53 protein-coding genes, 6 tRNA genes and 1 other RNA gene (2 of these 60 cut by a window edge) are annotated in these 57,671 nt (G+C 39.2%); 21 read left to right on the top strand and 39 right to left on the bottom strand.

Translation table 11 applies throughout. The features are described 5' to 3' along the window. From AC5SLP_RS02360 to ileS, 12 genes are all read right to left on the bottom strand, one after another. On the bottom strand, positions 1-2,002 hold the 5' portion of the coding sequence (locus AC5SLP_RS02360) for an endonuclease MutS2 (protein ID WP_495253520.1). The gene continues 206 nt to the left of window position 1, outside the view; only the first 2,002 of its 2,208 coding nucleotides appear in the window; its start codon is at positions 2,000-2,002; its stop codon lies beyond the left edge, outside the window. Beyond that, positions 2,002-2,352, bottom strand: a complete 351-nt coding sequence (locus AC5SLP_RS02355) for a hypothetical protein (protein WP_495253519.1) — start codon at positions 2,350-2,352, stop codon at positions 2,002-2,004. The genes AC5SLP_RS02360 and AC5SLP_RS02355 overlap by 1 nt, the downstream gene beginning before the upstream one ends. Then, positions 2,352-3,662 (bottom strand): UDP-N-acetylmuramate--L-alanine ligase, encoded by a 1,311-nt coding sequence (gene murC, locus AC5SLP_RS02350; RefSeq protein WP_495253518.1) that lies wholly within the window; start codon positions 3,660-3,662, stop codon positions 2,352-2,354. The genes AC5SLP_RS02355 and murC overlap by 1 nt, the downstream gene beginning before the upstream one ends. Then, positions 3,659-4,789 carry a succinyldiaminopimelate transaminase gene (locus tag AC5SLP_RS02345; RefSeq protein WP_495253517.1) on the bottom strand — a complete coding sequence of 377 codons (1,131 nt, stop codon included), beginning with the start codon at positions 4,787-4,789 and terminating at the stop codon, positions 3,659-3,661. The genes murC and AC5SLP_RS02345 overlap by 4 nt, the downstream gene beginning before the upstream one ends. A gap of 33 nt (positions 4,790-4,822) precedes the next feature. Next, a complete protein-coding gene (locus AC5SLP_RS02340) occupies positions 4,823-5,488 on the bottom strand; it encodes a HesA/MoeB/ThiF family protein (protein ID WP_495253516.1) in 666 nt (221 codons plus the stop codon). Next, on the bottom strand, positions 5,485-6,276 hold the full coding sequence (locus AC5SLP_RS02335; RefSeq protein ID WP_495253515.1) for a carbon-nitrogen hydrolase family protein: 792 nt from the start codon (positions 6,274-6,276) through the stop codon (positions 5,485-5,487). Before AC5SLP_RS02335 ends, AC5SLP_RS02340 begins: the two co-directional genes overlap by 4 nt. Continuing rightward, on the bottom strand, positions 6,273-6,476 hold the full coding sequence (gene xseB, locus AC5SLP_RS02330; protein WP_495253514.1) for an exodeoxyribonuclease VII small subunit: 204 nt from the start codon (positions 6,474-6,476) through the stop codon (positions 6,273-6,275). Before xseB ends, AC5SLP_RS02335 begins: the two co-directional genes overlap by 4 nt. 29 nt (positions 6,477-6,505) lie before the next feature. Next, positions 6,506-7,618, bottom strand: a complete 1,113-nt coding sequence (gene metX, locus AC5SLP_RS02325; protein WP_495253869.1) for a homoserine O-acetyltransferase MetX — start codon at positions 7,616-7,618, stop codon at positions 6,506-6,508. A gap of 5 nt (positions 7,619-7,623) precedes the next feature. After that, positions 7,624-9,072 carry an IMP dehydrogenase gene (gene guaB / locus AC5SLP_RS02320; RefSeq protein WP_495253513.1) on the bottom strand — a complete coding sequence of 483 codons (1,449 nt, stop codon included), beginning with the start codon at positions 9,070-9,072 and terminating at the stop codon, positions 7,624-7,626. 85 nt (positions 9,073-9,157) lie between these two features. Beyond that, positions 9,158-10,522, bottom strand: a complete 1,365-nt coding sequence (gene gatA / locus AC5SLP_RS02315) for an Asp-tRNA(Asn)/Glu-tRNA(Gln) amidotransferase subunit GatA (RefSeq protein ID WP_495253512.1) — start codon at positions 10,520-10,522, stop codon at positions 9,158-9,160. Between the two features lie 99 nt (positions 10,523-10,621). Then, positions 10,622-10,768: a hypothetical protein gene (locus AC5SLP_RS02310; protein WP_495253511.1), complete on the bottom strand. Its 147-nt coding sequence runs from the start codon at positions 10,766-10,768 to the stop codon at positions 10,622-10,624. Then, the gene (ileS, locus tag AC5SLP_RS02305) at positions 10,761-13,523 is read right to left on the bottom strand and encodes an isoleucine--tRNA ligase (protein WP_495253510.1); all 2,763 of its coding nucleotides are present in this window, start codon (positions 13,521-13,523) and stop codon (positions 10,761-10,763) included. Before ileS ends, AC5SLP_RS02310 begins: the two co-directional genes overlap by 8 nt. Positions 13,524-13,760: 237 nt before the next feature. On the opposite strand from ileS, the gene AC5SLP_RS02300 reads away from it, so the two are divergent. The 7 genes from AC5SLP_RS02300 to AC5SLP_RS02270 all read left to right on the top strand — a co-directional run bounded on the left by AC5SLP_RS02300 (position 13,761) and on the right by AC5SLP_RS02270 (position 15,506). After that, positions 13,761-14,870, top strand: coding sequence for a CinA family protein (locus AC5SLP_RS02300; RefSeq protein WP_495253509.1), 1,110 nt, complete (start codon positions 13,761-13,763; stop codon positions 14,868-14,870). A 55-nt stretch (positions 14,871-14,925) separates the two neighbouring features. Continuing rightward, positions 14,926-15,001: transfer RNA gene (locus tag AC5SLP_RS02295), tRNA-Lys, on the top strand. Between the two features lie 14 nt (positions 15,002-15,015). Next, positions 15,016-15,091, top strand: a tRNA-Glu gene (locus AC5SLP_RS02290). A gap of 24 nt (positions 15,092-15,115) precedes the next feature. Then, positions 15,116-15,191, top strand: a tRNA-Val gene (locus AC5SLP_RS02285). Positions 15,192-15,198: 7 nt separating this feature from the next. Further along, a tRNA-Asp gene (locus AC5SLP_RS02280) sits at positions 15,199-15,275 on the top strand. Positions 15,276-15,328: 53 nt separating this feature from the next. Beyond that, positions 15,329-15,404, top strand: a tRNA-Lys gene (locus AC5SLP_RS02275). Between the two features lie 27 nt (positions 15,405-15,431). Next, positions 15,432-15,506, top strand: a tRNA-Glu gene (locus tag AC5SLP_RS02270). 7 nt (positions 15,507-15,513) lie between these two features. Here AC5SLP_RS02270 and AC5SLP_RS02265 read toward each other — a convergent pair. From AC5SLP_RS02265 to AC5SLP_RS02205, 13 genes are all read right to left on the bottom strand, one after another. Then, a complete protein-coding gene (locus AC5SLP_RS02265) occupies positions 15,514-15,957 on the bottom strand; it encodes a hypothetical protein (protein ID WP_495253508.1) in 444 nt (147 codons plus the stop codon). A gap of 76 nt (positions 15,958-16,033) precedes the next feature. Beyond that, entirely contained in the window at positions 16,034-19,171 is a 3,138-nt protein-coding gene (locus tag AC5SLP_RS02260; protein ID WP_495253507.1) for a cytochrome c biogenesis protein, read from the bottom strand. Positions 19,172-19,291: 120 nt separating this feature from the next. Next, the gene (locus AC5SLP_RS02255; protein WP_495253506.1) at positions 19,292-19,987 is read right to left on the bottom strand and encodes an ABC transporter ATP-binding protein; all 696 of its coding nucleotides are present in this window, start codon (positions 19,985-19,987) and stop codon (positions 19,292-19,294) included. After that, on the bottom strand, positions 19,980-20,747 hold the full coding sequence (locus AC5SLP_RS02250) for an ABC transporter ATP-binding protein (protein WP_495253505.1): 768 nt from the start codon (positions 20,745-20,747) through the stop codon (positions 19,980-19,982). Before AC5SLP_RS02250 ends, AC5SLP_RS02255 begins: the two co-directional genes overlap by 8 nt. Further along, on the bottom strand, positions 20,744-21,772 hold the full coding sequence (locus tag AC5SLP_RS02245; RefSeq protein WP_495253868.1) for a branched-chain amino acid ABC transporter permease: 1,029 nt from the start codon (positions 21,770-21,772) through the stop codon (positions 20,744-20,746). Before AC5SLP_RS02245 ends, AC5SLP_RS02250 begins: the two co-directional genes overlap by 4 nt. A 10-nt stretch (positions 21,773-21,782) precedes the next feature. Continuing rightward, positions 21,783-22,679, bottom strand: a complete 897-nt coding sequence (locus AC5SLP_RS02240; RefSeq protein ID WP_495253504.1) for a branched-chain amino acid ABC transporter permease — start codon at positions 22,677-22,679, stop codon at positions 21,783-21,785. A 110-nt stretch (positions 22,680-22,789) separates the two neighbouring features. Then, a complete protein-coding gene (locus AC5SLP_RS02235) occupies positions 22,790-23,908 on the bottom strand; it encodes an ABC transporter substrate-binding protein (protein ID WP_495253503.1) in 1,119 nt (372 codons plus the stop codon). A gap of 151 nt (positions 23,909-24,059) precedes the next feature. After that, on the bottom strand, positions 24,060-25,373 hold the full coding sequence (locus tag AC5SLP_RS02230) for an OprD family outer membrane porin (RefSeq protein ID WP_495253502.1): 1,314 nt from the start codon (positions 25,371-25,373) through the stop codon (positions 24,060-24,062). A 188-nt stretch (positions 25,374-25,561) separates the two neighbouring features. Next, entirely contained in the window at positions 25,562-26,947 is a 1,386-nt protein-coding gene (locus AC5SLP_RS02225; RefSeq protein WP_495253501.1) for an OprD family outer membrane porin, read from the bottom strand. Positions 26,948-27,189: 242 nt separating this feature from the next. Then, positions 27,190-28,473 carry a TRAP transporter large permease gene (locus AC5SLP_RS02220; RefSeq protein ID WP_495253500.1) on the bottom strand — a complete coding sequence of 428 codons (1,284 nt, stop codon included), beginning with the start codon at positions 28,471-28,473 and terminating at the stop codon, positions 27,190-27,192. Further along, positions 28,460-29,026: a TRAP transporter small permease gene (locus AC5SLP_RS02215; protein ID WP_495253499.1), complete on the bottom strand. Its 567-nt coding sequence runs from the start codon at positions 29,024-29,026 to the stop codon at positions 28,460-28,462. The genes AC5SLP_RS02220 and AC5SLP_RS02215 overlap by 14 nt, the downstream gene beginning before the upstream one ends. A gap of 139 nt (positions 29,027-29,165) precedes the next feature. Further along, positions 29,166-30,152 carry a TRAP transporter substrate-binding protein gene (locus AC5SLP_RS02210; protein WP_495253498.1) on the bottom strand — a complete coding sequence of 329 codons (987 nt, stop codon included), beginning with the start codon at positions 30,150-30,152 and terminating at the stop codon, positions 29,166-29,168. 163 nt (positions 30,153-30,315) lie between these two features. Continuing rightward, positions 30,316-30,990, bottom strand: coding sequence for a response regulator transcription factor (locus AC5SLP_RS02205; RefSeq protein ID WP_495253497.1), 675 nt, complete (start codon positions 30,988-30,990; stop codon positions 30,316-30,318). A gap of 91 nt (positions 30,991-31,081) precedes the next feature. On the opposite strand from AC5SLP_RS02205, the gene AC5SLP_RS02200 reads away from it, so the two are divergent. Further along, on the top strand, positions 31,082-32,680 hold the full coding sequence (locus tag AC5SLP_RS02200) for a sensor histidine kinase (RefSeq protein ID WP_495253496.1): 1,599 nt from the start codon (positions 31,082-31,084) through the stop codon (positions 32,678-32,680). A 92-nt stretch (positions 32,681-32,772) separates the two neighbouring features. On the opposite strand, the gene AC5SLP_RS02195 is transcribed toward AC5SLP_RS02200, so the two are convergent. Next, the gene (locus AC5SLP_RS02195) at positions 32,773-33,318 is read right to left on the bottom strand and encodes a hypothetical protein (protein ID WP_495253495.1); all 546 of its coding nucleotides are present in this window, start codon (positions 33,316-33,318) and stop codon (positions 32,773-32,775) included. Between the two features lie 62 nt (positions 33,319-33,380). Between AC5SLP_RS02195 and ssrA the strand changes: the two genes are divergently transcribed. From ssrA to AC5SLP_RS02180, 3 genes are all read left to right on the top strand, one after another. Then, positions 33,381-33,758, top strand: a transfer-messenger RNA (tmRNA) gene (ssrA, locus tag AC5SLP_RS02190). A gap of 94 nt (positions 33,759-33,852) precedes the next feature. Continuing rightward, positions 33,853-34,296 (top strand): NfeD family protein, encoded by a 444-nt coding sequence (locus AC5SLP_RS02185; RefSeq protein WP_495253494.1) that lies wholly within the window; start codon positions 33,853-33,855, stop codon positions 34,294-34,296. Positions 34,297-34,306: 10 nt separating this feature from the next. Further along, complete coding sequence (locus tag AC5SLP_RS02180) at positions 34,307-35,227, top strand: SPFH domain-containing protein (protein ID WP_495253493.1); 921 nt, start codon at positions 34,307-34,309, stop codon at positions 35,225-35,227. 27 nt (positions 35,228-35,254) lie between these two features. Here the strand turns inward: AC5SLP_RS02180 and AC5SLP_RS02175 are convergent, their stop codons facing one another. Next, the gene (locus AC5SLP_RS02175) at positions 35,255-36,541 is read right to left on the bottom strand and encodes a hypothetical protein (RefSeq protein WP_495253492.1); all 1,287 of its coding nucleotides are present in this window, start codon (positions 36,539-36,541) and stop codon (positions 35,255-35,257) included. Between the two features lie 222 nt (positions 36,542-36,763). Here AC5SLP_RS02175 and AC5SLP_RS02170 point away from each other — a divergent pair, with 222 nt between their 5' ends. Further along, positions 36,764-38,386 (top strand): YcaO-like family protein, encoded by a 1,623-nt coding sequence (locus AC5SLP_RS02170; protein ID WP_495253491.1) that lies wholly within the window; start codon positions 36,764-36,766, stop codon positions 38,384-38,386. A 136-nt stretch (positions 38,387-38,522) separates the two neighbouring features. After that, positions 38,523-39,863, top strand: coding sequence for a GntP family permease (locus AC5SLP_RS02165; protein ID WP_495253490.1), 1,341 nt, complete (start codon positions 38,523-38,525; stop codon positions 39,861-39,863). Between the two features lie 20 nt (positions 39,864-39,883). Here AC5SLP_RS02165 and AC5SLP_RS02160 read toward each other — a convergent pair whose 3' ends face one another. From AC5SLP_RS02160 to AC5SLP_RS02150, 3 genes are all read right to left on the bottom strand, one after another. Next, positions 39,884-41,119 carry a DEAD/DEAH box helicase gene (locus AC5SLP_RS02160; protein ID WP_495253489.1) on the bottom strand — a complete coding sequence of 412 codons (1,236 nt, stop codon included), beginning with the start codon at positions 41,117-41,119 and terminating at the stop codon, positions 39,884-39,886. A 65-nt stretch (positions 41,120-41,184) separates the two neighbouring features. Further along, on the bottom strand, positions 41,185-41,835 hold the full coding sequence (locus AC5SLP_RS02155; RefSeq protein ID WP_495253488.1) for a hypothetical protein: 651 nt from the start codon (positions 41,833-41,835) through the stop codon (positions 41,185-41,187). Then, a complete protein-coding gene (locus AC5SLP_RS02150) occupies positions 41,828-42,466 on the bottom strand; it encodes a TetR/AcrR family transcriptional regulator (RefSeq protein ID WP_495253487.1) in 639 nt (212 codons plus the stop codon). The genes AC5SLP_RS02155 and AC5SLP_RS02150 overlap by 8 nt, the downstream gene beginning before the upstream one ends. Before the next feature lie 92 nt (positions 42,467-42,558). Between AC5SLP_RS02150 and AC5SLP_RS02145 the strand changes: the two genes are divergently transcribed. After that, a complete protein-coding gene (locus AC5SLP_RS02145) occupies positions 42,559-42,876 on the top strand; it encodes an antibiotic biosynthesis monooxygenase family protein (protein ID WP_495253486.1) in 318 nt (105 codons plus the stop codon). A gap of 34 nt (positions 42,877-42,910) precedes the next feature. Beyond that, entirely contained in the window at positions 42,911-43,147 is a 237-nt protein-coding gene (locus AC5SLP_RS02140) for an RNA-binding S4 domain-containing protein (protein ID WP_495253867.1), read from the top strand. Between the two features lie 58 nt (positions 43,148-43,205). On the opposite strand, the gene AC5SLP_RS02135 is transcribed toward AC5SLP_RS02140, so the two are convergent. Then, complete coding sequence (locus AC5SLP_RS02135; protein WP_495253485.1) at positions 43,206-43,352, bottom strand: hypothetical protein; 147 nt, start codon at positions 43,350-43,352, stop codon at positions 43,206-43,208. 137 nt (positions 43,353-43,489) lie between these two features. Between AC5SLP_RS02135 and hemJ the strand changes: the two genes are divergently transcribed. Beyond that, entirely contained in the window at positions 43,490-44,002 is a 513-nt protein-coding gene (hemJ, locus tag AC5SLP_RS02130) for a protoporphyrinogen oxidase HemJ (protein WP_495253484.1), read from the top strand. Here the strand turns inward: hemJ and AC5SLP_RS02125 are convergent. The 3 genes from AC5SLP_RS02125 to AC5SLP_RS02115 are packed head-to-tail and all read right to left on the bottom strand — an operon-like array spanning position 43,999 to position 45,942. Beyond that, positions 43,999-44,298: a hypothetical protein gene (locus AC5SLP_RS02125; protein WP_495253483.1), complete on the bottom strand. Its 300-nt coding sequence runs from the start codon at positions 44,296-44,298 to the stop codon at positions 43,999-44,001. The genes hemJ and AC5SLP_RS02125 overlap by 4 nt on opposite strands. After that, entirely contained in the window at positions 44,285-45,445 is a 1,161-nt protein-coding gene (locus AC5SLP_RS02120; RefSeq protein ID WP_495253482.1) for a cytochrome b, read from the bottom strand. Before AC5SLP_RS02120 ends, AC5SLP_RS02125 begins: the two co-directional genes overlap by 14 nt. Further along, positions 45,442-45,942 carry a QcrA and Rieske domain-containing protein gene (locus AC5SLP_RS02115; protein WP_495253481.1) on the bottom strand — a complete coding sequence of 167 codons (501 nt, stop codon included), beginning with the start codon at positions 45,940-45,942 and terminating at the stop codon, positions 45,442-45,444. Before AC5SLP_RS02115 ends, AC5SLP_RS02120 begins: the two co-directional genes overlap by 4 nt. Before the next feature lie 194 nt (positions 45,943-46,136). On the opposite strand from AC5SLP_RS02115, the gene AC5SLP_RS02110 reads away from it, so the two are divergent. The 4 genes from AC5SLP_RS02110 (at position 46,137) to AC5SLP_RS02095 (ending at position 49,236) form a co-directional block, all read left to right on the top strand. Further along, a complete protein-coding gene (locus tag AC5SLP_RS02110) occupies positions 46,137-46,352 on the top strand; it encodes an RNA-binding S4 domain-containing protein (RefSeq protein ID WP_495253480.1) in 216 nt (71 codons plus the stop codon). A 138-nt stretch (positions 46,353-46,490) separates the two neighbouring features. Next, a complete protein-coding gene (locus AC5SLP_RS02105; RefSeq protein ID WP_495253479.1) occupies positions 46,491-47,777 on the top strand; it encodes a DUF6198 family protein in 1,287 nt (428 codons plus the stop codon). 120 nt (positions 47,778-47,897) lie between these two features. Then, positions 47,898-48,773 carry an ADP-polyphosphate phosphotransferase gene (locus AC5SLP_RS02100; protein ID WP_495253478.1) on the top strand — a complete coding sequence of 292 codons (876 nt, stop codon included), beginning with the start codon at positions 47,898-47,900 and terminating at the stop codon, positions 48,771-48,773. An 88-nt stretch (positions 48,774-48,861) separates the two neighbouring features. Continuing rightward, entirely contained in the window at positions 48,862-49,236 is a 375-nt protein-coding gene (locus AC5SLP_RS02095; protein WP_495253477.1) for a nuclear transport factor 2 family protein, read from the top strand. Positions 49,237-49,325: 89 nt separating this feature from the next. Here AC5SLP_RS02095 and AC5SLP_RS02090 read toward each other — a convergent pair whose 3' ends face one another. From AC5SLP_RS02090 to uppS, 5 genes are all read right to left on the bottom strand, one after another. Next, entirely contained in the window at positions 49,326-50,264 is a 939-nt protein-coding gene (locus AC5SLP_RS02090; protein ID WP_495253476.1) for a putative phage abortive infection protein, read from the bottom strand. A 172-nt stretch (positions 50,265-50,436) separates the two neighbouring features. Continuing rightward, positions 50,437-50,946: a lipocalin family protein gene (locus AC5SLP_RS02085; RefSeq protein ID WP_495253475.1), complete on the bottom strand. Its 510-nt coding sequence runs from the start codon at positions 50,944-50,946 to the stop codon at positions 50,437-50,439. Between the two features lie 153 nt (positions 50,947-51,099). Further along, on the bottom strand, positions 51,100-52,431 hold the full coding sequence (hcp, locus tag AC5SLP_RS02080) for a hydroxylamine reductase (RefSeq protein ID WP_495253474.1): 1,332 nt from the start codon (positions 52,429-52,431) through the stop codon (positions 51,100-51,102). A 78-nt stretch (positions 52,432-52,509) separates the two neighbouring features. Beyond that, on the bottom strand, positions 52,510-55,563 hold the full coding sequence (locus tag AC5SLP_RS02075) for an EAL domain-containing protein (RefSeq protein ID WP_495253473.1): 3,054 nt from the start codon (positions 55,561-55,563) through the stop codon (positions 52,510-52,512). Positions 55,564-55,692: 129 nt separating this feature from the next. Further along, complete coding sequence (uppS, locus tag AC5SLP_RS02070) at positions 55,693-56,370, bottom strand: polyprenyl diphosphate synthase (protein WP_495253472.1); 678 nt, start codon at positions 56,368-56,370, stop codon at positions 55,693-55,695. Between the two features lie 229 nt (positions 56,371-56,599). On the opposite strand from uppS, the gene rho reads away from it, so the two are divergent. After that, positions 56,600-57,671, top strand: the 5' portion of a protein-coding gene (gene rho, locus AC5SLP_RS02065) for a transcription termination factor Rho (protein ID WP_495253471.1). The gene runs 293 nt beyond the window's last position; the window shows 1,072 of its 1,365 coding nt (coding positions 1-1,072); it begins with the start codon at positions 56,600-56,602; its stop codon lies off the right edge, out of view.

The raw sequence follows: 57,671 nt of genomic DNA, 5'->3' as shown, positions 1-57,671 counted from the left end.
CTCTTAAACCATGCAAATCTAAAATCATCGAGCCGCCATTGCTCTCTTTGGTAATGATGACACCGGGTTTATGCATTTTAGGTTGATTGCCGCTGCGTTTGAGTTTTGACAGCGGAACACGCATGCTAATGCCATCACATTCAATCAATGCTTCATCTTTTTTAATGCTTTTAATGACGCCTTTTGAACTGCCATATTTTATCTTTTCACCCACGCTTAAAGGCTCACTGGCTTTTTGTTCTGGTAACGCTTTTTTCGTCTCTTGATGCAGTTGATTGGCTTTGTTTAATAAGCGGTGAGACTCTTTGACATCATTGGATTTAATGGCTTTTTTAGCTTCACCGACGGCTTCTTTAAACTCTTTGGACATTTTAGTGTACGCTGTCTCAAATTGCAGAGCAACGTTCTCTTTTTCCGTTTTCAATGACTCTTTGAGCTTTTCAACTTCATGCAGTTTCTCTTCTAAAGTTTGAGATGTTTTGCGCATTTCAAGTTCAAGGTCGATGTTTTTTTGTATCAATTCATTGAGTTTTTCTTTATCTTCACCATACAAAACTCTTGCTTCTGCCACCAAAGTGGCAGGGATACCATAACGAAGTGCGGTTTCAAAGGCATAGCTTTTTCCAATCGTACCTTTTAAAAATCCATACGTTGGACGCTCACTCTTTTCATCGTAAATTGCCGCTAAGAGTTCTACTTCAGGATGGGTTGCGAGTAAAGATGCAAGGCGTTTATGGTGCGTGGTGATGACGACTTTCATCTCTTTATCAATCAATTTTTCAATCATGACTTTAAAAAGATTGGCCGCTTCATCAGCATCGGTTCCAAGTTCTATCTCATCGACACCAATAAGTGCGCTTTTTTTAGCAAAAAGTTTGCTAAATTCATTCATACGTCCTGCAAAGGTTGAAATGTCATTTTTCACATTTTGAGGGTCGTCTAAAATGGCATAAATCTCTTTAAAAGAGCCAATTGAAGAGTGTTTTGCATCAATTTTCATCGGCAAAAGATACTTACTTAAAAGAGCCGCTGAAAGAATTGATTTTAACAGCATCGTCTTTCCGCCCGCATTGACCCCTGTAATCATCAACACTTGTTTTGAAAAATTGATGGAGATGGGTTTGGGATTGGAAAGGGCTGGATGCGCAAAATTTTCTAGCACAATCGCCGAAGATTTGGACGAAGAGAGCACAAACTCCATATCTTTTTCTCTAGCATACGCAACGCGCGCATAATACGCATCAAAACGGTCAAACTCTTTATTGATATACGCTAAAAATTTGAGTTGCTTCGTAAAAACCGATGAGATTTGTTTCGCGTACTTATAGACCAGCTCTTCTTTACGGTCTAACAGTTCACTCTCACGACTGACCAGTTTGGACAAACTATCGGGAACCACATAAAAAAAGCCTGTACTGCTTCGTCCAATCACACTGCCTTTTAAGACATGGTTAAACCCACCGCGCAATAAAAGCGCTTCTTGATTGTTGATATAATGGATTTGCTTATCGGCAAGATACAAGGCAATTTTTTCGGTTGAAATCAGGCGGCGAAGCGTTGAGTTCATCTCTTCTTTCACCATTTTTAGTGCATGGTTAATCTGTTCGAATTGCTCATCAACGCTTGATTTTAGCTCACCTTTTTCATCAAAATAGCTACAAATTTGTGTAACCTCATTGGGAATAAGAATGCGTTGCATCCATTCACCCAAACCATTATCGAGTAAAACAGCTTTTAAATAACTCATATAATTGACGATTCTAACAAAAGCAAAAATCTCAACAAGGCGCAAAACACCCATTTTACTCAGATGTGCCAAAGGAATCTCAAGCGAAGGAACTTCAGGAAGTGCTTTAAGTCTCTCTTTGGAGAGTAGCTCATGAATCAGTTTAAAATGTAAATTGGCATCTCCCTCCATGAACAGAGGTTTTTCACGCGCTAAAAAGTGTTTAAAAGAGGTTTGATAATCGCTCAAATCGAGCTTTGAAAAAAGTTTTTCCATCAATGTTTCGTTTTACATGTAAAAGTATCAATGACCATACCTTGGTCTTTTTTATTCTCATCACTTGGGATGAAGCTCAGTGTTCCACTGACAAAAATAAATGTCGTTGAGTTTACTTCAACTCCACTATCACCACAATAGAGCGTTTTGCCTTGCTTAAAAGCACTGATAATCATTCGGTTGTATTCATTCATTTGGCTCTGGCGCATTTCGTACCCTGCCGCAAGAGCGATTAAAATGATGACAATACTGACCATCCCTAATTTCATCCGCAATGAAAGGCTCTCTTTTTTGCTGTACCATACAGACCCAAACAGTATAAGAACCGCTAAAAAGAGTGCGAATTGCATCAGATGATTCCTCTTAATTGATATGTAATGTCGCCCGCACCAAATCCGATAACCAATCCGTCATTAAATTTTAGGTGCGCACTGCTTTTATCTGTCATTTCGATACTGTTATCGACTCTGAAAATACGTTCAGCAAATTTTGGAGCATAGCGTGAAAACTCTTTTGCAAAATCAATAAAAACCTCTTTTTCGCCCGCTTTCCATACGGGAAGCAAGACGAGTTCATCCACACCTTCAAAACAATTGACAAAGCTTTGTAAATTATCAATCGTACGTGAATATTTATGCGGTTGCCAAATAGCCGTAATTTTTTTAAGCCCCATCAATTCGGCATATTTTTTTGCAGAACACAGGGTTGCTTTGATCTCTGTTGGATGATGACCATAATCATCTATCAGTGCAAATGTCTCATCTTTGGCAATGATATCAAAACGTTTTTTGATGCCTTTATAAGTTTTCAGTTTTTCGCGAACGCTCTCAACATCCATTTCGTTAAGACTTGCCAGTATCGCCAAAGAAGCATCGAGTGCCATATGCGCACCTATGCCCCAGACTTCAAAACGTCCTAAATCTTTGAGGACAAAAGAGGTATAAGGTTCTCCCTCTTTCATAACCGTCGTAATCTCTTTGATATCACGACTTGGGTAAAGGCGTATCGCATCCAAATCACTTAGCGTTGAGAGAAATTCATCTTCTGCGTTAATCACGCGGATTTTTGCGCTCTCTAAAAAGTGTCGATACGCTCCATAAAATCGGTTCAAATCATAATTATAATATTCCATATGCTCAGGTTCAGCATTGGTAACAATCGCAACATACGGGTTTGAATTTAAAAAGCTTTCATCGCTTTCATCGGCTTCAAAAATGACGTTATTGCCCTCTTTGTAGTACATATTGGTTCCAAACTGTTTACTCTCGGCACCGATAATGACCGAACCTTCAATCAGTGAAGCAAGCATGGCACTGGTTGTACTTTTTCCATGCGCACCGCAGACAGAGAAAACACGTCTGTTTTTGAGAATAAATAAAAGCGCTTCACGTCTTGGCATAATGCTCATGCCTTTTTCGCGAGCACGCACTAATTCAATATTGTCTGGTTTAATAACCGCAGAATAAATCACCAAATCTTGGTCTGTGATACATTCTGGATCATGAGGAATCACAACAGGAATACCCTCTTTCTCTAAACTGGCTGTAATTTTTGTTGCTTTTATATCAGAGCCCGTAATCTCATAGCCTTCTTGTTTGAGATAACGTGCTAATGCAGAGAGCCCAATGCCCCCAATGCCTACAAAGTGTACTTTTTTCAATGCTCGCCCTTATAAAAATTGCTGACTTCTTTTAAAATGTGTTCTGTTTTAGCGCTGTTTTCAACCAACGCAATGCGTACATACCCATCACCCATACCCGCTCGTCCTAAAAAACGACCCGGCAAGACTTTAATATTTTTTTGCTCATACAATTTACATGTAAAAGCCAAATCATCTCCCACTTCAAGCCAAATATAAAACGTTGCTGCAATGGCATCAACCCCTAAAATCTCTTTGGCCAAGGAGAGGTTTTTTGCGTATTCTTTGCGCGTTATTTCGACATGCTCCATATCATTCCATGCTAGAGCAGACGCTGCTTGTAAAGGCAGAGGAATACCAGCACCAACATAGGTTCTGTATTTTGCATAACCACTTAGAATTTTCTCATCTCCTGCGATGAATCCTGAACGAAGACCAGGGGCTGAACTTCGTTTGGAAATAGAATTAATCACCAAAACATTTTTAAAGCTCTCATTTCCTACTGCCAAAGAGGCTTCTAACAAAGAAGGCGGCTTTTCATCGACATAAATTTCGCTGTAACATTCATCGTTGAGAAGGACAATGTCGTATTTGAGTGCAAATTTGACCCACGCACCTAACTCTTCGATACTGAGTACCGAGGTTGTCGGGTTGTTTGGAAAATTGAGGATAATCAAATCCGCCTCTTTCAGCTCTGGCACATTAATGTCTGGCTTAAAGGCATTCTCTTTGGTGAGATTCAAATGAACCACACGTGCCCGACTGGCAATAGCAGCACCTTCATAGATTTGATAAAACGGATTGGTATAAGCCATCACGGGATTTTGTTTATCGTGCAAAAGATATTGTGGAAAGTTAAACAACACCTCTCGTGTACCAAACGTTGAAAGCAGTTCGCTCTCTTTCAGGGCAACCCCAAAACGTTTTTGGACAAAACTTCGTTGTGCCTGTGCAACCGAAGCTTCACCTGCTGATTTTGGGTATTTATTGAGCAATGCTACGTTCTCTCTTAGGGCATCTAAGATAAATGCGGGTGTCTCAAACTGTGGTTCGCCAATGGTTAAATTGACCGCCGGAAATTTCGGATCTGGCGTAATATCTTTGAGTAACGTACTTAATTTTTCAAATGGATAAGGTTCAAAATGCAATGGTTTTCCTTTTTACATGTAAAAGCATTTAATTTATTTTGGCATACCAAATTTTTGGGTTATCAGCTCGCCCGCTTCATTGAAGTAGAGGTAATAGAGCCAATCTTTTTTCACACTGAGACCTGCTAAATAGCGCAATGCCAAATTAGCTTGCAAGGAGGCAATGTGCATGACAATAGGCGCAGCAATACCCGCAGGTTTTTTATCGTTAATTACGAATGCTTTGAAACTACTCTCTTCAAAGAAACAGACTTGACCGTTAAACGCCTCAACCGAGCCATAAACCCAAGGTGTTTTCGTCTCTTTTGCATACGCATCAATCAAACCGCGTGTTGGTAAATTATCGGTTGCATCTATGATTAAATCAACCGCAATCTTTTTACATGTAAAGTCTTCCAAACGTCCGATATGTGCAAATACTTTGACATAAGGACAACGACTTTCAATGCTCTCTTTCACAAGATCTGCTTTAAATTTTCCTTCATCACCGAGTTTAAAAGCAATCTGGCGATGAATATTGTGCACGCTTACTTCATCAAAATCGACCAGATGAATTTCACCGATACCTGAGCTTCCAAGCGCATACGCAAGAGAACTTCCAAGCCCTCCACACCCGATGATAACAATCTTTTTTTCTTGAAGCATGTGTTGCGTTTCTTCTCCCCACAGCTGTATCTGTCTGTGGAAATACTGTGTCATAACGCTTCCCTTTTGCTGACTTGCTTTTTCCATCCCCACAGTTTTCGAGCTTCACTAAGGGTCTCTTTGTCGATGGTTGCCACAATCATCTCCTCTTTATCACCCAACGTCAGTTCCACTTCGCCATACGGAGAAATCAGACTGCTTTGTCCATAAAATTGCCATGTTTCTTCTTCTTTATAACTTCCCACACGGTTCGCACGAAGGATATAGACATTGCCTAACATCGCACGCATTTTTAAAAGTTCTTCCCATCTTCTTGCCGAATCAAATGTCGAAGAGGTCGAAGTTAAAACCACATCGACGTTTTTACGCATGACTTCTTGCCATACCATATCAAAATGAAGTTCATAGCCACTTACTATACCGAAACGAATGCCACCGTGTAAGAAAATTGGCAATGTGTATTTGGCAATGGCATTTGCAAAAAATTTTTCTTCATTCCAATGTTTGTAATTAATCAAAAATTGCTGATCAAAAAAATGGACGGATTTCGCCGAAAAATGTGCATTGCTTTTGTAGCAAAAATCGCCTTTGACATTCACAATGGGTGCTATGACATGTAAATCATACTCGGCACAGAGTTTTTTGAGGGATTCAATTTTATGATTAGATTGCTCTTTAATCATCGAAATGGGCATATTCTCTAGCTCTTTAAAAAAGCTATTAAGCGCATATTCGCTTAGCAAAACAACTTCGACCTCTTTTTGCTTACAGATACGAAAATAATAGTCCAATTTCGCTTCGCTCATGGGAAGCGTGCTGAGTTGCAATGCGGCTATTTTCATGCCTCATTTTCCTTTTCTTGCAATTTTGTATAGGTAAGCTTTGCTTCTTCAATCATTTTGCTGGCTTCTTTTAAGACCAAAATACCCTCTTGATAACGCTTCATTCCCTCTTCTAAAGAGAGTTCAGGATTTGAGAGTTGTTCCAAAATTGTCTTGGCACGCTCTAATTTGACCTCAAAACTTTCGTCTTTTTCTGCCATAATTCTTTACCTTTTAAGTGCGCTTGTGCTTAAACTTTTGCCTCAAGTGCTTTTTTGATATAAAAATCAAATTTGTCATACTCCACTAAAAAAGCGTCATGCCCATAGTGGCTATCAATACACACATAATCAACCCTGTCGCCTCTGCCCATATTTTCCATCGTTGTCTTAATCAATTCCATCTCTTCGGGCATAAAAAGACAATCACCTTGAAAAGAAATGAGCGTAAGTTTGGTTTTAATATGTTGCAAGGAATCTTCGAGTGAATCGTAATTACGGGTTGCATCAAAAATATTCATCGCTTTAATAATATAAAGATAACTGAGCGGATCAAAACGTTTGGCGAAGCTGTATCCGTTATATTCCATATAGCGTTCTACTTGAAAACGGCCAAAGAGTTCATACAAACCATCGGTTTCAACATAATTGCGCCCAAACTTTTTATTCATCGAATACGGGCTTAAAAAACTAATGTGCCCCGCCATTCGACCAATGGCAAAACTGAGCAACCCCTCTTCTTCAAAATCCTCTTTCTCGTAATTGCCATTTTTAAAGCGTGGGTCATTGACGATGCCTTCCATCGCGATTTTATTCCATGCTATCGCCCAAGGACCCGTTGCATAGGTCGTTGCTAAAAGGATAACACGTTTGGCAAAACTAGGATATTCTATGGACATACAAAGCCCTTGCATGCCTCCTAAGGAGCCGCCAATAATCGCATACGCCTCTTTAATCCCTAACCTTGTAAAAAGATTCATTTGGGCTCTGACCATATCGCTGATGGTGAGCACTGGAAATTTTAAGCGCAGAGGCTCTTTGGTTTTCGGGTTGATGCTCATAGGTCCTGTGGAGCCAAAACAACTCCCTAAAATATTGACACAAATCACGCAATATTTACTGGTATCAATAATCTTGCCATCGCCAATAAGAGGATCCCACCACCCTGCTTTGGTTTCACCTTCATAACGCCCTGCGGCATGATGACTTCCAGTAAGTGCATGAAAGACAACGATAATATTGTCTTTGCTTGCGCTCATTTCACCGTATGTTTCATATTTGAGAGTGTAAGACTCTAAAATACGTCCACTCTCCAAATACAAGGGTTCATCAAAATGCTCTACAAAGGTCTGTATTTTCACAATAAGCCTTAATTAACCCTATAATTGGGTGCTTCATGTGTGATGATAACATCATGGACATGGCTCTCTTTAAGACCCGCACTTGTAATCTCAACAAATTCTGCTTTCTCTTGATAATCGATAATATCGCGTGCACCCACGTATCCCATAGAAGACCTTAGTCCACCGACCATCTGAAAAATAACATCACGAATGGAGCCCGCGTGAGGAACACGACCTTCAATGCCTTCTGGAACAAGTTTATCCGCAGCCGTTCCTTCTTGAAAATAACGATCACTGCTACCTTTTGTCATCGCGCCGATACTGCCCATACCACGATAGGTTTTATATTGTCGTCCTTGATAGGTAATCAATTCACCCGGGCTTTCATCCGTTCCCGCAAGTAAACTTCCCACCATAACGCTTTGTGCACCCGCAGCTAGTGCTTTTGCAAAATCACCTGAATATTTAATACCACCATCGGCAATCACAGGAACACCATGCTTACGACCGACTTCGGAACATTCTTCAATCGCTGACATTTGAGGAACACCTACACCTGAGACGATACGTGTGGTACAAATACTGCCTGGTCCAATGCCCACTTTAATTCCATCAACTCCAGCCGCCACTAACGCTTCTGCGGCTTCAGAAGTAGCGATATTTCCAGCGATAATATCAACGTCTAGCTCTTTTTTAATCATTTTAACGGTATCAATAATTCCTTTAGAATGACCATGCGCTGAGTCTAAAACAAGTACATCTACACCTGCTGCGACTAATGCGCGTGAACGATCCAACTGACCCACGCCAATAGCAGCACCCACTCTGAGTCTTCCAAAAGCATCTTTATTAGCATTAGGATATTCTTGACGTTTTTTCAAATCTTTAATAGTAATCAAACCTGCTAATTTATTGTTTTCATCGACAACAGGGAGTTTCTCAACTTTATTGGTTCTAAAAATTGCTTCTGCATCATCAAGCGTTGTACCCTTTTTAACAGTAATCAAAGGCATTTTTGTCATCAACTCTTCGACATTTTTCGTGTAATCATTTTCAAAACGAAGGTCACGATTGGTCAAAATACCAATCAAAGTATCGTCGTCATCAACAACAGGAACACCCGAAATTCGGTACTCTGACATAATTTCTAGTGCTTCACGCAGTGTTGCGGTTGCTTTAATAGAAACTGGATCAATAATAATGCCACTTTCACTTTTCTTAACACGTCTGATCTCGCGTACTTGTGATTCAACATCCATATTTTTATGGATAATACCAATACCGCCAAGGCGCGCCATCATAATAGCGGCTCTGTGTTCAGTCACTGTATCCATCGCGGCTGAGACAAGAGGGATATTTAAGGTAATATTTTTGGTTAATTTGGTTCTAATATCTACCTCTTTTGGTAGAATCTCTGAATATTTTGGTACTAATAAAACATCTTCAAACGTTAATGCTCTTTTTCTGATCTTCATGTGTGTTCCTTACAAAATAACTAGGCTTTAAAAGCCTTACATACGTTAAAAAGCGCGCTTTTTAACTCCATTTGCCGCTGATTACTTATTTACTTAAACCGAGTTCTCTCTCTAAACTTAACGCTCCATCAAGCAGTGTTTGCTCACCATACGCTTGTCCAATCAATTGTCCGCCAATAGGAAGCCCTTTGCTGTCTTTCCCTAATGGCACTGAAATACCTGGAAGTCCTGCAAGATTGAGGGAAATTGTATAGATATCGCTCAAATACATCTCTAAAGGATCGGCTTTTGCACCAAATTCAAACGCACTCGTTGGGGTTACGGGTGTAAAAATCAAATCTGCCTCTTTAAAAATGGCTTCATACTGTGCTTTGATGAAATGGCGCGCTCGTTGTGCTTTAATATAATACGCATCGTAATAACCACTACTTAGAACAAATGTTCCCAATAAAATACGTCGTTTGACCTCTTCTCCAAATCCTAAACTTCTGCTTTTTACAAACATCTCTTTAAGGTTGTCGTTGCTTTGACGATTTCCATAGCGTACACCATCATAACGACTAAGGTTTGCGCTCGCTTCTGCAGTTGCAATGACATAATACGTTGCAATATCGTATTTTGAATTAATAAAATTGCGATAAATAATTTTATGACCGGCTTTTTCGAGTGCACGAATGCCTTCTAGCATTTTTTCGCGAACTTCAGGACTGGCTTCATTAAGATAATTTTCAATGACCGCTATCGTCATTTTGCGATTGGCATCAAGTTTGTCAGCTACGCTTTGATGTGCAATATTTGCACTTGTTGAATCTTTTGGTTCATGCCCCGCAATAATGTCATACAAAATCGCCGCATCTTCAACCGTTTGGGTAATGGGTCCAATTTGATCCAATGAACTTGAATAGGCACCCAAACCGTAACGACTGACTTTTCCATACGTTGGTTTAAATCCAACGCATCCACAAAATGCAGCAGGTTGGCGAATACTTCCACCGGTATCACTGCCAAGGGCAGCTATAGCAATGCCTGCAGCTACGGCTGCAGCACTTCCGCCACTGCTTCCACCTGGGACACATTTTGGGTTGTGTGGATTGAGTGTTTTTCCATAAAAAGATGATTCCGTAGAGCTTCCCATTGCAAACTCATCCATATTGGTGCGACCAAAAGGAGCAAGACCATGTGTGAGCATATTGTCAATGACCGTTGCATTATAAGGAGCGACATAACCTTGAAGGATATTTGAGCCACTGGTGACTTCCCAACCATTGACTTGAATATTATCTTTAATTGCAATAGGAACGCCTTCGCCGTACTCGCTGATAGGTTTACATGTAAACTGCTCAATGTACGCGCCCAGTTCTTTTGTTGCTTCTATTTTTTGTTTCAAGTCACTTCTGAGTGCTACAATCTCTTCTTTAGGCAATTTTAACGCCTCTTTTAACGTTATCAATACCTCTCCTTTTCTTTATTGTTACATGCTTCTTACTGCAACTCGTCGCAGTGAAGCTCGTCTCTCATGAGACAGCATTTTTGCTACAATGTAGGCGTATTAAAGCTTTTTAGCCTTATTCGCGGTTGATTTTAATTTTTTTGTTTTAACATTGACCAAATAGACACATAATCCAATAATCACAAAAATTGCACCAACCGTTTCAAATACAAAACTCAATGTTACAGGAGCACTCAAATTAAGCATTGAGTGCCTCAGAACATCGATGACACAGTTCTTCTTCGCTTTTTGCTCTGTATTTCCAACAGCGTGGACATTTACATTTTGAAGCTTTAAAAATTTTAAACCTATCACCTGCGACTTCAAAAACACCTAATTCACCTTGCTCTTCATGTTCAATGACTTTACTGACCGTAAACCAATCTTCAGCGTCCACTTTATCAAGCGCAATGATTTTAGAAGAAGCTGTTTGAAGGACCAGTTCTAACGTCGATTTGATGATTTTTTCTTTTTTCAAGGCATCGACAATTTCAAAGAATTTCTCCCTGGCTTCTACCATATAGGCTTCATCAAATGAGCATTCCATTGCAGGAAGGGGTTGATACATAAGATCAAAAACACTCTTTCCACCTTGCTTCACAATGGCAGGCGCATACTCCATCAATTCATCTATCGTATAAGTAAGTGTCGGTGCAAACAGAGCCATCAATCGCTCTGTAATAAGTGCCATGGCGCTTTGTGCGGAAAGTCTGATGGTGTCATTTTTCGCATTACAATACAAACGATCTTTTGAAATATCCAAATAAATACCACTGAGTTCAACAGCAATAAAATGATTTAAAAGGGCAAAGCCTTTAGAAAATTCATACTCTCTAAAATAGCCCTCCGCTTCATCCAAGACACGTTTAGCGTGTGCTAAAATCCACTGATCGAGTACGCTCATTTGCTCAAACGGTAAAAGCGTTTCTAAATCATTGACATTGGCCAATAAAAAGCGGAAAGTGTTACGAATTTTACGATACTGTTCACTAATTTGTTTTAAGATATTGTCGCTGATTTTAAGGTCTGTTGTATATTCGCTTGTACCGACCCATAAGCGTAAAATCTCAACACCGTGGCTTTTAGCAATATCGGTAGGAGAGACAACGTTGCCTTTAGATTTACTCATTTTTTCACCTTTTTCATCAACGGTGAAACCATGTGTTAAAATCTTTTGATATGGCGCGATGCCATTATTGGCCGTACTGACTAAAAGTGAACTTTGGAACCAACCGCGATGTTGGTCACTTCCTTCAAGATACATAGACGCTGGATAATCGCCGGCGTCATAATCTGAAGATTGAAGCACCGCTTTCCACGTACTTCCGCTATCAAACCAGACATCTAAAATATCCATTACTTTTTCAAGATTTTCAGGCGCATATCCACTGTTTTCAACTAAAAGGTCTGCAATCTCTAAATCCCACCATGCATCGGCACCTTTTTCTTCAAAAATATTCGCAATATGCTCTACAACTTTTGTATCAAAAATTGGTTTTCCAGTACGTTTATCTCTAAAGAAAGCAATCGGCACACCCCAATCACGCTGTCTTGAAATACACCAATCTGGGCGATTTTCAATCATTGAACCTAAGCGATTGATACCCGATTTTGGGTAAAAACGAACTTTTTGCAGTTCATCCATTGCCATTTTACGAAGGCTTTCGCGTCCATTTATTGCTTCATCCATCGCAACAAACCACTGTTTTGTCGCACGATAAATAACCGGTTGATGGGTTCTCCAACAGAATGGATAAGAGTGAGTGAATTTTGAGCATTTGAGTAATGCACTGCCCAAAAGTTCTAAAATACGTTCATTGCATTTAAAAATATGCTCGCCTACAAAACTTTCAGCATCAGGAAGTAGTCCTAAACGAACCACGGTTTCATCGTAACATCCTCTCTCATCCACCGGCATAACGACTTCAAGACCGTAACGAAGACCGACTTTGTAGTCATCATCACCATGCCCAGGAGCGGTGTGAACACAACCGCTACCTCCGTCCATCGTAACGTGTTCCCCTAGAACGATTTGTGATTTTCTTCCATTCAGTGGATTGATGGCAAAACTGTTTTCAAGGATGTCGGCTTTAAAGGTTTTAACGACTTCACCCGCGATAACGCCTTGTTCAATGAGTTTTACATGTAAAGGCTCTGCAACGATATACCCATCGCTGGTGAGCACATAATTTTCATCTGGACTAAACGCGATACCGACGTTTGCAGGCAATGTCCATGGCGTTGTTGTCCAAATAATAACAGAAGCATCAGAGCTGATATCAAGTGTTGCTTTGGCTTCAGAGCTCAGTGCAAACGCTACGAAAATAGAATAATCTTCTTTATCTTCATACTCAACTTCTGCTTCCGCTAAGGCACTTCGTGCCGCCCATGACCAATACACAGGCTTACTGCGCTCAATTAAAAGACCACGATCTGCTACACCACACAGTGCTCTATAAATGTCTGCTTCGAATTTAAATTTCATCGTCATATAAGGATTATCCCAATCACCAATAACGCCTAATGATTTGAACTCTTCTCGTTGAATATCAATAAATTTACGCGCATGCTCACGGCATAATTCTCTAATTTTACTCTTAGGCAGTGCGTCTTTTTTCTCTTTTCCAAGGTTTTTTTCCACTTGTTGTTCAATCGGTAAACCATGGCAATCCCAACCGGGAACATACCGTACTTTCTCGCCAAAGAAATAGTGTGTTTTAATGATGACGTCTTTGAGTATTTTATTGAGTGCGTGTCCAATGTGAATATGACCGTTAGCATAAGGAGGTCCATCGTGTAAAATAAATGTTTGAGGAGCATTTTGTCGATTTTGTATCATTTTGGCATAAGCACTTTCCTCTTTGGAAAACCACTTTGCATAACGTGCAGGTTCATTTTGCGGTAAATTGCCTCTCATCGGAAAATCGGTCTGAGGAAGAAGCAAAGTCTCTTTATAGTCCATTGTCGTATATCTCCTTGGACGCTATGCATCGTAAAATTTTTACATGTAAGCATCTCTTAAAATGAGGCAAGTTTATCTAAAAACGATTTAAGAAGCACTTACGGTATAATGCGAGATACGTTATGACTCAAAGTTTTCGCCTGCCAACACTCTTGGCAAGTGTTAGTGCCCTTGTGGCTAGCGTCGTCAAAAGAGTCCTACTTTTTTGACATTACAAAAAATCAAAAAGGTTGTTCCATGAAAAGCTCTTTGATCGTAGTAGGCAAATCACTGCGATACAATCTGCCATTTTTGAATTATATTCACGCAACGATTTCTAAACACCTTGGCCTTCCAGACCAAACCGTTTACATCGACAAAAATGACAAAGACCTCTTTTTCGTTTTAGAAGAATCCATTGCTCATGCCGATGAAATTGTCATCATTACCTCGCACGATAGCTTCAACCTCGTCAATAAAGTCATTGCAACACTAGGAGAGGAAGCACTCGAACTTAAAGACGATATGCTGATTCCATCAAAAACCACTGTTTTTGAAAAAAATAGCTATCTATTGGAGCGTGATGGAAAACTCATCAATGTCATCAAAGCAACAGAAAATAAAAAGTTACCTTCCGTTCTGATTGAAAACAAAAGTGAATCAGCACTCTTTTCTATTATCAGCATTGACGAAGATTCTCTGAAAATACTTTTAGAACCTCTTGCTCAAAATTACGAGATTCGTATTACCCCCACCACTATTGTCGATGGATGGATTACGGTAGAAGCTGTTTCAAACAAGTATGGAAATTTAGAGAATTTTTTTAAAGCAGCCAAATCACTGCTTCCTCAAAAAGTCATTAATCATCCTGATGTGATTGAGCACATTGCTTCGTGCTTAGAAGAGAACAATCAAACATTAAGCATCGCCGAGAGTTGCACGGGTGGGCTTATTGCATCCATGCTCACAGAACATTCAGGTGTCTCTGCTGTTTTTAAAGGTGGGCTTGTCACCTATTCCAATGAAATTAAAGAGTCATGGTTAGGTGTGAGTCCTGAAACGATTGAACGTCATGGTGCTGTCAGTGAACTTTGTGTACGCGAAATGCTAGAAGGCGTACTCAATGCTAGCTTATCTGATTATGCCATTGCAACCAGCGGTGTTGCAGGACCAACTGGTGGAAGTGCCGAAAAACCAGTGGGAACAGTCTATGTCGGTGCTCGAAATAAAACAGGGGATATCTATATTGAGAGGCTCCTTTTAGAGGGTGATCGTCAATATATTCAAAGGCAAAGTGCATACCATGCATTTAAACTGCTTTTACATGTAGGCGAAACTATTTTTCTAAAAAGTGAAAAAATGTCTTGACAAATGAATTTTTTTTCTCTATAATTTCAGCCTCATTACGAGAAGAACGGTGAATGACTCGTTAGCTCAGTCGGTAGAGCATCTCCCTTTTAAGGAGGTGGTCGATGGTTCGAATCCATCACGGGTCACCATTCATTTTTTGTGCGACCCCATCGTCTAGTGGTCCAGGATCCCGCCCTTTCACGGCGGTTACAGGGGTTCAAATCCCCTTGGGGTCGCCAAATATTTTCTTCTTTAGTGTCAATGGTCGCTTAGCTCAGTTGGTAGAGCGCCACCCTTACAAGGTGGATGTCATAAGTTCGAGTCTTATAGCGACCACCATTTATGCGCGGCGGTAGTTCAGTTGGTTAGAATATCGGCCTGTCACGCCGGGGGTCGCGGGTTCGAGCCCCGTCCGCCGCGCCACGATTTATTTTCCCTCAGCATTTTCCTATTTTGTTATGAAACTGCCTGAGCATGACTCGTTAGCTCAGTCGGTAGAGCATCTCCCTTTTAAGGAGGTGGTCGATGGTTCGAATCCATCACGGGTCACCATTGTCCTATTCAAAAAAACACTTGTGCGACCCCATCGTCTAGTGGTTAGGACACCGCCCTCTCAAGGCGGGAACGGGGGTTCAAGTCCCCCTGGGGTCGCCATCTCTTCTTAAATACGATTTCCTCGCTGCTGAATACCTTCATTTTCATAAATATCAATTTCGCGTTTATATTCAACATTCGCTTTTTTAAGTTCCTCGTCCATGAACGCAATAAGCTTCGCATCCGAGTTGCGGTGACTCGCAATCAATAGGACAAAATTAAGATACACTTTTGAAGCTTTGGGCGCAACACCCTTTTCTTTTGGAGGGAAAGGACACTCTTTTGCCACCCTTAAAATAGCATTCATCAAATCATTACGAGTTGTTGTTCGTTTTGCCGCAATTTCCACTAATGCCTCTATCGTCATTTTGCGGATTTTCTCTTCTTGTGCTTGTTGCGGAGTCACTTCAATAACAACTGTTTTTTGCAAGTTGGCTACCACAATAAACAAAGAGATTAAGACGATAATAATTACTGCCACAATGGCAATAATAAGATAATTCTCTTGCATAAGGAGAGCCCTTTTACTTTTTTGCAGATATTATAGCACAACTTGAAGGAGGCAAATTCTCCTTCAAGCATTTGATTTATAATGATTTATTGATATCTCTTTTGGGGTAAGCTAACGCTATAACAAGAGCAACAATTGCAACTGTATAGTAAACAAATGTAGGGATAGGAATTGGATCTCCTGCTGCATAAGAGTGCATACCAGAAAGGTAAAAATTAACACCAAAATAGGTCATGATAATTGAAGAAAATGCAATAGTCGATGCGACTGCAAACGCAAAAGGAGAGCTCCATTTTGGTACAAAACGTAAATGCACGACAGCGGCATAAATCAGAATAGAAACTAAAGCCCATGTCTCTTTTGGATCCCAACCCCAATAGCGTCCCCATGACTCATTTGCCCACACGCCACCTAAAAAGTTACCAATGGTTAATAAACTTAAACCTAAAATCATTGCCATTTCATTGATACGCGTTGCTTCAATAATATTGCGCTCAATTTCTTGATTGCGTTTTGCATCTTTGGTGCTACGTAAAATAAATAAAATCAGTGTAAAAAAGCCTAAAAGTGCACATAACCCTAAGAAACCGTAACTTGCCGTAATAATCGATACATGAATATTAAGCCAATACGATTTTAAGACAGGTACAAGATTCGTGATTTGTGGGTCCATCCAGCTTAAATGAGCTACAAAAAGCGTTACACCTGTTAAAATAGATGTCAGTGCCAAAGAGACTACAGACTGTTTGGAGAAGAAGATACCGGCCAATGCAATCGCCCACGCAATATAAATCATGGACTCATAACCGTCACTCCAAGGAGCATGATTTGCGATATACCAGCGAAGAGCAAGTCCTGCAGTATGCACCATAAATGCTACAAAATTAATCCCTAACACAATTTTACTGACAGGACGAATATTGAGCGTTGATTTAACCATTTTTGCAAAAATAAAGCACAAGAGAACAAGCCCACTTAAAAGATAAATCGGTGTTAAACGCTCAAAAATTTTAGCATGGTTAAAAAATATTTCTGCTTTGATTCTACTGTCGTTTGGAATAATATCAGATCCATACTGCTCTTGATAAGATTCTAATTTATCAAGCGCTTTATTGGCATTGTCCCAATTTCCTTTTTCCAACCCTTCGCCTAAAGCTTCAAAATAACCACCCAGAAGAGCTCTTACTTCATCACCCTCTTGTTTCGAAAAATTCATCACCGCTTCTTGAGGAGCGAACCAATGTTTTGTCATATCATTTTGTTTAGGAATCATTTTAAACACTTCACCGGTGTAAACCATATAACAGATATTAACACGTTCATCCACTTTGAGAATATCTTTGTCAAATTGGTTTCGAAGGGCTGGTTTTTTACGGTTGGCTTCCTCAGAATATTTTGCTAATTTAAAAGCATGGTCACCGTCTTTATCAAAAAAGTCATTAAAGGATGCGTATTTTTGAGACTCTGGAATACCAATGATTTTTTTGAGTTCAGGATGAAAGACTTTAATAATAGGAAGAGCTTGCCATTCAGCAGGTGAACTCATCATGCTCAGTGTTACTTGATTGGCAGTTAAACCTTGATAGCTTGAACCGCCATAGACTTTATTGAGTACTTCAGTTGAAATCGTATCAATAGGTTTAATCCGCCCATCAACACTTTGAACCAATAATCTTCCAAATTTATCAGCATGTTTGACATCATACTGTTTTAAAAAAGCGAGATACTCTTCTGTTGTATAGGCATGTAATGGTTGAATCGTACCAAAGAGGCATCCAAGAAACAAAATTAAAAAAAGTGATTTTACTTTTGCCATATCACGTTGAATCATAAAAGCAAGCTTTCTGAATCGACTTTTAGGATTCAATAAATTCAAAAATAAACCAAGTCCTAAAAGAAGGTATCCTAAATAAGTTGGTATTTTACCAGGGTCGTTATTGACGGACAAAATAGTTCCTTTTTCATCACGATCATACGAGGTTTGAAAAAAGCGAAATCCTCTGTAATCTAATACATGATTCATATAAATACGAAATGGCATATGCATACCTTTTTCATCATCGACTACTTCCACTTCACTCGCATAGGACATAGGAGACATGGATCCTGGATAACGATCAAGTTGAAATTCATTTAATTTGATTGCAAAAGGAAGCGTAAATGTTTGAGAACCCCATTCAAAAGCAAAAGGGATGCCTGCTATCGTTACTTTTGTGGGTTCACCTTTACTGCCTTTACCTTCGCCAAACATAGCAACTTCATGATGTTCTCCTTTAAAATCAACATCTACAAGAAGTGCTGAACTGTTATTACCGCGCATCATTGGATTTTTATCTTCAACAATTTTTTCTTTGCCTTTTAATCCAATATAACGCGGTGCAAAATTTATACTGCCAACGGTATAAAGTTGTCCTGTTATAAACGGCTCTTTTGCACTTGCATCATACTCACCACGTTTGTTCTCAACCATTTTGAACCACGCAATTTTTTCAGGAGAAGTTACATAAAACTTCCCATCTTCCAAAGAAAAAGAGATGATTTGTTTTTTCGTTTGAAGATTTTTTGCATCAAAACTAAAGAGATAATCTGATGTTTCATAACTTTCACCTTGTTTTAGTGAAACGCTCATGCTCTCACCATAACCACTGAGCATCATAGAAATCATCGGAACACCATCGGCATCTTCAACAACTTTTTTTGTAGCATTAGGAAGGTAGTCTTTGAAATGAATATTTGCCTTTTCTCCAGCCACATCCAAACTGAAAGAAAAGTGATTTCCTCCGATATGAGAGATCAACTGTGGATGGCTATAGGCATACGTTTTACCATCTTTGAGTGCACGCACTTGAATATAAGCATTGGTGGAGAGAACCTTGCTTTCTTGCATGCCGTTTCTGACATGTAAAGAACCTTCAAAGCCAAAATAACGTGTTACGCCTGAACCAATTAAAATAAAAATAAAACTGAGATGAAATAAAAATGCGGGAAGTTTGTCGAGTGTGTAGATCTTGTATCGAACCATATTGTAAATTAAAATAACTCCTAAAGCAACTTGAAGTAACTCAAACCACCATGAAGTATAGATAAGCGCCCAACTTGTTTCAACACCAAAATCATTTTCAACAAAAGTAGCAACACCGCTTGTTATACCAAATAGTACCAGCAGAATGATGGCTGCTTTCATTGACAAAAAATGCCTGAAGACAGAATTCATAAAAACTTCCTTACTAGAAAAATAGGGATATGTTACCGTTTTAGAGTAAATAATTTATAAATCATACGAAGTGAAGTAAACCTCGTGATTTTAGAGGTTTACATGTAAAAAGAAGAGCGATTAACCGCCAAGGTATTTTTTGCGAATGGTATCATCACCAATCATATCAGAAGCTTTGCCATTCATAACAATATGACCATTTTCAAGAACATACGCAGAATCAGAAATTTTAAGAGCGGCAAAGGCATTTTGTTCGACCAATAAAATAGTGATACCTTCATCTCTAAGGCGTAAAATCGTCTCAAAGACCTCTCCAACTATCTTAGGTGCGAGTCCAAGACTTGGTTCATCAAGCATTAAAAGTTTTGGTTCACCCATCAAAGCGCGAGAAATTGCGAGCATTTGTTGTTCACCACCACTCATCGTACCAGCGAGTTGATGCCGTTTATCTTTAATTCGTGGAAACAACTCATACATAGCCTCTTTAAGATGCTCATAATTTTCATCATTATTAAATGCACCCATACGCAAGTTTTCTTCAACAGTAAGATTGATAAAAATTTTACGACCTTCCGGAACAAGAGAAAGTCCATGTTGAACCAAGGTATGCGTTTTATGATTTTTAGTATCAAAGCCTAAGAAGGTAATGTCACCTGTTTTTTTAACACTATTAAGCAATGCTTTTAATGTTGAGCTTTTACCTGCACCGTTCGAACCAATCAAAGAAACAATTTGCCCTTCTTGCACTTCAAAATTAATCCCTTTAACAGCTTCAATGAGTCCATAATAGACATGTAAATTTTTAATACTAATCATTATGAAAATCTCCTAAATATGCTGCAATAACTTCTGGGTCTTGAATGGCATCAGATGGTGCACCTTCAAAAATGGTTTTACCATAATCTAAAACTAAAACTTTATCGCACAATTGATTGACAAATTTCATATCATGCTCAATTAACAGCACCGTCAAATCAAAATCGTGACGCGCTTTTTTGATAATATCACCCAATTCTTCTGTCTCAGAAGGGTTCATGCCAGCTGCTGGTTCATCAAGGAGTAATAATTCAGGATTCGTTGCAAGTGCACGTGCAATTTCAACTTTGCGTTGTTGTCCATAACTTAAATCAACAGCTTTTGTATGTGCAAAACCAGCAATTCCAAAATAATCAAGAATTTCCATAGCGCGTTTTTTGATCCGTTTTTCTTCGCCAATAAACCTAGGAAATCGTGTAATAGCTTCGATAAAACTATAACGTGCTTGAAAATCAAAACCTATTAAAACATTATCTAAAACACTCATGCTCGAAAAAAGTCGAATGTTTTGAAAGGTACGAGCGATTCCCCGTCGTACAATCAAATGTGGCTTCAATCCATGAATCATCTCATTGCGAAAAATAACTTCGCCCGCACTTGGTTCATAATTACCAGTAATAATATTAAACATCGTCGTTTTACCGGCACCATTAGGACCAATCAAACCAAAAATTTCTTTGCGATTAACACTAAAGCTTGTCTCTTTAATCGCCGTAACACCACCAAAATTTTTCGTGACATTATTTACTTTAAGGATCATTTCGAACTCCTTTTACGAAGTTTGAATAGATCTTTTAGTTCTCGTTTTCCCATGATACCTTCGCGTGCAAAAAGCATAATAAAAATAAGAGCTAATGAGAATACAACCATTCTCATACCTGGCATCGCGGGTGTACTGTAACCGAAAAGATGCATCGGTTCATCCAAGAAACGCATCCATTCACTTCCACCCATAACAAGGACTGTACCGATAATAGCGCCTGTTGTACTACCAAGTCCACCAAGCACGATAATAATTAAAAGCTGGAATGTAAAGAAAAAGTCAAAGAGATCTGGGGATATACTTGTAAGTAATGCCGCTAACAAGCCTCCACCGATACCTTCAAAAAAAGCACTTGTGCAAAAGGCTAACGTTTTAGCTTTAAAAGTATTAACACCCATAGCAATTGCAGCATCTTCGTCATCACGAACTGCTTTCATCGCGCGACCAAATTTTGAATTAACAATATTTAAAATAACAAGAACTGCAATAATAGCAATGCCGCCCGTCCAATACAAATTGGAAAACTCAGGAATATCATTAAGTCCTAAAGAACCATTCGTTACCTCTGGATAGTTAATTGCTAAAATTTTAATGATAAAACCAAATCCTAGTGTAACAATAGCAAGATAATCCCCCCTCACCCTAAAAACGGGGAAAGACAGAATAGCAGCTAAGATGGCGGCAAAAGCACCACCTAATAAGAGCGCAACGATAAAATTTGCATGCAAAGTTAATACAAAAGGATAAGGATCAACAATGGCATACTGATACGATTTAGAATCAGGACTAACAAGTAAAAGTGCTGTTACATAAGCACCAATGGCAACAAAGCCATTTGGTTCAAGCGAAAACTGACCCGTCACACCATTGATTAGATTGTAACTTACTGCAAGAATAGTAAAAATTGCAATATTGTTTAAAATACGAACCGTATATTCATCAAAATGCGTGTTTGCAAACCAAATAAACCACACAATACTTAGAACGATTGCAATATTAATCCATTGATCTTTTTTCATTATTTTTGTCATATTAAAACCTACTCTTTTCAAAGTCAATCCCTAAAATACCCGTAGGTTTGAACAATAAAATCAAAATTAAAAAGATAAATGCAAATGCATCTTTGTAGCCCCCGAGTTCCGGGAAAAATGCAATAACAACAACTTCGGTAAAACCGATAATGAGTCCCCCTAAAACGGCTCCACCAACACTACCAATACCTCCGACAACAGCAGCAGCAAAGGCTTTGAGTCCTACAAGAACTCCCATCATCGGCTCAACCGAAGGATAATTAACTACCCAAAAAATTCCGCCCACGGCAGCAAGCGCTGAACCCATACCGAAAACAATCGTAATAATACGGTTAGCGTCAATGCCCATGAGATTAACGGTATCGACATCAAAGGCAAGTGCCCTAATTGCCATGCCATATTTTGTTTTAAATAAAACCCATAAAATAATTGCTAATAAAATAGCCGTTATAAAAGGAACAATCACAGCAGAAACTGGCATTGTAAGCCCGCCTAATTCTAAAATATTTTCTAAATAAGCAGGGACAGGGAATGCTCTTGGAACACCACCAAAAAAGACATTAAATGCATTCTCAAGAAAAAAGCTCACACCAATAGCTGTAATAAGTAATGAAATTTTAGGTGCGCTACGAAGAGGTCGATAAGCAATTCGATCACTCGCCATACCAAGAAGAGCTGAGCCAACAACGGCTAGAAGAACAGCTGCTGCAAAAGGAAGTTCTAATACAGCGATACCAAAATATCCTAAAAAACCACCCACCATCATAATATCGCCATGTGCAAAGTTGATAAGGCGAAGTACACCATAAACCATTGTGTAACCTATCGCGATGAGTGCGTACATACTGCCAAGGCTAAAGCCATTGACCATCTGTTGCATAAACATTGTTAAATCCAAATAGATTCTCCTCTCAAATTTTAGAAAACTTTTCACTTTTTACATGTAAATGAAAACTTTTCTAAAATCTCTCCCTTAGCTATAAGGGAGAGAAATATGTATAGAATCTATTACGGATTAACTGTTGATTTATAAACAGGTTTTCCGTTAGTAATAACTTTGATAACAGCAGAACGTGTAGAGTTACCAGATTTGTCCATATTTAGAACACCTGAAACACCTTCAAAGTTTTTAGTTGCTTTGATTGCGTTGTTGATACAAATACTATCTCCTGGATTGGCACAACGATTCATTGCATCGACCATAAGGTTGTAAGCATCTGCACCTAAAGCGACAAAAGAATTAACTTCTTTTTTGCCAGTTTTTTCTGCATAAGCTTTGATAAACTCTTTTGAACGTTCAGTTGGAGGAGCACCATAATCAAAGAAATCTGTAAACATATAACCTTCAACAGCGTCACCACCTAAATCAATAAAAGTTTGATTGGCTACACCGTCACCAGAAAACATTGGTTTATTAAGACCAATTTGTTTTGCTTGACGAGCAATCATAGAAACTTCTGGGTGATACATAGGGAGGAACATAAAATCAGGGTTAGCTGCTTTAATTTGAGAGACAACAGCTTTAAAATCTTTGTCGCCAGAGCTTACTTTAATCTCTTTAACAATTTTGCCGCCAGCTTTTGTAAAAGCATCTTTAAATGCTTTAGCAAGGCCTAATGAATAGACTTGTGCTTGATCAACGACAACAACGGCTGTTTTGAGTTTTAAATCTTTCGTTGCATAGTTAGCAACAACAGCGCCTTGAAAAGAATCGGTAAAACAAACACGATTTGCAAACGCTTTGTTTTCTGTCAACTTATCGTTCGTTGCAACAGGGGCAATGACAGGAATCTCTTTTTTGTCAGCAATAGCAATAACTTGCGCCGTATTGGTACTGGTTAATGCACCAATAATACCTACAACTTTATCGGAACTAATTAAACGGGTTGTTGCGTTCGCTGATTCAACTTTGTCACCTTTATTATCGACAAGAATCAATTTAACAGTATCCCCATTTTTTAGTTTTGGCTGTAACGAATTGGCAAAATCAATACCTTCATTACATGTTTGACCATAGGCAGCGAGTGGTCCACTCATAGCCATAACAACACCAACATTGACCTCTTTCGCGAAAGAGTATGATGCTAGCATTGCAGCAGAGGTAGCAAGAAGAGCTAGTTTTCTCATGAAGACTCCTTATAGTAGTTATGCAAATATCTTACAAGAAAGTTACTTAAGGTTGAATGTAAGTTTAAGGAAGATGTGTATAAAAAATATGCAGTTAAGAAAAATGTAGCAAGAATTCCGTCTCAAATGAGACGGAATCTAAGAAGACAAACTAGAATTTGTAGTTAGCTTTAAACCAGATGTCATCACCATCGCCATCTTTACCTTGTTTCTCATATTGAGCACCAAGGCTGAAGCCTTTGAGATCAGCATCAAATTTATAAGTACCATAAACTGCTGTTGAAGACACTTTCGCATCAATACCTGTTCCCATGTCAGCTAGAACATAACGTGCACCCACATTTGCTGCTGCAGTTAAATCATAATTTAAATCAACAAGGTATGATTTGGTATCTCTGTTATAACCATTCATTGCGATAACAGGATCAGTATAGAGTAAATCTGCGCCATTACCTAAACCAGAAAGCACTGCACCAGCAGCTACGTTATCATCACTCACTTGAGAGTAAGCAACTGTACCATTGATACCTTTGTAGCTTAGACCAGCTTTAACAGCATATACGTTAATGGTGTCGTCTGAAGTTTTTGAATCATTGATCTTATTGTAATAATCTTGTAGACCTAAAGTATAGCCAATCTCACCAACTTTACCTTCATAAAGTGCTTCTACATAAGCAATATTTACGCCGCCATCAACTGCAACAAAATTTGGCACATCAGCAAGTGCAGAAGTTTTAAAATAAGCATCAGCATAAGCATAAGCAGCTGTTAAAGTTAGTCCTTTAATTGATTTATTAATCACAGCAATTGTATATCCACCATTGTCTAGGTCTACATTAGGGCCAGAGTTTGTTGAGAAATTTTTTGTAAATTCACCAACATCGCCAGCACCATTTGTTCTTGATTGGAATTTTTGAACATACCCAGCAATTAATGTTGTATTTGGTAGATCTGTATTGATTACAGCAGCACCTTCAAAAGCCTCTTTAATGATTCTTGAACCTGAACCACTAACAAGTGGAGTATCTAAGAACATACGACCAACCATCGCTGTTGTTTTACCAATAGTATAGGCAACATATGCTTCTGATAATACAGCACCTGAACCATACATATCACCTGCAAAGTTTGCAGTATCTCCCGCATTACCTTTTGCTCCTGCTGATGCGAAAGGAGAAGCACTACCTTGTGCTGTTAAACCTAATGTTAAACCATAAAATGGTGCTGTTTTATAGCCTAGCATAACACCTGTTGTAAAAATATCATTTCTACCTGCCTTAGTGTCATCGGTTGTATTTAAAGTACCTTGATCACTTGCTTCACGATCTTTTGAAAAATAATAAGCTTTAAGCTCACCATTTACTTTACCATTTTTAAACGCGTCAGCAAGTGTGTCTGCTGCGAATGAGCTAGATGCAAGTCCAGCAACAACGATAGCCGCCAAGCTAAGTTTAGCTAATTTCATATTTTCTCCTTGAAAATGTTTGATTACCATTTGGTTACAAAACGAAGTATACAAAAAAAAATACTAAAGTCAAATAAAATGTGTGATGAAAAAGTAAGCTTTTTAGAAATTTTAGAGATTTGAAGTCAAAAAGAAGATAAGGTAGTGGCAAAAGCCACTACCTTCATAAGATTTAAACAACTAACAAATTAGAATTTATAGTTTGCTCTAAATCTAAGTTCATCACCATTAACTGTTGAACCAGAAGTTGGATCTACTTTAGAATCTTCATATTCAAGTGATAGAGTCAAACCTTTAAGATTTGGAATAGCATAAGAAACTTGACCTGCCCAGTATGTATAATCTGTTGCATTGATAACTTTTGAACCAGCAGCACCAGTAACAGCACCATCAGCAGAAATTGAAACATAGTTAGCCATTACTTTTAAGCCAGCAACGCCTACTTTTGAGAAATCATAAGATGCCTCAATTTTATATGCATCTGTATCAGCAGTAGATACTTTAGATGCACCTGCAATCAATGGAGCAGTAAATGCTACAGCACCACCGGCACCATTACCCATACCTAAAATAACGTTGTCATCTTTAGAGACACTAGTATAAGCTGCTTTTAGTCCAAAACCTGCAAGGTCAATTAAAGAAGCTTGTAGTCCAAACATACCACCATCAAAACCGATACCTGCATTTGCAGAAGCATCAAATTTATCTGTCTTAGATCCTTGATATGCACCATCTAAACCAATTTTGAAGTTACTCATAGGAACAACGTAACCAAGAGCACCGACATAAACGTCTGTATCACCAACTACATTTCCTGCAACATCATTAACTAATGCATATTGACCTGTAATAGTTAAATTTGGAACTGATTTATTGATTGCCAAGATAGTATAAGCACCATCAAATGTAAAAGTTCCCGCACCATAAAATACTGCTGATTTAGTAAATCCTGGAATTTCACTGTCAGCACCTGTCATTACTGCAGTAGAACCATCCACACCATCCATTACTTTTGTAGTTCTTCCTTGGAATTTATCAACATAACCTGCTGCTAAAGTTGTTTGTGGGAGGTCTGTGTTAATAACTAATGCACCTTCAAATGATTCTTTAATCATACGTGAGCCAGAACCACTAACGAGTGGAGTAGAGATATATTGGCGACCTACTTTAGCAGTTGTTTTGCCAATTGTATAAGCTACATAAGCTTCTGAAAGAACAGCACCTGAACCATAGAGGTCACCACCATACATTTGTTTTGATTCTTTATCAGCAAAAGGAGCATAGCTTGATTGCACTGTTAACCCAAGGCTTAAGCCATACAATGAATCTGTTACATAGGTTAAATCAACACCTGTAACGAAAATATCAGAACTACCTTGTTTACCAACATTTTTAGCAAGATATTGATTTGCATCAGTAGCAACACCTGTATCTCTATCGAAATACCATGCTCTTAATTCACCGTTTACTTTACCATTTTTAAATGCGTCTGCAAGAGTATCACTTGCTGCAAATGAGCTAGATGCTAATCCAGCAACAACCATAGCCGCCAAGCTAAGTTTAGCTAATTTCATATTGTCTCCTTAGAGTTTTTATTTTGAAGGCGAGAAAAGTCTATCACAAAAATTGATAAATTACAATTAATCTTGAGCTACAAAAAGCTTTTTTACAACTTTTTAGCAACTTTTGTAATCAAGTTGTTATTAAAAAAGATACGATGTAAAATTTATTTAACTGCAAAATTAAATATGTAAAAAATATGTGAGACGTGTGAGAGTAGAAAATTCTACTCCCATCACACTTTTACATGTAAAAACTACATTCCAAAAACGAGCTGTGGTAACCATAAAGATACGATAGGAATATAAGTAATAATGAGCAATCCTACAAATAAAACTGCAACCCATGGAAGTGAAGAGACAACGACTTCTTTAAGGCTGAGTCCTGTCATACCTGCAGCCACAAAGAGGTTGAGTCCAACAGGTGGGGTTATCATACCTATTTCCATATTGACAACTAAAATAACACCAAAATGGATAGGATCAATTCCCAACGCTATAACCAGTGGCAATAAAAGCGGCACGGTAATCATAACGATAGAACTAGGCTCCATAAATTGTCCCATCAATAAGAGAAGTATATTGACAATGACAAGGAACATAATTGGTCCAACGTTTGCTTCAACAATCATTTTTGTAATTTGCTGAGGAATAGTTTCATCTGTTAAGAAGTGAGCAAAAATCATTGCATTAGCAATAACAAAGAAAATCATCGAACTTGTTAGTGCTGACTCTAGGATGATTTTATAAACATCTTTCATCTTTAAATCTTTATAGACAAACACGGAGACAATGAAAGCATATACGGCACTTGCAGCTCCCGCTTCTGTAGGAGTAAAGAAACCGCCATAAATACCGCCAATGACAATTACAATAAGCATTAATGCCCAAAATGCTTCTTTAAATTTTACAAGTCTTTCTTTAAACGTTGCAGGGGTTCCTTTTTTGAAGCCTAAGCGAACCGCACCAATGTACGTTAATGCCATTAGCATAAAACCAATTAAAAGACCGGGAATAACACCTGCCATAAAAAGTTTACCAATCGAAAGGTCAGCTGTAACACCATAGACAATAAATACAATTGAAGGAGGAATCAAAATGCCTAAACTTCCTGAGGTAGCAATCGTACCAATAGCATACCCTTTAGGATAGCCTGCTTCTTGAATAGCTGAGAACATCACAGAACCAATCGCGGCAACCGTTGCGGGAGAACTTCCACTCACAGCTGCAAAAATCATTGCCGCAAAAATAGCTGCAATAGGAAGACCACCGGGGAGATGTCCTACAATTGATTTTGCAAATTCGATAATACGATGTGCCGCACCACCTTTAGAGAGGAATGAGCCTGCAAGAATAAACATCGGAATTGCCATTAATGAGTACTTGTTCAGTCCATCAAATACATGCGATGTAATACCCAACAAATCCATATCTGTAAAGAAATATGCCGTAATTAATGTACTTGAACCCAAAGCAACCGAAACAGGAACGCCCAAAAACATCAAAGCAAAGAGTAACCCAAAAAGACTAAGCATCAACATGTTGTGGTACTCCCCTCATTTCCAATGAATCGTGTAATGTTTCAAGCTCACTATTAACAATAACTTTAGTCGCATCTGTTGCAGCCACTTCAAATACTTTTTCACCTGCACGAAATGCAGCACCGATAAAAGCGAAAGGAAGGACAAGATGCGGAATCCACATCGGGATGCGAAGGTCTATACTCATTTCACCAAAATCAATCAACATTAAGATAAGCTCATACCCAAGATATGACATCAAGCCAAGATATAAACAGCTAAAAAGATGCGCACTCATTAAAATTAATTTTGCTAAAATGGGTGGCAATTTTTCTAGAAGCATCGTTACAGAGATATGCACACCTTTTTTAAAACCATAAGCCGCACCAAAGAGGGCTGACCACATAAATAAGTAATTTGTAAGTTCTCCAGCCCATGTAATACTCATATCAAAACAATAACGAAGTACAACATTGGCAAATGCTAAAAGAACTCCTAAAGATATCCCAAAAACAGCGATATTTTTATTTATCGCCATAACCCCTAAATCGAGGATTGCAAAATATTTTTTCATCGTCTTTCTTTCCATCGAAACTTCTTTAATGACGTTCCATGATTAACACCTTTAAAAATTTGTTAATCACCACAACACCGAAGTTCGCCTCAACTGAGGCAAAGGCATCTTGCTCCAATGCAAGATGCCAAACCTTGTATTACTTAATAGCCTGAACTTTTTTAATAAGGTCTTCACCAATCACACCATAAAATTTTGGATAGATTGCTTCCATAGCTTTTTGCCATGCCGCTTTTTGTTCTGGTGTTAATGTATGAATTTTCAAATTACCTGATGTTTTAGCATACTCTTTTAACTTTGCCAAGATTGCTTCATCATCTTCAGATGCCAATTTTCGCTCATACGCAGTTGCTTCTTTCATTGCTTGTAAAACTGCTGGTTTTAAATCATTAGGAAATTTTTTCCAAAAACTTTCACTCATAATGACTAAGTAACCAAGATATCCATGTTCAGAAAGAGTAAGGTCTGTTTGAACCTCATTAAATTTTTTGGTATAAAAGTTTGAAAGAGGATTTTCGGCACCATCTACAACACCTTGTTGTAATGCTGAATAAACTTCAGAAAATGGAAGAACTTGTGGATTTGCACCAACTGCTTTAAATTGAGCTTCTAAAACGTGTGAGCTCATAATTCTAAATTTCAAGCCAGCAGCATCTTCTGGAGTTAGCAATGGTTTATTCGCAGATAAATCTTTAAAACCTGCATCCCAATAATCAAGTGCCACAAAGCCTTTTGCTGTCACTTTATCTTTTAAGATTTTACCCACTTCACCGTCAAGGACTTTATAAAGATGTGCTTTGTCTCTAAATAAAAACGGGAGGTCAAAAAGTTGCATTTCAGGAACGATACTGGTAAATTTTGAAAAACTAGGCATTGCGATATGTGCATTTCCAAGTTTTAGAGCTTTCATCTCTTCACCATCACCGTATAGCTGAGAATTTGGGAAAACGATTACTTCGACTTTTCCATTTGTGAGTTCACCAACTCTTTTTGCAAAGAAGTCTGCTCCCATACCTTTGGGTGTATTTGGACTTACAACGTGAGTAAGTTTGATAGTGTATTCTGCAGCAATCGCAGATGAAACAAGAAGCGTTGCCGCTGCTACCAGTTTAAGAAACTTTGTCATGTTAGACTCCTTTTAATATTATTTCCACTGTTGATTATAGGTGAAAATTATGTCAAAATTATGTAAGTTTACATGTAAGTTTCAAAACGACGGTGAATAGAGGCAATCTAGTTTCTTTTAGTAACGAATTAGCTAAAACTAAATCTTTTCTTACAATTTTATGTTACAATTTGTAACCAATACCTTGGATATTTTTTAAAGTTCCATCAGGAAGCTTCTTCCTTAAGTTTTTAATCATCAGGCGTAAAGCATTGAGACTCATGTACTCATTTTCCCATAAATTCGACTCTATCTCCTCATAAGTGATGATAGAATCCTTATGTAACAAAAGTTCAATGAGCTTAGCTTCTTTTTTGGTTAGTTCAAAGATTTGCGTTCCATTCGTAATACTTTTTTGCAAAGTATCATAATACCATTCCGGTGCAATTTCTTGTAAACTTGCTTTTTCTTTTAATTGCAAGAATTTTTCTAAAGCATCAAAAAGTTTAGACTCAGTTATAGGTTTCACAATATAACGTAACAATGAAAGTTCGATGGCTTCAAGCATAAAATCCACTTCCGTATAAGCAGTAATGATAATAATATGCGCCTTGTCGTCATTTTCACGAATTTTTTTTGCTAACTCTATGCCGCTTAAACGAGGCATTTTAATATCTGTAATCACTAAATCTGGCTGATGTTTAAAAAAAAGCTCATAGGCCTCTTCTCCGTCATTTGCCAAATATACCTCTTGAAAAAGAAGGCTTAAGAGTTCATAGACATTTTTGCTAACACCGACTTCATCTTCTGCGTATAAAACCCTGTAATTGGAAAGTTTTCTTAGCATCTTTTCATCCATCATCAACCCTTTACATTTCTTAAAAGAAGATATACTATAACAGCAATTTTTTCAATTTTTAATATTATAGCAATTGTCGTGGGAGTTTTTTGTGAAAATTATTAAAGAGAGCAATATCTCTAAAATCATAACCTTTAGTACCATTTTTATTATCACTTCTTTGATGTTGTTCAACGGTTATTTTTTTATCACAAAGCAGTATGAAATCTTAGATGCCCAAATTGAAGATACACGAAAAACATTTGTAGAAAATAAGCGCGACGTCCTAAGACGCGAAGTTGATTCTATTATTAGCTTCATTGAGTTTAAAAAACAAAGAGCTATTTCTCTGAATATTGAAGATGAAGATGCGATTAAACAAGAAGTTTATGCATGGATTCGTCATATCCGTTTTGGAGGAGAAGAGCACAACTATATTTTTGTCTATCAGGTTGAAAAGATGAGTGGTGGCGATCAATTTGCTAAAATGCTGATTAACCCAAACCGCCCCGATTTGGAGGGGCATTATATTTCAGATGCTTATACTGATGAAAACGGTAAAGCATTTAGAAAGATATTTTTACAAGATATTCATGAAAAAGGTTATTCTTTTGTTGATTACATGTACAAAAAACCCGATAGCAATATTGTTCGCCCAAAAGTCTCCTATTTTAAACTGTATAAAGATTGGAATCTGATTATTGCAGCGGGCGTTTATTTAGATGACATCGATAAAGAGATTGCCATAGCAAAAACCCATTTTAAACATAAAGTTAAAGTCGAAGCGACTTCTGCCATTATTATCTTTCTTCTGTTTGCTATTATCGCAAACACGTTTGCCGTGATGCTTGGAAATCGAATTGAGCGCTTTTTAAACAATTACCACTCACAAGTACAGCAAAAAACCGATGAGCTGGAAAATCTAAATCGCACGCTAGAGAGTCGCGTACAAGAAGAGATACGTAAAAACAGAGAACAAGAACAGCTTCTCATTCAAAAATCAAAATTTATAGCTCTTGGAGAGATGATTAGCAATATTGCACATCAATGGAGACAACCGCTTTCCCAACTCTCAGCACTTTTAATGACACTCAAACTAAAATACAATATGGACAAGCTCGATAAAACGGCGATGGAAATCAAATGTGTCGAAGCTGAAAATATTGTCGAATACATGTCCCATACTATTGATGACTTTAGAAATTTTTTCATGCCCAATAAAGATAAAAAAACATTTAGTATCCAAGCATCTATTGATGAAGTTTTACGAATTGTAGGTCAATCTATCGTCCATCAAGACATTATTATCGATATTGATATGCCACGCGATGCCTATGTCGTTGGTTATAAAAGTGAGTACGAACAAGTCATCTTAAATCTTCTCTCCAACGCAAAAGATGCCATTATCGCCTCTGGAAAGAAGAATGGTCGTATTTCTATTCGTTTAGAAAGTGATGAACATGTTGTTCGTCTTAGTATTCAAGATAATGGCGGTGGTATAAAAATTGAGCCTATTGAGCGTATCTTTGAGCCTTATATCAGCAGTAAAGAACAAAATGAAGGAACAGGCATTGGGTTATATATGGCAAAACTCATTATTGAAAAAAGTATGAGAGGAAAGCTTGATGTTAGAAATGAAAATGAGGGAGCTATTTTTACGATTGAGTTAGAAAGAGGGTTCAAAGAGGTGCTTGGCGGATCACCTCTTTGAGTCATACTTCTCGAAGAAAATATGAAATTCGCTAAGAGAAGTATAGGAATTCAAAGTAAACGAACGGTTAACTAAAGTAAACCTTCCGTTATTTAATTCAGTTGAATAGTTTCTTCTTGTGGAACACTCAACACTTGGTGAGCTTTATTTCGAACTCCAGGTAAATCAGGTTCGGCGCCTGGTTTAGAGTTTGTTTTTTTCTTCGCATACGTTTTTGGCGCTTTTGATGGTGTTGTTGGCGTGATTTTGCCATTTTTAAAATATCCAGCTTTAATCACAAACAATTCGGAGAGTTTCATTCCATCAAAAGAGGCATAAACAAGGTCTCCTTCGTTGGCAAGAACCGTTTTGTTATTAAAATTAACATACGGCAATTTTCCATTGGTCGTTTCTATACCATCAATTTCATAGTTCCATAATTGCGTATTAGCATCATACGTAACGTGAAGTAAAACACCTTTGATATAATTTTTACCTACTAAGCGAGATAATTTTGGGTTTTCTTTCTCACTATTTGATTTTTGATTGGAAACATTTTGTGTATGAATTTCAGGCTTTTGAGGTGCCGAATTAAAAGCACATCCTTGAATAAAAAGCAATAAAAGTGCTACACAAAGATACGAGATAACATTTTTCAAAACAAATCCTTAACTATTTTTGTAAATTATATCAAAATATGGTAGAATTGCGTTCCTAAATTGGGGCTGACATGGCTTCGACAGGAGTAGTTTTAGCTTATGGCTGCATGTCGGAAGTGAGGGTCTTCCGTTACACAACCTTCAAACAATAACTGCTAACAACAGTAACTATCGTCCTGCTTACGCTCTAGCTGCGTAAGTTTAACAAATAATGGACTGCTCTCCCCTTCGATGCTATCTTAGGAGGTCTCGGAGAGTATCATAGCTTTGATAGATATACTGCACGAACGCCTTTACGTGCAGCGAAGTTAAAGGCTCGTTTTGTGTAGTTTTCTGATTGTTGTACGAAGCAAAATTAAACACTATCAACAATATCTAAGCATGTAGACGTCATAGGTGGCTATTTTTGGACTGGGGTTCAATCCCCCACAGCTCCACCAATTTAGTTTTTGTTAGGCTTCGCCCTTTTTTATTTTATAGTATAATGCTTCTTTGACCACGTTAGGGTCTGTATCTCAACAAGGAGTAAGGCTTATGGTATGGTATATTTGGGCTAGTTTAGGCATTTTAGCCATTGTTTTTGAGATTGCAAGTCCAACGTTTTTTGCTCTATTTATTGGACTTGGTTTTTTAGGCTCTGCTCTCTTCTCTTACTTTATTGAAAATTCTCTTATTCTTCAAATCTTAATAGCACTTATAGGCATGTTTGTGGGCGTCATCGTTTTCAAACGTCAAAAAGTTGCAAATGTCCCTGCTTCAAGAGTAGGTCAATCCGATGAATTTATTGGTATGCAAGGAAAAGTTATCCAGGAAATTTCTTCTCAGGCAGAAGGAAACGTCAAACTCTTGTTCCCTGTTTTAGGAAAGAGTGAGTGGTTAGCGCAAAGCGAAAATGACGAAACACTTCCAGTCGGAACGCATATCGAAATCATAGCAATACATGGGAATTATCTTCTTGTAAAACCTATCTCAAACTAAAGGAGTTTGCGTGAATACACCTATTGATTTAAGCCTTTCATTTTTTATTATTTTACTGGTAGCTGGTGGGTATCTACTCTATCAAATGGTACGGATTGTTCCGCAAGGTGAAGAGTGGGTCATCGAACGTCTTGGAAAATTTCACACGATTTTAAAACCGGGGCTTAATTTTCTCATTCCTGTTTTAGACCAAGTTCAAACAAGACTCAATACCAAAGAACTTATTCAGCAAATGAAAGCACAAGAAGTCATTACTAAAGACAATGCTGTTGTGATTATCAGTGCCGTTGTCTTTTATAAAATAAGCGACCCTGCAAAAGCAGTGTATTCGATTGATGATTTTGAATTAGCCGTTGCCAATATGGCAGCGACCACACTGCGCTCCGTTATTGGCAATATGGAACTTGATGCCTCTTTATCAGGGAGAGAGACCATCAAAGCCTCTGTTTCTGAGAAAATCAGCGACCATTTGGAGCAATGGGGATTGTCTTTGACGGCAGTTGAAGTTCAGGATATTCGCCCGAGTGACAGTTTACAAGAAGCGATGGAAAAACAAGCCGCGGCAGAACGCGAGAAAAAGGCACTCATTATGAAAGCCGAAGGTGAAAAACAAGCCGCTATCGCTAAAGCGGAAGGGTTTAAACAGTCTATGATTTTAGAAGCAGAAGGAAAACTAGAAGCTGCGCGTAGAGAAGCTGAGGCGAAAGTTGCACTTGCCAACGGTGACCAAGCCGCGATGGAAGCGATAGCATCACAAATCAAAAACGGTGATGCACCCAGCTATTTACTAGCACAACGCTATATCGACAGTGTACAATCTCTTTCGCACTCAGAAAACAGCAAAGTTGTCTTTATTCCAGCAGACCTCAAACACAGTCTTGAAGGCGTTGCAGGAAATCTCAGCACTCTTTTTTCTACGCTTAATAAATAATATGAAAGCCTTTTAGGCTTTCATCATTTACCGTGAAGCCAACGTCTTGGCAAGTGCTCTTTGAATACGCTCGTATTGTTTATCCATCGGATGCCCTTTAGCTTCAAACGCCGCTAAAATGTCTTGATTTTCAGCGTATTTCTTTTCCCAAGTATCAATATCTTTTTGTTTGTTCGAAATCTTCATATTAATTTCATCAAATGTTTTTTGAAGTCTTGTCTTCTCACTAATTAACTTATCCTCTTTTTTAAACATTTTTGTCATCAATAATTTTCGCTGAAAAATTTTCTCTTCACCATCTTCAATAAAACGTACCTCATCTGAGTCTGATTCTTGTAATTTTTGAAGTGTTTTATGAATGCCTTGAATGATTTCTTCAATTGCTTGCCACTCTTCTTGTGCCTTTGCTTTTTGAATGGCATACTCTTTTTGGTCTAATTTGTATGTATCGAGCTTATTTTTAATCGTAATGAGAGAGTTTTTCTTGTCATAAACTGCTTGTTTGGCTTTTTTATGCTGAATCATAGTTGAGCGAATCGTGGTAATGTTCCACGCATGATTGCTATCATCTAAAATCGGATTGGCTTTATGGCGATTTCCTTTGGAATCAATACTTTCATGCACGCTAAAAAAACTTAAAAATTCAATCGCTTTTCTATCGGCATTGGAAAAATGAAACAAGATATCTCCTGCAATAAAAAGCATCAAACCATCAAAAATATCACGCAAAAGATATAAGCTCAATCCTCGTATGGATTTTAAATCTTCCAAATCGCTGTGTTCAATCACTATAATTTCGACCATATTAATAAACATAGGAATAAAGAGTTTTTTAAATTTAACCGGTGTGATTTTTCTAAAATTTAAAATATCTTCTACTAAATGCGATAAGAGTGTAAAGATTTTTTCTTTATGCGCATCTTGTGGGAAAAATCGTTGTGTGTATTCGACTAAGACGTCATGTGAAAGCCCACATGCCCTTCTTTCTGCACCATCACCTGATATATCGACATTAAAAAAACGCTTGACATAGACAACGCCATCCATACATAAAATCAAATCTTGATGTGTCAGCTCTAATTTTTTTGATATCTTTTCACGTAAAACATCTTTGTAGGTTATATGATGTTTAGGCAATCTGCAATTTCGAAGTGCCGCAATAATTTCTTCGAAAACCTCTTCTTCAAAATAGTAAAGTGTTTCATGTACTAAATAAGGTTTGAAATCAAATGTTGCAAAAAAATCGTCAAGAGCCTCTTCAACTTCACTGAAATTTAGGTCACTTTCATTCTGTTCATCAAATCTGCTATTCATGTTTTTCCATCTAACATAATTTTATAGGCGTTTTTATTTTATCAAAAAAAAATGACAAATAGTTAATTTTTTTTTAATTATTTGGTAAATATTTGGAAACTAAACTTTCTTTTAAAGAATTTTACATGTAACGCTTTCCCGAAGACGCCATAGAAAGATTTTTTACGCCACTGGATACATTATGCTACAATAGAGGATACATACAAAGGAAACCCCACACTTATGAACATACTCTCAAAAAATGCCCCACTCGAAGCTTCTATTTTAAAGATGGAAACAATTTTAAAGGAACTTGATTGCCAGTTGCAATTTGCACAAGAAAAACACCCCTTGACGCATTGTTACTCTATCAACCTTGCCTCCGTTGAAGCGCCCAATCATATCTATTCTAATGGAAAAGGAACCCTCTCTTTAGCCTCAAAAGCAAGTGCTTTGGGTGAATATATCGAGCGCCTTCAAACCAACAATTTTTTTATAGACTTTCACTTACCCAATCGTACCTATTATCCTGACCAAAAAGTTTTTGAATTTGGAGGAGACTATCTTAATTCCACTTTAGAGAGTATCTACAACCCTTCAAATGAAATAAGTGATGAAGATTTGGTAGATTTTAACAGCGATTATGAAGATAAAGTCGTCACGTTACCTTTTCAAAGCCTTTTTAGCAATGAACGTGTGTACATACCGCTTAATATTTTAAGTAATCTATATGTGAGCAACGGACTTGCGAGTGGCAATACGCCTGAAGAAGCTAAAGTACAAGCGCTGAGTGAAATCTTTGAGCGCCATGCCAAATTAGAAATCATCAAAAACGGTTATGCCCTTCCAAAATACCCAGAAGCGATTATTGCCACGTTCCCAAAACTTTATGCTGATTTGCTTGAGCTTAGAAATTCTGGATTTATCGTTGAAGTTCTAGATGCCTCGTTGGGCGGAAAATTTCCTGTAACGGCCATCTCACTTATCAATCCTCGCAATGGAACCCTTTTTGTCTCGTTTGGTGCCCATCCGATTTTAGAAGTGAGCCTGGAGCGTACGATGAGCGAACTCATGCAAGGCAGAGGGGTTGAAAACCTAGACACTTTTGAGATGCCGACATTTGATATGAGCCTCGTAAGTGACAGTTTCAACCTCGAAGCGCACTTTATCGACTCCAATGGCAAAATGGGTTTTCCTTTTTTAAACGCGACCAAAAGCTTTACCTATGCCCCTTGGCGATATGAAGGGAAAGGAAGTGAAGCAGAGTACGCTTTTTTATGCGATATCATCCAATCAATGGGCAAAGAGATTTACTTAAGAGAATACACGTATCTAGACTTTTATTCGTGTCATATGCTTGTGCCTTCCATCTCAGAAGTATACCCCATCGAAGACATGATTTATCAAAACAGAAACAGTGGAAAATTCATACGCCATGCTGTGCTGAATTTCAAAGAAGAAAATCACGAAGCATTGCTCGATGCGATTGAACCACTGGAAGATTCACTCAATATGGAAAAATACATTGGTGTCATTTTTGAGAAAAACTTTCAGATGATTGACCTGAAAGCGCAAGTCCATCTGCTACTGGAAAATTATGAAGAAGCGCAAGCCCTTTTGGCATTTAGTGAAAACCCTATGAGCCGACTTTTATGCGAGATCATCTCTCTACGTGAGCAAGAACGTATCTGGAGTGAATATGAAAGTGCGCTTGGGGATATTTTCGGTAAAGAAAAAGTCCGACATGCCGTGAATATTTTAGATGGTAAAGCCTATCTGATTGATGTAAGCCTTCATGCGCACTATGTCAATATGCTTGATTTGTACGATAAACTCGAACCAAAAAAAGCAAAAATTGTCGCCTAAAATAGATTTACATGTAAAACAATAAAAGACGTTCATTTTTTAAATTTTTTCGTCTCCAATTAACTTCTTTTGCACTATAATTGTGCATTTAATTTAAATAATGAATTTAAATTATACACTTCAAAAAGGAGTCAGAATGCTAGTAGTTATTTTACTGGTAGCGATTGGGTTTATTGTCGTTTCAACCAGCAAATGGAAATTGCACCCCTTTCTTGCGTTGCTCGTTGCGGCATATGGTATCGCTTTTAGCGTAGGTATGAAATATGCCGACATCGCCAAAACCATCACGTCAGGTTTTGGTGGCATCTTAGCATACATCGGTATCGTCATTGTTTTGGGGACGATCATCGGTGTTATCTTGGAAAAAAGCGGTGCTGCTGTTAAAATGGCAAACGTTGTTCTTAAAATTGTTGGTAAAAAACGACCTGTTTTAGCGATGTCTATCATCGGTTATATCGTTTCTATTCCCGTTTTTTGTGACAGTGGTTTTGTCATCTTAAACGCACTCAAACGCTCCATGGTAAAACAACTTAAAGTCTCAGGTGTTGCGATGAGTGTCGCACTTGCAACGGGACTTTATGCGACGCACACGCTTGTTCCTCCCACACCCGGGCCAATTGCTGCAGCGGGAAATTTAATGGTCGGAAATCTCGGTCTTGTCATCGTGTTTGGTTTGGTTATCGCTCTTTTTACCATGCTTGCGGGTTATTTTTGGGCAATGAAAAAAGGAAAACAATTTACCAGTGGCGAAGACCTTGATGTGGATTTGGAACAAGACAGTGAAGTCCAAGCAAAATACGGCGAACTCCCAAGCACCTTTAAAGCGTTTGCACCTATTTTCATTCCTGTACTGCTTATGGCCATAGAGAGTATCGCAAAATTTGCGTTTAAAGATGCTAGCGGTACGTTCACTTATAAACTCTTTGTCTTCCTAGGCCATCCTGCCAATGCGCTTTTTGTCGGTGTTCTTTTTGCCAGTTTATTGTTACCAAAATTCAATGAAGAAACTCTTTCGGGTTGGGTTGGCGAAGGAGTCAAAAATGCAGGTGAAATTCTTATCATTACAGGCGCGGGTGGAGCGCTTGGTGCCGTTCTTAAAGCCAGCGGCATTGGTGATTATTTAGGTGCTAGCCTTCAAACGCTTAGCCTTGGTATTTTCGTTCCATTCATTATCGCAGCCGCACTCAAAACGGCACAAGGTTCTTCCACAACAGCGCTTGTTGTCACCTCAACGATTATGTATCCACTCCTTGCAAGCTTAGGACTCGATAGCGAAATCGGCAAAGTCTTAACGGTTATGGCAATCGGTGCAGGTGCAATGACCGTGAGCCACGCAAACGACAGCTTTTTCTGGGTCGTCTCACGTTTCAGTCAAATGGATGTTCCAACAGCCTATAAAGCCTATACAACAGCAACGCTTGTCCAAGGTGTTGTGACTATCATTGTGGTAGCAATTTTATCGATGGTGCTACTCTAAGTTTTTTAAGGTGCAGGCTCCTAGGAGCTTGCACTCTCATTTTTTGCTTCTCTTAACTTGTCTTTTTTACTTTTACGTTTGCCTTTAATGGGCGCACTCCCCTTCTCTTTTTGAGGTGCCTCACCTTCAAGCTCAAAGCCTTTGATCTGCTCTTTTTCAAGCTTGATTCCACAGCGTTTTTCAATCAAATGAAAATGTGCCTTGTCCTCATGGTCGATAAATGAGATCGCCACGCCCTCTTTGCCTGCACGCCCCGTTCGTCCGATGCGGTGGATGTAATCTTCCGTTGCACGCGGTAAATCAAAATTAATCACACAGCTCACATCGTCAATATCCAGTCCACGTGAAGCAATGTCCGTGGCAAATAAAACACGAATCTTGCGCTCTTTAAACGACTTCAATGTCCACGCTCTGTCTTCTTGCATCAAATCACCATGAAATGATTCGGCTAAAAAACCATGTTTGCGAAACTTCACAGCGATATTATCGGCAGCGCGTTTGTTTGCCATAAAAACCAAGACAAGTTCCCATCTGTTTTCACGCAGTAATTGGCGCAACAGTGGCGCTCGGTTTTCTTTATTGACCTCGATGGCTCGTTGCGTGATGCGTTCCACCGTTGGCGCTTCAGCTTCGATGCTTACTTCCACGGCGCTTTTGGTTATCTTAGAAGCAATGGCTTGCATCTTTTCGGGGTACGTCGCGGAGAAGAGAAGATTTTGGCGTTTGGCTGGCAGTGCTTCAAGGATAGAACTTAACTCTTGCTCAAACCCAAGATCAAGCATCTTGTCCGCTTCATCAAGCACAAAAAACTCCACACTGGAGAGATTGATCTGCTTTTTGCTCATGATGTCAAGCAAACGACCCGATGTTGCGACTACGATGTCGCACCCTTGTTGGATGTCAAAAAGTTGCTCGCCGATCTTCTCTCCACCGATAACACTCACTACTTTTGGTTTTACATGTAAAAACGCTCCAAAGCCCTTAAATGCTTCCGCGACTTGCACGGTCAGTTCTCTGGTGGGCGTTAAAACCAATGCTTTTATCTTCGCTTTGCTCTCACCTTTACTCGCACTCCAAAGCTCTAAAATGGGCAAGACAAACGAGGCACTCTTGCCACTTCCCGTCTGCGCCCGAGCCAAAATGTCTTTTCGCTCCAACACAAGCGGAATCACTTTTTCTTGAATCGGCGTAGGTTGCGTAAAACAGACCTCAAGCAGAGCTTGTTGGAGTGGTTTGCAAAGTTTTGAAAATGGCATGTGCGTCCTTTAATTCTTTATGCCATTGTAAGATAATCTCACTTTAGGTTTACATGTAAAAGTATTTAATCATGATACCACTCGGTCAATGTAATCAGAGGCAAAACAATCAGGGCAAATCCTATAAACGTCATGACAGTTGCTTTGCGTGATTTAAGGAAACTACTCAACACAATAAAGCCAAGAACCCAATAGCCTTGCGCTGTATAGAATCCCGGGAAATACCCCCAATGTAAAAGACTCCACCACGTATGTGTTATCGCATTGCCGATCATGCCGTAAACGATGTAAAATAGCATTGGTAGCACTAAAAATTTTAACTTTTGCGTAAATACGGCAATACACCCTAAAGAAAACACAAAATAGCTGATCATATTGATAGTCACAAATCGCTCTACGGAGTAAGGATGACTGCCGAATAAAAGCGGAAATTCCCGATAAAACCCTGTTACAAATTCTTCATTAAAATGAATAAACTGCCAAGCAAACGAGGCAAAAAACAAGGGAACAAATGACTTAGCAGAAGGAAGTTCAAGCTGCTTTGCGTACATAAAATAGATTAATGCAAGGCTGATTACAAGCCCCGGTATAAACGTAACAGCTAGAGGCAACTTGCCGATATAGATAAAAAATGTCCCCATCACCAATGCCATTATGGTAGCGATTTTTACGTCGCTTTTTTCAAGCGTTCCAATTTTTTCTTTGAGTTCAAGCATCTTTTTCTCCTGTGAGGTTTTCAGAAACTTCTTCAATACAGCCATGCATAAATTTCTCAACGTTTAGTGCAAGCAACGCGTGTATATCTTCTTGCAAAATGATTCGTCCAAACGCATGGTGCATAATCAGATAGCCTAAAAGATTGCATAAAAAAGTGGTCGCTAAAAAATGAGCGTTCATTTTCGGATTTATGACAATCTTCTTTAAAGCTTCCATCTGCTCGAAATACGTTTGCAACATAGCAATCGCAGTGGATGGAATCTGAATGAAACTTGTTTTAAAATCATCGTTGTTTTCATTTAAGAGCGATAAAATCAAACCGATATTGGCACGAAATGCCTGATAATAGATGATGCCAACTGCCGTCAAATCTTTCTCGATGTTGTGGTGCGATGCGGAAAACAACACCTCTTTAAACGGTTCAATCAACTCTATTTTCGACAAAGCCAACGACTTTAAAATACCCGCTTTATTTTCAAAATTTCTAAAAATCGTTATCTCGTTCGCTCCCGAAACTTCGGCTATCATTTTCGTCGTCGTTTTTGCGTAACCGACCTCTTGAAACAGTTTTTCAGCCGCCGCAAGAATTTTTTCCTTAGCGGGTCGTTTTCTTTTTAACGTTGATTCCATGAATGCTCCCTTAACAAAATGTAAGTAACACTTGCATTTTATACAAAAGCGTGCTATATTGTCAAGAAAATTATTTCTTAAAGGTATGGTACATGTCCACTATTGCCAACACCCCTAATCCTCCGTACTATGCAGTCATTTTTACGTCTATTCGAACAGAAGGTGATAACGGATACCACGAAATGGCACAAAAGATGGTTGAACTCGCCGCAAATCAATCAGGTTTTCTTGGTGTAGAATCAGCAAGGGAAGGCATTGGCATTACAGTTTCATATTGGTCTGATATAGAATCGATACAACAATGGAAAGCAGACTACGAACACCAAGAAGCTCAAAAACTTGGACGCGAAAAGTGGTATGCTTCTTTTAAGACACGAATTGCAAAAGTAGAAAAAGACTATGGATTTTAATGATACACTTTAGAAGCATTACATGTAAAAAGAGATTAACCACGAGGAAATCAAAATAACATTTGAATTAGAAGAGGATTTTATCGAGTTGTTTAAACTGTTTAAAGTCACAGGTGTAGCCGAAAGTGGTGCGCAAGCGAAGGTGCTCATTGAAGAGGGACAAGTGAAACGAAACGGCGAAATTGAGACGAAGAAACGTGCCAAAATCGTTGCAGGCGAGAAGATTGAAGCGTGCGGTGAAATCATCGAAGTCAAAGCTATTTCGATGTGAAATGAGACACACTTACTTTAAAAAGCATTGTTTTCTCTAATTTAGTACCTCCTTCATTTTAAACACTCCTATGCACCCTCAAAATGTTTTTTCGCGCCAACACAAGCGGAATCACTTTTTCTTGAATCGGCGTGGGCGTGGTATGCCCTACTTCACTCAGTGCTTGGAGAATTTGTGGGCAGAGTTTGAGCGTAGAAAATGGCATGGGTTGGCATCCTTTGAGTCTTTTCGTCATTGTAGAATAGTTTCACTTTAGAGGAGGTTTTAAGGATTACATGTAAAGGCACTTTAGGGTAAGTTTTTGGTGTTATAATACGTCTGTAAAATGTCAAAGGATAAATAGTGGATCACTATAAATGGTTGCTTGCGTTTCACGTTATCGCGTTAATGTCGTGGATGGCGATGTTGTTTTATCTGCCACGGCTTTTTGTTTACCATGTGGAGCATGCTGATAAAAAAGCGTTTGTGGAAGTGGTGAAAATTCAAGAGTACAAGATTTATAAATACATCGGGCTTCCTGCCTTTTGGGCAACCCTTGCCAGTGGACTTGGCATGATTTTGGCTGACCCACAACTGCTCTCAAGCGGTGGGTGGATTTATGCAAAATTTACAGTCCTGATCGCACTTGCCCTTTACTCTTTTTCACTCGAAAAGTACCGTTTGGAACTTGCTAATGACACCTGCACCAAAAGTGGCAAATTTTTCAGAGCCTACAACGAAGTGCCGACGGCTTTGGCTATTTTGATTGTTGGGTATGTGGTCACAAAGAGCTTTTCATGGGCATTTACACTGATTACCTTAGGCATCTTCGCCATGATTATCGACGTGATTTTGGATGGAAAAAAGAAGCCTTAATCTTTTACATGTAAAGCGTTTGGTGATTCACTGGACTTGGAGCGTTGTAGCAGAATTTTAAGGTACAAAAGCGCTGAGAGTAACAGAAAATACCCCACGATGCTGTACCCGATCACATCACGCCTGCTCATCTCTTTGTCGTAGATCGCTTTTTCTTCATTCGTTGGAGCCTTTAGTGTCTGCTCCGTCACAATGGCGCTTGTTTGTGTGGCATACTGTTTGGGTAACCACTCAAGCCCGACAACGAGAACGAAAACACATACCACAATGGCCGCAAATATTTTAAGATTTGGCATGAGACTCCTTTTTGGAGAGAAACGGCAAGATGAAAAAAAGTGCCATCAGCACTGTGGAGAAGAACAATCCAACCCACAAAGTCAGCGTCGAACTCGGCAGCTTTCCAAGAATCGTAAGTCCTATCAAAGAGATGACCAATGCCCAAAACCATACCAAAAAGTACGGGCGCTGATGGGCGGGAATGCGACGAGGGTTTCGATCAAGAAGGGGCATCAGCAAAAACCCGACATTGACCACCACCAAAGACGCCATCCCGATGTACGAGCCTTTGATCATGCCGATGTCAAAGAAAAAGCTTTTCAGCAGTTGCAACATCCATAAAAAATACCACTCAGGATAGATGTGTGCAGGTGTATCGCTCGGATTGGCAGGCGTAAGGTTGAGCGCGTCAAACGTGATTTCATCGTGAAAAAAAGCGCAATAAAAAAAGAGTGCCAAAAAGAGCGTACACGCCAACAGTGGCTTTAAAACGGCATTGGAGAAAAATGGCTTTGGCTCTTTGGGGATGATGTCGTGCTTGCTAAAACGCTCCTCTTTGCTGACATGTAAACCTTTGCGATTCCATGAAAGCTTTGTGGTGGCGTACCACTTCACAAAATCCGTATGCACCAAAATCATCAAACTAATCAGTAAAGGCATCACCACAATGTGCAAGGTGTAAAAGCGCAATAACGTAATGCCACTCACGCTAAAATCTCCCCTGACCCACAGCACGATGTCCTCACCCGCTCCTGGGATATACTCAAGCAAACTGGTGATGACTTGCGCCGCCCAGTAACTCATCTGTCCCATCGGAAGTACATAACCCGTAAACCCGATGACCATACAACAAAAGTAAAGCACCATGCCGTTGTACCAATACTTCGTTTTGCCATGTTTGTAAAAACCAAAATAGAGCATGCCTAAAAGGTGAATGTAGAGCAGTAAAAAGAAAAACGTTGAGCCAAGCGCGTGGATTTTTCGCCACAACCAACCATAATTGACCTCTTGCATAATCGTCGTATGAACACTCTCAAAAGCTTTATCGGCATCGGGGATGTAATGCATCGCAAGAAAAATGCCTGAACACAATAGCAAAAGGCACAAAACGACCATGATGGCGCCTGTGTAGAGTAAAATATTGAAGTTCTTAAGTTTCAGATTCATGCCTTGGCTTCCTCCATGAGTTGAAGGTACGCCTCGCCCACTTCTCCGACAATAATCATCTCATTGCGGATAGTAAATGGAGGAATAACTAAAGGCTTCGTAACAGGGCTAGCAAGGGCGTTGCCATTGGAGTCAAACTGCCCATTATGACACGGACAGATAAAGCGTTTTTCGTCAGCGTGATACTTGGGAATACACCCTAAATGGGTGCAAATCCCAACCATCACCGTGTAGTAATACTCGCCAATTTTAATGTCTCGTTTTTTATCAAGAATCATCGAAGCATCTTTTTTGAGGATAAAAAGCGGTTTTTTCTGCCATGTAAAATAAGAAATTTCATTCAGCGGTAACGCGTTCGTATCAATAAACGTAGCCGCGTCGAGTCGCGCTTTTTTGGGTGGTTCTAAGGTTTGGAACATCGTACCGATGCTAAAATACATCCCCGTTCCCGTCAATGCTAAGAGCGAGTAATTCACCACTCTTCGGTTTCTATCCATTCTCATTTTCCTTTGCGCCCCACTTGGCGTGTGACTATTTTACCAAAAACTTTCATCAATAGCTCTTGCAGAGCTCTTTGGACACGCTAAAAACTATGCTGACACTGGATTTTCTTTGCACATCTTTGGAAGCATGAAGAGGTTTACATGTAAAGATGGATTGGAGTATTATGGTGAAAACTAAAGGACTTAAAATGATATTTGAATTAGAAGAGGATTTTATCGAGTTATTTAAACTGCTTAAAGTCACTGGCGTTGCCGAAAGCGGCGCACACGCGAAAATGCTCATCGAAGAAGGACAAGTCAAGCGAAACGGCGAAGTTGAGACGAGGAAACGCGCTAAAATCATTGCAGGCGAGCAGATTGAAGCATGCGGTGAAATCATCACAGTTGAAGCCATTTCGATGTGAAATTAGGACACACTTACTTTAAAAAGCATTATTTTCTCTAATTTAATTTGGAGTATAGTACCTTCTTCATTTTAAACACTACAATGCATCCTCAAAACGTTTTTTGTCGCTACTGCATTCATGAAGGATGACTAAACTATGCTAAATTTGAATATGACAAAGCGAATTGCCGTTTTTATTTTAGGGCAATTCATCATGGCGTTAGGTGTCTCACTCTCGGTTAAAGCCAATCTTGGGGTTTCACCTATCTCGTGTGTACCGTATGTGTACAGCTTAACGATGCCTCTTAGTTTGGGCGAATTGACCATTTTGCTCAACCTTGTTTTTATTGCCCTACAAATGGCGGTTCTACGCAAAAACTACCAATGGGCGCAACTGGTTCAACTCCCTTCTGTCATCGTTTTTGGGTACTGCATTGATTTGACGATGCATCTGATCTCTTCGCTTAGTCCAACGTCGTATGTCGCACAAGTTTTTTGGTGTTTAGCGGCATGTGCCACACTCGCCTTTGGCATTTTTTTACTCTTAAAAACAAAACTGACCTATTTACCGCTCGATGGCTTGGCGGTTGCAATCTCGCACACGTACCACAAAGAGTTTGGTAAAGTCAAAATCAGTTTAGACAGCTCCATGGTCATCATTGGTGTCATCAGCTCGTTTACCTTTTTAAATCGCCTGGAGGGCATACGCGAAGGCAGTTTTGTTGCGGCATTGCTTGTTGGAGCGTTGATTAAATTGTACAGCACCAAATTGGTGTTTGTTGAGCAATGGCTAGGAACATACACCGCACCTCAAATACAAAGCACCCAAGAAGCAACGCTCAATTCTCTTGTCATTACCATCTCACGAGAGTACGGCAGTGGCGGACATGAGATAGGAGAGATGATCGCCCAAAAGCTTGGCATTCCTTTTTACGATAAAGAACTTATCAAACTCACCGCCGAAGAGACGGGCTACACGGCTGAATACATTCAAGCCAACGAGCAGCACTTAGCCAGTGAATTGCTCTATGAACTCTACGAGCAAAACTACGCCTACGTGGGTGACCAACTTCCGCCTGCCGATGTTTTGTTTATGGTGCAAAGTAAGATTATCCGCGATATTTGCGCTAAAGGTGCGTGCGTCATTGTCGGGCGTTGCGCTAATTTTATCTTAAAAGACGACCCAAATTGTTTCAATGTTTTCATTCATGCGAACATGGCGTATCGTAAAGCAAAAGTCAATGAAAAATACAAAGCCACCCCACCATGTACCAACAAAGACTTAGAGATGTCCGATAAAAATCGCGCCAACTACTGCCTTCACTACACCAAACACGACTGGAAAGATGCAACCAATTACCATGTCACGCTGGATGCTTCTTTGTACGGTTCTGAAAAAGCAGCTCAAAAGATCATTGAGCTGCTGAAGGATTTTGCGCACTAGCGTCTTTACATGTAAAGGTAAAAAGCTCCAAAATTATCTCTATTTTGTTACAATAATCGCACGTTCTTTTTGACTTTTTATGACTCTATGATTCTTTACATGTAAGGAGAAAAACGTATCATGAAACTAAAAACCGAAGATTTCATCGTGCCAGAAGGCGCAAAAGTTGAGCTTAAAAAATTCCCCACGCTTGTCAAAGCATTTTATGCCTCCAAAGAAGCGTATGAAGAGACGCTGAAAAAAAATATAGAAGCGCTAAGCGACCTCCAACAACTCCTCTACGCCTCTAACAAATACGCCGTTTTGCTCATCTTTCAAGCGATGGATGCGGCGGGAAAAGATGGCGTGATTCGCCATGTTCTCTCAGGCATCAACCCACAAGGCTGTCAAGTTTTTAGCTTCAAACACCCTGCTGCCACAGAACTCGCGCATGATTTTCTCTGGCGCACGACGTGTGTTTTACCTGAACGTGGGAAGATCGGCGTTTTTAACCGTTCGTATTATGAAGAAGTGCTCATCGTTCGGGTTCACCCTGAGATTTTAAAAGGACAAAGACTTCCCGATAGCGTGCTAGAAGATGAGAGCATTTGGAAGGAGCGATACCGCTCCATCGTAGATTTGGAAAATCACCTGCACCGAAACGGCACGAAAATCGTCAAATTTTTCCTCCATCTCTCTAAAGACGAACAGAAAAAACGCTTTCTTGAACGCATCGACAAACCCAATAAAAACTGGAAATTTAGCCTCGCGGACTTGGAAGAGCGCCAATACTGGAAAGCATACATGCACGCCTACGAGTCTTGTCTCAGCGCTACCAGCACCAAACACGCCCCATGGTACATCGTCCCCGCAGATGACAAAAAAAATGCCCGCCTCATCATCTCAAACATTCTTCTCGATACCTTCAAAGCGCTTGATATGCACTACCCAGAAACGGATGAGAAGCGACAAGAAGAGTTGAAGGCGATAAGGCAGAGGTTGGTGGAGGAAGAGTGAAGGTAGACTAAAGATTGAGAGTTTAGCCGCTTATTCGCTTATCCCATTTGCTATAATTGACTCATAACAATTATTGTAGGAATACATTATGAATCATTTACAACTGATCGAGCGCTACATCGAAGCATACAATGCCTTTGACATCACAACCATGCTCAGCACGCTTCACCCCAATATTGCATTTCAAAACATTACCAATGGCGAAATCAACGCTGAAACACACGGCATCGAAGCCTTTCGCACCCTCGCCGAACAGTCTAAAAGCCTCTTTACTTCACGCAAACAAACCATCACCAACGTCGAAACAAACGAGACTCAAACATGCATCGACGTCGCATTTGAAGCCGTCCTCGCCATCGACCTGCCCAACGGACTAAAAGCAGGCGAGCTCCTCCAACTCCAAGGACGCTCAGAGTTTACATTTCGTGATGGGAAGATTGTAAGCATTGTGGATAGGGCTTGATTTTTTACATGTAAAAGTATTTGTATTAAGTAAATAAAAGTTCAAATCTTAGTTCTGACCCTTTTTTTCATAGCTTTACATGTAAAGAGCTAATAATCAAAATCTTTACTATCCATTTCTTTTTTAAGTTCTTTATGTTTTGATAAAATTGTTTCATTTTCTCCAAATGCTTTTTCTGAATAATGAAATAATTTTATCTCGATTCCATCGTTCAATATCAAATGTTCAAAAAACTCAAATTCTTCCACTAGTGCTTTAAATTTTCGTTCCCCTATACTTCCAAGGCAATGATAAAACAAAAATTCTAATTCTTCTTTGGTAAATTGTGCTCTTAAAAGATTGACATAAAATTGTTTATCTTCAATTTGGCTGTATTTTATAAATTTTAAAATTTGATAGATTTGAATAAAATATGTCCCAGTATAACTTTCATATTTTTTATTAAATTTATTATAGTTCAAACTATAAATTTCTTTCAAAATTTCAAGATATTGGTTTATTGCCTCATATGCAACAAATTGCCCTTTATAAAATTTTGTATTAGAACTATAAAAATTAATATATTCTCTTGTGTGATTTACTGACGCAAAACCATTTTCATTATTTAAAGTAATTTTTAGATGTTCTCGTGTTTTTAAAAATAAACTCATTAACTGAAAAAAAGTATTTTCAAATGACTGAAGCTTTATAGAATCATTTTGTATCTTAAAAGAGTCACTTTGTTCTTGTTGCGCTTGACTTGATTTTGCTAATTCTTCTCTTGTAGCTTTTAGCTCTTCTCTTGAAAGTTCAAGCTCTTCAGTTTGAATTTTTATTGTATAGATAATCGCAAAAAGAGTAAAAAGAGCAAAAATAGGATTGAGTGTACCACCAATAAAATCACCAAAAGTTCCCCATTCATCATGAGTTGCTGAAAAGCTATTGTGAAAATTATAAAAATATATACCTAATGTAGCTAAAAAAAGAAAAGTGGCAAAGGGTAGGAGATATTTTAATTTTGATAGTTTGTCTTTATTGGACGTTGACATAAAATTCCTTTGATTAAAAAAGCATATTATATACTTTTTTATTAGGAGAGAAAATTTTACATGTAAGGACGTACGTAAGTTTTTAAACAGCTACTTTCCTCCTCAAATGCACACTAAAATTCTCTTACAAAAAAGAAAGCCTATCGTAACTTAAAGAATCTTTGCGCTATCCTCACTCCTGCTTCACCCACAAAAGCTTACTGGTGTCGTAGCGATACTCTTGCGCTTTATTTAAAATCTTATGTTTTGTCGCTTCATCGATGCTTTTTGAGCGAGAGAGTATCCATAAGTATTCGCGGCTGGGTTCGCCTATGAGCGCGTAGGTATAGTCTTCATCTAACATCAACACCCAATAATTACCGTAAAAAGGTCGAAAAAAGCTTACTCGTAACTTTGAATTTGTCGCATCTACTGCGTAGGCGATGCCTTTGGCTTCTTTGTGGGTTCCGTCTTCTTTCGTGCATTGGTTGAGGACGTTGATGCTTCCATCGTCATTGAGCGCGTAGGTTGCCGACACATGGGTACAGCCTTTTTCAAACGAGTGGTCATACCTTGCTATCTCGTACCACGTGCCAAGGTATCGGCTTAGATCCACTTTTTCAACCGTTGGAAGCGGTGCGTAGTGTTTGGCACAGCCTAGAAAAAGAAAGGAGCAGATAAAAGTGATGAACATTTTGAACATAGAGACTCCTTTTTGAGTAATGGTAAAAGTATACACTCAAAAAAGGCTCTTTTGATGCTGATCTTAAATCTAATCTATGCGTTTAATATTTGGCATAAAATTGAGAGGCGAAGGAAGCCTCTAACGAAGCTTCCTTATTTTACATGTAACGATTTACGCAGGTTTTTTAAGCAGTAATTTTTCAGTGTCAGATGCCGCATCATCGGTCAAATGCAAGTTAAAGTTCTCTTGCAAGAAAGAGAAGATGTCGTCGTTCACAAATTGTGGTGGTTTTGGTCCAAGATAGATGTTTTTGATACCAAGGCTAAAGAGTCCTAGAAGAATAAGAACTGCTTTTTGCTCCATCCAACTTAGAACGATAGAGACTGGTAAATCATGCACCGTAACACCCAGTGCGCCAGCAAGGGCAAGGGCAATGTGTACTGCACCGTTGCTGTCGTTGCATTGACCAAGGTCGAGGTAACGAGGTATGCCTGTGTCTGCCACCGTGCCAAAGTCGATGTCGTTAAATCTAAATTTACCACAGCTTGATGTTAAAATCACACAGTCGTTCGGTAAACTCTCTGCCATTTTTCGGTAGTATTCCCCGCCACTTCCTGGGGCATCACAACCCGCGATAACGAAAAACTGGCTGATTTTGCCTGCTTTAACCGCTTCTAAGATTTGTGGAGCAAGACCTAAGATGGTTTTATAGTGGTGACCCGTTATGAGTGTCTCTTCACTATCAAAACCTGTGACATCGGGGAGTGCTAATGTTTGAGCGATGATTTCGCTAAAGTCGTTATTGTGAATTTTTTTGCCCTCTTTGATGCCTACGATGTCGTATGTGTAGAGTCTATCAACATAGGTTGAGTTTGATTTTGGAGGCACGATACAGTTCGTGTTCACGATGATGGTTCCGCCCCATTGCTCGAAGAGTTTGGTTTGGTCAAACCATGATTTACCGATGTTACCTTTAAGGTGTGCGTATTTTCGAAGTTCTGGGTAACCGTGCGCTGGGATCATCTCAGAATGCGTGTAGATGTTGATGCCTTTACCTTCGGTTTGTTTGAGAAGTTCTAAGAGCATATCAAGATTATGTCCGCTGACCAAGATCGCTTTGCCTTCTGCTTTGTTTTGAGAGATGCGAACAGGTGTTGGAATGCCAAGGTGAGAAGTGTGTGCTTCAGTAAGAATGTCCATCATTTTAACACCCGCAGAGCCGATTTTCATCAGTTGAGCGATGTGGTCGTCAAAGTTGAAGTTTACGTTGGTAAGGGTGAAGTAAAGTGTTTGAGCGATGACGTCATCGACTTCTTTAGTGTCTGCACCAAATTCATTCGCGTGGGTTCTATACGCACTGAGCCCTTTAAGACCGTAAATCATGATATCTTGAAGTTTCGCCAAGTTGGCATCTTTGCCACACGTTCCTACCTCTTGACCTTTAGAACCACAGCCACCGATTGCACTCATAGAGCATTGATCACATAACATGTTTAAAGACATAAACTCTCCTAATTAAAATTTGACAGAATCTTATCAAGAGGATCGTTTTATGTCATTGATTGATCTCAATCAAGACTTTTACATGTAAAAAGAAGAATGGCTCCAAGCGATGATGGTATCTGGGTGCATCGGGCGTGCGATGCCATAGCCTTGCGCTAGCTCACATCCGTGTTTTAAAAGCAACTCCGCATGTTCTTGCGTTTCAACGCCTTCGGCGATAACGCTGAGATCAAACGCTTTACTGAGCCCCACAACCGCCTCAACGATGGCAAGGTCATCACGGTCATTAAGAAGATTGAAGATGAAACTTTGGTCTATTTTTAAAATATCAATCGGTAATTTTCTTAGATAACTCAGTGACGAATACCCCGTACCAAAATCATCCAAGGCAAAGCGAACGCCTAACGTTTTACACGCATGCATAATGTGTGAGACATGCGCCATATCTTCTAGTGCGCTGGTTTCTAAAATTTCTAATTCCACAAGGTGTGCTGGAACATCAGGATAGCGAAGTAACATGCTTTGCAAGTAATCTGTAAAGTTTGCATCTTGAAGTTGTCGCGCACCAACGTTAATACTCACCGATAGATACACCCCCTCTTTTATCCACGCACTCATCTGTTGAAAAGCTCGCTCGATGACCCATTCCCCCAGTTTGATGCTTAGTATGTGATCTTCTACAATCGGTAAAAAAGCATGTGGAAGTAAAAATCCTTTTTCAGGATGTCTCCACCGAATCAACGCTTCAACACTCACGAGTTTATGCGTTCTAAGGTTCACTTTAGGCTGATAGTAAAGGACAAATTCATTATTATTAATGGCAGAAAGAATGCTTTCAAGGCTCTCATTTTGCTCTTTTACAGACCTGTCATACTCGACGTCAAAAAAGTGGTAGCGGTTCTTTCCGCTTTGTTTGGATTGGTACATGGCAAGGTCTGCGTGTCTTAAAAGCTGTTCTGCATCCACGCCATCTCTAGGGTAAAGCGTGACACCAATACTGCTGGAAACTTGTATAATAGTGTCATTAATCACAACCGGTTCTGAACTGGCAAGAAGCAATCGTTCCAAGATGGGCGTACACTCCTCTTGGCTTTTAAGATCACTTAAAACAGCGACAAACTCATCGCCCCCGAGCCTTGAGATGGTATCGCCTTGGCGCAGTGCTTCTTCCATGCGTCCTGCAATGATGACTAAAAGCTCATCGCCCACATGGTGTCCGTATTGATCATTAATCACTTTAAACCCATCCAAATCCAAATAAACTACCGCCAACTCTTTTTTTCTGCGCTCCGTTTGCGCCATCGCTTGCCTGAGGCGATCTGCAAATAAAACACGATTGGGAAGAGAGGTGAGCGCATCGTAGTGAGCGATATATTCAAGCTGTTTTTCATGCTCTTTCATCGTTGTGATGTCTGTAAAAAGCGCAACGTAAGACTGTACATTTCCGTTTTCATCATAAATGGCACTGATGCTGGTCATTTGGATATAGACTTGACCCGATTTGTTGCGATTGGAAATTTCGCCATACCAATGCCCTTTCTCAATCAAAGATTGCCACATTTGTTGATAAAACGCCTCTCCTTGCCTACCCGATTTTAGGAAACGCGGATTTTGCCCAATGACCTCTTCATGTGTAAAACCTGTAATGCTCGTAAACGTTTCATTGACATCCACAATCTCACCCGAAGCATTGGTAATCATAATGCCTTCTCTTGCATACGTAAAAACGCTTGCAGCAAGTTTGAGTTTCGCTTCTGACTCTTTACGATCCGTAACATCATGGGACAAGACAATAAAATGTGCTACGGTATGCATCTCTTTTTTCTTGGAAACAGAAAGCTCAAACCAACGTATGTTAGAGTTTAAATTCAATGAAAATTGATACCCAAAAGCATGCCCTTCTCTATTGGCCTCTTGAAGAGCTTCCATAAAGACATCTGCAACAGACTGCGGGTAAATTTCGTACACCTTCTTACCAATAAGACTTTGAGCGGCTAAACCCGTATGCATAGGTGCTCTTCTCACACTAAAATAAATCCCATCAAGGCTCATTTCAAACAATGCATCAGGAATAGCATCAAGAGTACTTTGCAAACTATCTTGTACGGAAAGCAAGTGTCTTTCATTGCGCCTTATGCGCCTATTTTGACGAAATAGCTGTATGCCAACACCTAACACGAACAAAAGAAACCCAACTAAGATGAGCGTAATATGTTTGAAATAACGTGCCCAAAAATCCCCAAGTGTAAATTTAGGTGCTTCTTCGAAAGGCGGTACACGAAGCATTCGCAGTGCATCTTCTACCCCTTTGTAATCAGAGGGAACGGTAAAGCCATAAATCTGAGCGCTCTTAGCCACATCGCTCTGCGAAGGAAGGGCTAAAAGAGCAACGGTTAAAGCGCGTGCGATATGCTCATCAAAGCTTGGCACAACGACCAAAGGCCATTCTGGATAAAGCCTTGTGGAGTGAAGAAACGGGAAATTGGGGTTTTTTTGCTCATTGATAATTTTAATATCCGATACGTTTAGTTTTCCCTCATGCACCATGTCCTCTAAGACATTGGTTCGAACAAATCCTACATCTGCTTCCGAAGACAATACGGCTTGAATGACTTTATCGTGGGGCATTCCTGTTATGATAAGGTGTGTGTCCTTGGGATAAATGTTATGAAGTGCCAATTCATATGCCTGCATCTGATACCCACCTAAGGAATTGGTATTGGTAACCGCGATATGTTTATCTTCCATATCGCGTAGCGTTGAGATAGGTGAGTCTTTGCGCGTAAACATCACCCCTGCAAATTGGGTGAGTATGACATGCTCTTTTTGGGTGATTTGAGTGACAAGTGGTGCGGAGAGTTTAAATTTATGTTTCAAAACAATGTAATGACCGGGGTTGGTTAAAATAATATCGACTTCATGATTGGCAACGGCTTGTGTGAATTCTGGGTAATTGTAAATATGAAGCGCAATAGGTTTCCCTATCGTATTTTGAAGATAAGTTGCAAAAGGCTGCCACTGTTGTATGGCCTGCTCTTTGGGGCGAAATGCTAAGATTCCAAGGCGAAGAGCTTCTTCTGCACTTAAAAATTGACATAAACAAAATAGAACAATGACAAAATACTTTTTCATGATAACTCACTCTTTTATTGACGAATTATCAAAACTTCCAACACACAGTATAGCACTATTCTGTTTAATGATATTTGTAATTCTTTTTTATTATACCAAAATTTAAATTGTCATGCTTTTGTTTCTTTGTCAAATTTTGCCGTAACGTCTTTCAGTGGAGGTGTACTCGGAGATAATGGCTTCTAATTCTCCCATAGAAAACTCAGGCCATAAGGTTTTTGTAAAAAAAAGTTCCGCATATGCAGATTGCCAAAGCAAGAAGTTTGAAAGTCGGTAATCACCGCCTGTTCGAAGCAGAAGGTCCACAGGAGGAATGCCAGCCGTGTCAAGGTTGGATTCTAAAATTTCTTTGGTGATTTCACCTTTTACATGTAAACATTTATTCATCGCGCGAAGAATTTCATCTTGAGCGCCATAATTAATCGCAAGAATTTGCCTGAGCCCCGTACAGTGCTGTGTCGCCTCTTTGGCATAAGCAATCTCTTTTTGAAGAGCGACAGAAAACTTACTCACGTCGCCGATGACATCAAAACAGATATTGTTTTCAAGAAGTGTAGGAATTTCACTGTGCAAATACTTAGAAAGTAGTTTCATTAAAACACTGACTTCAGCCTTAGGACGATTCCAGTTTTCGGTGCTAAAGGCATAAAGCGTGAGGTATTTTATGCCCATTTTGGCGGCATATTTCGTAATTTCGCGCACTTTTTTTGCACCCACTTTATGACCAAAGGAGCGCTCTTTACCTTGACGTTGTGCCCATCTGCCATTCCCATCCATAATAATCGCTAAATGCACTAAATCATTCATTCTTTACTTCTTTTGAGCTTACAATTTATGAGCGCCATTTTATCTTTTTTCTCTTTAGCCCACCTTGACAAATCTTGCCACTTTGACTAAAATTACACCATCGCTACTTTTTAGAATTCTCACAAAGTAGTCTCATTAAAATCGACTCAAGCAACTCTATCTTAGTGGACTTTTTCACATCGAGAGACTCTAGCTTCATGAACGATCAAAATAACAATAAGAAGGTACAATGAGCGGAAACACTCCATCCTCAACGGCACAGCCCTGCGCCACCCCAGCCCCAACTAACGGACAAACAAAACCAAATCATCATACAAAATCACGTACTCACGTCCCCGTTGATGGCTACAAAATCGAAAGTCTTAGAACAACCCCACTCGAAAAACTTTTAGAAATCGCTACGGAACTGGGGATTGAAAATCCAAACGAATTAAAACGTCAAGATTTGATGTTTGAGATTTTAAAATCACAGGTTAATCAAGGCGGATTTATTCTTTTTACGGGCATTTTAGAAATCGCTGGAGAAGGGTATGGCTTTTTACGTGCGATGGATGCAAACTTCTCAGACAGTGCCAATGATGCGTATGTCAGTAGCACACAAGTAAAGAAATTTGCGCTTCGTACGGGTGACATCGTTACAGGACAAGTGCGCCCACCCAAAGATCAAGAGCGTTACTACGCGCTTTTAAAAATCGAAGCGATTAATTACCTTCCTCTTGCAGAGAGTAAAAAAAGACCTCTTTTTGAAAACCTGACGCCTCTTTATCCAACAGAAAAAATCAAACTCGAATACGACCCGATGAAAATCACAGGACGTGTACTTGACCTCTTTACGCCTATCGGAAAAGGTCAGCGTGGTTTGATCGTAGCACCGCCACGTAGTGGTAAAACTGAGCTTATGAAAGAGCTTGCTCACGGCATCGCACGCAATCATCCCGAAGCTGAACTGATCGTTTTACTGGTTGATGAAAGACCTGAAGAGGTAACCGATATGCAACGTTGTGTGCAAGGTGAAGTCTATAGCTCAACGTTTGATATGCCAGCATCAAATCACGTTCGCGTAGCAAACCTTGTGATTGAAAAAGCAAAACGTCGTGTGGAAATGGGCAAAGATGTTATCATTCTTCTAGATTCTATCACCCGTTTAGCACGTGCGTACAACACCGTTACACCTTCAAGCGGTAAAGTACTCAGTGGTGGTGTGGATGCCAATGCTCTTCATAAACCAAAACGTTTCTTTGGTGCAGCACGTAATATCGAAGATGGCGGTAGCCTCACGATTATTTCAACAGCTTTGATTG

The sequence above is a fragment of the Sulfurospirillum sp. E15m genome (genome assembly GCF_059415145.1).
The sequence above is the reverse complement of the archived record's forward strand: the minus strand, read 5'-3'. Positions and strand labels throughout refer to the sequence as shown.

Excerpts from the sequence above, each read along its gene's own strand:
- AC5SLP_RS02355 (WP_495253519.1), bottom strand. The coding sequence starts at position 2,352 with ATGCAATTCGCACTCTTTTTAGCGGTTCTTATACTGTTTGGGTCTGTA.
- AC5SLP_RS02340 (WP_495253516.1), bottom strand. The coding sequence starts at position 5,488 with ATGACACAGTATTTCCACAGACAGATACAGCTGTGGGGAGAAGAAACG.
- AC5SLP_RS02335 (WP_495253515.1), bottom strand. The coding sequence starts at position 6,276 with ATGAAAATAGCCGCATTGCAACTCAGCACGCTTCCCATGAGCGAAGCG.
- xseB (WP_495253514.1), bottom strand. The coding sequence starts at position 6,476 with ATGGCAGAAAAAGACGAAAGTTTTGAGGTCAAATTAGAGCGTGCCAAG.
- guaB (WP_495253513.1), bottom strand. The coding sequence starts at position 9,072 with ATGAAGATCAGAAAAAGAGCATTAACGTTTGAAGATGTTTTATTAGTA.
- AC5SLP_RS02310 (WP_495253511.1), bottom strand. The coding sequence starts at position 10,768 with ATGCTTAATTTGAGTGCTCCTGTAACATTGAGTTTTGTATTTGAAACG.
- ileS (WP_495253510.1), bottom strand. The coding sequence starts at position 13,523 with ATGGACTATAAAGAGACTTTGCTTCTTCCTCAGACCGATTTTCCGATG.
- AC5SLP_RS02300 (WP_495253509.1), top strand. The coding sequence starts at position 13,761 with ATGAAAAGCTCTTTGATCGTAGTAGGCAAATCACTGCGATACAATCTG.
- AC5SLP_RS02265 (WP_495253508.1), bottom strand. The coding sequence starts at position 15,957 with ATGCAAGAGAATTATCTTATTATTGCCATTGTGGCAGTAATTATTATC.
- AC5SLP_RS02260 (WP_495253507.1), bottom strand. The coding sequence starts at position 19,171 with ATGAATTCTGTCTTCAGGCATTTTTTGTCAATGAAAGCAGCCATCATT.
- AC5SLP_RS02255 (WP_495253506.1), bottom strand. The coding sequence starts at position 19,987 with ATGATTAGTATTAAAAATTTACATGTCTATTATGGACTCATTGAAGCT.
- AC5SLP_RS02250 (WP_495253505.1), bottom strand. The coding sequence starts at position 20,747 with ATGATCCTTAAAGTAAATAATGTCACGAAAAATTTTGGTGGTGTTACG.
- AC5SLP_RS02235 (WP_495253503.1), bottom strand. The coding sequence starts at position 23,908 with ATGAGAAAACTAGCTCTTCTTGCTACCTCTGCTGCAATGCTAGCATCA.
- AC5SLP_RS02230 (WP_495253502.1), bottom strand. The coding sequence starts at position 25,373 with ATGAAATTAGCTAAACTTAGCTTGGCGGCTATCGTTGTTGCTGGACTT.
- AC5SLP_RS02225 (WP_495253501.1), bottom strand. The coding sequence starts at position 26,947 with ATGAAATTAGCTAAACTTAGCTTGGCGGCTATGGTTGTTGCTGGATTA.
- AC5SLP_RS02220 (WP_495253500.1), bottom strand. The coding sequence starts at position 28,473 with ATGTTGATGCTTAGTCTTTTTGGGTTACTCTTTGCTTTGATGTTTTTG.
- AC5SLP_RS02215 (WP_495253499.1), bottom strand. The coding sequence starts at position 29,026 with ATGAAAAAATATTTTGCAATCCTCGATTTAGGGGTTATGGCGATAAAT.
- AC5SLP_RS02210 (WP_495253498.1), bottom strand. The coding sequence starts at position 30,152 with ATGACAAAGTTTCTTAAACTGGTAGCAGCGGCAACGCTTCTTGTTTCA.
- AC5SLP_RS02205 (WP_495253497.1), bottom strand. The coding sequence starts at position 30,990 with ATGGATGAAAAGATGCTAAGAAAACTTTCCAATTACAGGGTTTTATAC.
- AC5SLP_RS02185 (WP_495253494.1), top strand. The coding sequence starts at position 33,853 with ATGGTATGGTATATTTGGGCTAGTTTAGGCATTTTAGCCATTGTTTTT.
- AC5SLP_RS02175 (WP_495253492.1), bottom strand. The coding sequence starts at position 36,541 with ATGAATAGCAGATTTGATGAACAGAATGAAAGTGACCTAAATTTCAGT.
- AC5SLP_RS02170 (WP_495253491.1), top strand. The coding sequence starts at position 36,764 with ATGAACATACTCTCAAAAAATGCCCCACTCGAAGCTTCTATTTTAAAG.
- AC5SLP_RS02165 (WP_495253490.1), top strand. The coding sequence starts at position 38,523 with ATGCTAGTAGTTATTTTACTGGTAGCGATTGGGTTTATTGTCGTTTCA.
- AC5SLP_RS02160 (WP_495253489.1), bottom strand. The coding sequence starts at position 41,119 with ATGCCATTTTCAAAACTTTGCAAACCACTCCAACAAGCTCTGCTTGAG.
- AC5SLP_RS02155 (WP_495253488.1), bottom strand. The coding sequence starts at position 41,835 with ATGCTTGAACTCAAAGAAAAAATTGGAACGCTTGAAAAAAGCGACGTA.
- AC5SLP_RS02150 (WP_495253487.1), bottom strand. The coding sequence starts at position 42,466 with ATGGAATCAACGTTAAAAAGAAAACGACCCGCTAAGGAAAAAATTCTT.
- AC5SLP_RS02145 (WP_495253486.1), top strand. The coding sequence starts at position 42,559 with ATGTCCACTATTGCCAACACCCCTAATCCTCCGTACTATGCAGTCATT.
- AC5SLP_RS02135 (WP_495253485.1), bottom strand. The coding sequence starts at position 43,352 with ATGCCATTTTCTACGCTCAAACTCTGCCCACAAATTCTCCAAGCACTG.
- AC5SLP_RS02125 (WP_495253483.1), bottom strand. The coding sequence starts at position 44,298 with ATGCCAAATCTTAAAATATTTGCGGCCATTGTGGTATGTGTTTTCGTT.
- AC5SLP_RS02120 (WP_495253482.1), bottom strand. The coding sequence starts at position 45,445 with ATGAATCTGAAACTTAAGAACTTCAATATTTTACTCTACACAGGCGCC.
- AC5SLP_RS02115 (WP_495253481.1), bottom strand. The coding sequence starts at position 45,942 with ATGGATAGAAACCGAAGAGTGGTGAATTACTCGCTCTTAGCATTGACG.
- AC5SLP_RS02110 (WP_495253480.1), top strand. The coding sequence starts at position 46,137 with ATGATATTTGAATTAGAAGAGGATTTTATCGAGTTATTTAAACTGCTT.
- AC5SLP_RS02105 (WP_495253479.1), top strand. The coding sequence starts at position 46,491 with ATGCTAAATTTGAATATGACAAAGCGAATTGCCGTTTTTATTTTAGGG.
- AC5SLP_RS02100 (WP_495253478.1), top strand. The coding sequence starts at position 47,898 with ATGAAACTAAAAACCGAAGATTTCATCGTGCCAGAAGGCGCAAAAGTT.
- AC5SLP_RS02095 (WP_495253477.1), top strand. The coding sequence starts at position 48,862 with ATGAATCATTTACAACTGATCGAGCGCTACATCGAAGCATACAATGCC.
- AC5SLP_RS02090 (WP_495253476.1), bottom strand. The coding sequence starts at position 50,264 with ATGTCAACGTCCAATAAAGACAAACTATCAAAATTAAAATATCTCCTA.
- AC5SLP_RS02085 (WP_495253475.1), bottom strand. The coding sequence starts at position 50,946 with ATGTTCAAAATGTTCATCACTTTTATCTGCTCCTTTCTTTTTCTAGGC.
- hcp (WP_495253474.1), bottom strand. The coding sequence starts at position 52,431 with ATGTCTTTAAACATGTTATGTGATCAATGCTCTATGAGTGCAATCGGT.
- AC5SLP_RS02075 (WP_495253473.1), bottom strand. The coding sequence starts at position 55,563 with ATGAAAAAGTATTTTGTCATTGTTCTATTTTGTTTATGTCAATTTTTA.
- uppS (WP_495253472.1), bottom strand. The coding sequence starts at position 56,370 with ATGAATGATTTAGTGCATTTAGCGATTATTATGGATGGGAATGGCAGA.